At 71.0% G+C, this 57499-nt stretch carries 49 protein-coding genes and 1 pseudogene (1 of these 50 only partly in view); 31 read left to right on the plus strand and 19 right to left on the minus strand.

What is annotated here, in order from left to right; genetic code table 11:
* The 3 genes and pseudogenes from AWQ68_RS43470 to AWQ68_RS08070 all read right to left on the minus strand — a co-directional run.
* Window positions 1-523 (minus strand): annotated as a pseudogene (locus AWQ68_RS43470) (hypothetical protein); the annotation flags it as partial.
* A 458-nt stretch (window positions 524-981) separates the two neighbouring features.
* Window positions 982-1458, minus strand: coding sequence for a peptide deformylase (locus tag AWQ68_RS08065; RefSeq protein ID WP_066937082.1), 477 nt, complete (start codon window positions 1456-1458; stop codon window positions 982-984).
* Between the two features lie 185 nt (window positions 1459-1643).
* Window positions 1644-2501, minus strand: coding sequence for a PAC2 family protein (locus AWQ68_RS08070; protein ID WP_066937085.1), 858 nt, complete (start codon window positions 2499-2501; stop codon window positions 1644-1646).
* Window positions 2502-2694: 193 nt separating this feature from the next.
* On the opposite strand from AWQ68_RS08070, the gene metH reads away from it, so the two are divergent.
* The 8 genes from metH to AWQ68_RS08110 all read left to right on the plus strand — a co-directional run bounded on the left by metH (window position 2695) and on the right by AWQ68_RS08110 (window position 14049).
* Entirely contained in the window at window positions 2695-6159 is a 3465-nt protein-coding gene (metH, locus tag AWQ68_RS08075; protein ID WP_066937089.1) for a methionine synthase, read from the plus strand.
* A 142-nt stretch (window positions 6160-6301) separates the two neighbouring features.
* The gene (locus tag AWQ68_RS08080; protein ID WP_066937092.1) at window positions 6302-6943 is read left to right on the plus strand and encodes an HAD family hydrolase; all 642 of its coding nucleotides are present in this window, start codon (window positions 6302-6304) and stop codon (window positions 6941-6943) included.
* 163 nt (window positions 6944-7106) lie between these two features.
* Window positions 7107-7616, plus strand: coding sequence for a cellulose synthase (locus tag AWQ68_RS08085; protein ID WP_066937095.1), 510 nt, complete (start codon window positions 7107-7109; stop codon window positions 7614-7616).
* Between the two features lie 406 nt (window positions 7617-8022).
* Entirely contained in the window at window positions 8023-9012 is a 990-nt protein-coding gene (locus AWQ68_RS08090; protein WP_066937098.1) for an ABC transporter permease, read from the plus strand.
* Between the two features lie 47 nt (window positions 9013-9059).
* A complete protein-coding gene (locus tag AWQ68_RS08095; protein WP_066937100.1) occupies window positions 9060-10826 on the plus strand; it encodes an ABC transporter substrate-binding protein in 1767 nt (588 codons plus the stop codon).
* A gap of 78 nt (window positions 10827-10904) precedes the next feature.
* On the plus strand, window positions 10905-11918 hold the full coding sequence (locus tag AWQ68_RS08100) for an ABC transporter permease (RefSeq protein ID WP_066937102.1): 1014 nt from the start codon (window positions 10905-10907) through the stop codon (window positions 11916-11918).
* Window positions 11915-12940 (plus strand): ABC transporter ATP-binding protein, encoded by a 1026-nt coding sequence (locus AWQ68_RS08105; RefSeq protein ID WP_066937105.1) that lies wholly within the window; start codon window positions 11915-11917, stop codon window positions 12938-12940. Before AWQ68_RS08100 ends, AWQ68_RS08105 begins: the two co-directional genes overlap by 4 nt.
* On the plus strand, window positions 12937-14049 hold the full coding sequence (locus tag AWQ68_RS08110) for an ABC transporter ATP-binding protein (RefSeq protein ID WP_066937108.1): 1113 nt from the start codon (window positions 12937-12939) through the stop codon (window positions 14047-14049). Before AWQ68_RS08105 ends, AWQ68_RS08110 begins: the two co-directional genes overlap by 4 nt.
* A gap of 24 nt (window positions 14050-14073) precedes the next feature.
* Here AWQ68_RS08110 and AWQ68_RS08115 read toward each other — a convergent pair whose 3' ends face one another.
* From AWQ68_RS08115 to AWQ68_RS08125, 3 genes are all read right to left on the minus strand, one after another.
* The gene (locus AWQ68_RS08115; RefSeq protein ID WP_066937111.1) at window positions 14074-14757 is read right to left on the minus strand and encodes a response regulator; all 684 of its coding nucleotides are present in this window, start codon (window positions 14755-14757) and stop codon (window positions 14074-14076) included.
* Window positions 14757-15968 (minus strand): sensor histidine kinase, encoded by a 1212-nt coding sequence (locus AWQ68_RS08120; protein WP_066937114.1) that lies wholly within the window; start codon window positions 15966-15968, stop codon window positions 14757-14759. The genes AWQ68_RS08115 and AWQ68_RS08120 overlap by 1 nt, the downstream gene beginning before the upstream one ends.
* Before the next feature lie 150 nt (window positions 15969-16118).
* Window positions 16119-16982, minus strand: coding sequence for a RecB family exonuclease (locus AWQ68_RS08125; protein WP_066937713.1), 864 nt, complete (start codon window positions 16980-16982; stop codon window positions 16119-16121).
* A 123-nt stretch (window positions 16983-17105) separates the two neighbouring features.
* Here AWQ68_RS08125 and AWQ68_RS08130 point away from each other — a divergent pair, with 123 nt between their 5' ends.
* Both AWQ68_RS08130 and AWQ68_RS08135 read left to right on the plus strand, forming a co-directional pair.
* Window positions 17106-18236: a site-2 protease family protein gene (locus tag AWQ68_RS08130; protein WP_066937117.1), complete on the plus strand. Its 1131-nt coding sequence runs from the start codon at window positions 17106-17108 to the stop codon at window positions 18234-18236.
* A 378-nt stretch (window positions 18237-18614) separates the two neighbouring features.
* A complete protein-coding gene (locus AWQ68_RS08135) occupies window positions 18615-20243 on the plus strand; it encodes an FHA domain-containing protein (RefSeq protein ID WP_066937119.1) in 1629 nt (542 codons plus the stop codon).
* 68 nt (window positions 20244-20311) lie between these two features.
* Here AWQ68_RS08135 and AWQ68_RS08140 read toward each other — a convergent pair whose 3' ends face one another.
* Entirely contained in the window at window positions 20312-20917 is a 606-nt protein-coding gene (locus AWQ68_RS08140) for a TetR/AcrR family transcriptional regulator (protein WP_066937716.1), read from the minus strand.
* Between the two features lie 58 nt (window positions 20918-20975).
* On the opposite strand from AWQ68_RS08140, the gene AWQ68_RS08145 reads away from it, so the two are divergent.
* Together AWQ68_RS08145 and AWQ68_RS08150 are read left to right on the plus strand one after the other, a co-directional pair.
* Window positions 20976-21884: a carbohydrate kinase family protein gene (locus tag AWQ68_RS08145; RefSeq protein ID WP_066937122.1), complete on the plus strand. Its 909-nt coding sequence runs from the start codon at window positions 20976-20978 to the stop codon at window positions 21882-21884.
* A 29-nt stretch (window positions 21885-21913) separates the two neighbouring features.
* Window positions 21914-23140 (plus strand): aminotransferase class III-fold pyridoxal phosphate-dependent enzyme, encoded by a 1227-nt coding sequence (locus tag AWQ68_RS08150; RefSeq protein WP_066937125.1) that lies wholly within the window; start codon window positions 21914-21916, stop codon window positions 23138-23140.
* Between the two features lie 18 nt (window positions 23141-23158).
* Here the strand turns inward: AWQ68_RS08150 and AWQ68_RS08155 are convergent, their stop codons facing one another.
* Complete coding sequence (locus AWQ68_RS08155; RefSeq protein ID WP_066937127.1) at window positions 23159-24256, minus strand: GNAT family N-acetyltransferase; 1098 nt, start codon at window positions 24254-24256, stop codon at window positions 23159-23161.
* Between the two features lie 159 nt (window positions 24257-24415).
* Here AWQ68_RS08155 and AWQ68_RS08160 point away from each other — a divergent pair, with 159 nt between their 5' ends.
* From AWQ68_RS08160 to dop, 4 genes are all read left to right on the plus strand, one after another.
* Window positions 24416-25279 carry a tRNA (adenine-N1)-methyltransferase gene (locus AWQ68_RS08160; protein WP_066937130.1) on the plus strand — a complete coding sequence of 288 codons (864 nt, stop codon included), beginning with the start codon at window positions 24416-24418 and terminating at the stop codon, window positions 25277-25279.
* A 205-nt stretch (window positions 25280-25484) separates the two neighbouring features.
* Complete coding sequence (gene arc, locus AWQ68_RS08165; RefSeq protein ID WP_066937134.1) at window positions 25485-27248, plus strand: proteasome ATPase; 1764 nt, start codon at window positions 25485-25487, stop codon at window positions 27246-27248.
* A 188-nt stretch (window positions 27249-27436) separates the two neighbouring features.
* Window positions 27437-28624, plus strand: a complete 1188-nt coding sequence (locus AWQ68_RS08170; RefSeq protein WP_245655802.1) for an acyltransferase family protein — start codon at window positions 27437-27439, stop codon at window positions 28622-28624.
* 82 nt (window positions 28625-28706) lie between these two features.
* On the plus strand, window positions 28707-30224 hold the full coding sequence (dop, locus tag AWQ68_RS08175) for a depupylase/deamidase Dop (protein WP_066937140.1): 1518 nt from the start codon (window positions 28707-28709) through the stop codon (window positions 30222-30224).
* A 124-nt stretch (window positions 30225-30348) separates the two neighbouring features.
* Here dop and AWQ68_RS08180 read toward each other — a convergent pair whose 3' ends face one another.
* On the minus strand, window positions 30349-31224 hold the full coding sequence (locus AWQ68_RS08180; protein WP_066937143.1) for a serine/threonine-protein kinase: 876 nt from the start codon (window positions 31222-31224) through the stop codon (window positions 30349-30351).
* Window positions 31225-31553: 329 nt separating this feature from the next.
* On the opposite strand from AWQ68_RS08180, the gene AWQ68_RS08185 reads away from it, so the two are divergent.
* Complete coding sequence (locus AWQ68_RS08185) at window positions 31554-31763, plus strand: ubiquitin-like protein Pup (protein WP_066937146.1); 210 nt, start codon at window positions 31554-31556, stop codon at window positions 31761-31763.
* 404 nt (window positions 31764-32167) lie between these two features.
* Here AWQ68_RS08185 and AWQ68_RS08190 read toward each other — a convergent pair whose 3' ends face one another.
* From AWQ68_RS08190 to AWQ68_RS08220, 7 genes are all read right to left on the minus strand, one after another.
* Complete coding sequence (locus AWQ68_RS08190; protein WP_066937148.1) at window positions 32168-35209, minus strand: glycoside hydrolase family 38 N-terminal domain-containing protein; 3042 nt, start codon at window positions 35207-35209, stop codon at window positions 32168-32170.
* Between the two features lie 77 nt (window positions 35210-35286).
* Window positions 35287-36447, minus strand: coding sequence for a Gfo/Idh/MocA family protein (locus AWQ68_RS08195; protein ID WP_066937150.1), 1161 nt, complete (start codon window positions 36445-36447; stop codon window positions 35287-35289).
* A gap of 154 nt (window positions 36448-36601) precedes the next feature.
* On the minus strand, window positions 36602-37831 hold the full coding sequence (locus AWQ68_RS08200; protein ID WP_066937152.1) for a CehA/McbA family metallohydrolase: 1230 nt from the start codon (window positions 37829-37831) through the stop codon (window positions 36602-36604).
* Window positions 37828-38901 carry an ABC transporter ATP-binding protein gene (locus AWQ68_RS08205; protein ID WP_066937155.1) on the minus strand — a complete coding sequence of 358 codons (1074 nt, stop codon included), beginning with the start codon at window positions 38899-38901 and terminating at the stop codon, window positions 37828-37830. The genes AWQ68_RS08200 and AWQ68_RS08205 overlap by 4 nt, the downstream gene beginning before the upstream one ends.
* Window positions 38898-39881: a carbohydrate ABC transporter permease gene (locus AWQ68_RS08210; protein WP_245655803.1), complete on the minus strand. Its 984-nt coding sequence runs from the start codon at window positions 39879-39881 to the stop codon at window positions 38898-38900. The genes AWQ68_RS08205 and AWQ68_RS08210 overlap by 4 nt, the downstream gene beginning before the upstream one ends.
* Complete coding sequence (locus tag AWQ68_RS08215; RefSeq protein ID WP_066937159.1) at window positions 39878-40795, minus strand: carbohydrate ABC transporter permease; 918 nt, start codon at window positions 40793-40795, stop codon at window positions 39878-39880. The genes AWQ68_RS08210 and AWQ68_RS08215 overlap by 4 nt, the downstream gene beginning before the upstream one ends.
* On the minus strand, window positions 40792-42162 hold the full coding sequence (locus tag AWQ68_RS08220) for an extracellular solute-binding protein (RefSeq protein WP_066937161.1): 1371 nt from the start codon (window positions 42160-42162) through the stop codon (window positions 40792-40794). The genes AWQ68_RS08215 and AWQ68_RS08220 overlap by 4 nt, the downstream gene beginning before the upstream one ends.
* A 222-nt stretch (window positions 42163-42384) precedes the next feature.
* Here AWQ68_RS08220 and prcB point away from each other — a divergent pair, with 222 nt between their 5' ends.
* The 5 genes from prcB (at window position 42385) to AWQ68_RS08245 (ending at window position 47322) form a co-directional block, all read left to right on the plus strand.
* The gene (gene prcB, locus AWQ68_RS08225) at window positions 42385-43200 is read left to right on the plus strand and encodes a proteasome subunit beta (protein ID WP_066937164.1); all 816 of its coding nucleotides are present in this window, start codon (window positions 42385-42387) and stop codon (window positions 43198-43200) included.
* Window positions 43201-43228: 28 nt separating this feature from the next.
* Window positions 43229-44008, plus strand: coding sequence for a proteasome subunit alpha (prcA, locus tag AWQ68_RS08230; RefSeq protein ID WP_218006807.1), 780 nt, complete (start codon window positions 43229-43231; stop codon window positions 44006-44008).
* Between the two features lie 138 nt (window positions 44009-44146).
* Window positions 44147-44839: a hypothetical protein gene (locus AWQ68_RS08235; RefSeq protein ID WP_066937170.1), complete on the plus strand. Its 693-nt coding sequence runs from the start codon at window positions 44147-44149 to the stop codon at window positions 44837-44839.
* Window positions 44840-44942: 103 nt separating this feature from the next.
* Window positions 44943-46301 carry a Pup--protein ligase gene (gene pafA, locus AWQ68_RS08240; RefSeq protein WP_066937173.1) on the plus strand — a complete coding sequence of 453 codons (1359 nt, stop codon included), beginning with the start codon at window positions 44943-44945 and terminating at the stop codon, window positions 46299-46301.
* Window positions 46302-46374: 73 nt separating this feature from the next.
* Window positions 46375-47322, plus strand: a complete 948-nt coding sequence (locus AWQ68_RS08245) for an FKBP-type peptidyl-prolyl cis-trans isomerase (RefSeq protein WP_084463764.1) — start codon at window positions 46375-46377, stop codon at window positions 47320-47322.
* Between the two features lie 91 nt (window positions 47323-47413).
* Here the strand turns inward: AWQ68_RS08245 and AWQ68_RS08250 are convergent, their stop codons facing one another.
* Complete coding sequence (locus tag AWQ68_RS08250) at window positions 47414-48313, minus strand: chitosanase (protein ID WP_084463765.1); 900 nt, start codon at window positions 48311-48313, stop codon at window positions 47414-47416.
* A gap of 441 nt (window positions 48314-48754) precedes the next feature.
* Between AWQ68_RS08250 and AWQ68_RS08255 the strand changes: the two genes are divergently transcribed.
* Together AWQ68_RS08255 and AWQ68_RS08260 are read left to right on the plus strand one after the other, a co-directional pair.
* Entirely contained in the window at window positions 48755-49414 is a 660-nt protein-coding gene (locus AWQ68_RS08255; RefSeq protein ID WP_066937177.1) for a helix-turn-helix transcriptional regulator, read from the plus strand.
* A 33-nt stretch (window positions 49415-49447) separates the two neighbouring features.
* Complete coding sequence (locus tag AWQ68_RS08260; RefSeq protein ID WP_066937180.1) at window positions 49448-49903, plus strand: DUF3291 domain-containing protein; 456 nt, start codon at window positions 49448-49450, stop codon at window positions 49901-49903.
* A 60-nt stretch (window positions 49904-49963) separates the two neighbouring features.
* Here the strand turns inward: AWQ68_RS08260 and AWQ68_RS08265 are convergent, their stop codons facing one another.
* Window positions 49964-51070, minus strand: coding sequence for a DUF3866 family protein (locus tag AWQ68_RS08265; protein ID WP_066937182.1), 1107 nt, complete (start codon window positions 51068-51070; stop codon window positions 49964-49966).
* Between the two features lie 67 nt (window positions 51071-51137).
* Here AWQ68_RS08265 and AWQ68_RS08270 point away from each other — a divergent pair, with 67 nt between their 5' ends.
* From AWQ68_RS08270 to AWQ68_RS08295, 6 genes are all read left to right on the plus strand, one after another.
* A complete protein-coding gene (locus AWQ68_RS08270; protein ID WP_066937185.1) occupies window positions 51138-52079 on the plus strand; it encodes a helix-turn-helix transcriptional regulator in 942 nt (313 codons plus the stop codon).
* Window positions 52080-52164: 85 nt separating this feature from the next.
* Entirely contained in the window at window positions 52165-53118 is a 954-nt protein-coding gene (locus AWQ68_RS08275) for a helix-turn-helix transcriptional regulator (RefSeq protein ID WP_066937187.1), read from the plus strand.
* 54 nt (window positions 53119-53172) lie between these two features.
* Entirely contained in the window at window positions 53173-53361 is a 189-nt protein-coding gene (locus AWQ68_RS08280) for a hypothetical protein (protein ID WP_066937190.1), read from the plus strand.
* Between the two features lie 65 nt (window positions 53362-53426).
* Window positions 53427-53771 carry a Sec-independent protein translocase subunit TatA gene (gene tatA, locus AWQ68_RS08285; RefSeq protein ID WP_066937193.1) on the plus strand — a complete coding sequence of 115 codons (345 nt, stop codon included), beginning with the start codon at window positions 53427-53429 and terminating at the stop codon, window positions 53769-53771.
* Window positions 53772-53799: 28 nt separating this feature from the next.
* On the plus strand, window positions 53800-54654 hold the full coding sequence (tatC, locus tag AWQ68_RS08290) for a twin-arginine translocase subunit TatC (protein WP_066937196.1): 855 nt from the start codon (window positions 53800-53802) through the stop codon (window positions 54652-54654).
* A gap of 82 nt (window positions 54655-54736) precedes the next feature.
* Window positions 54737-55681: a diacylglycerol/lipid kinase family protein gene (locus AWQ68_RS08295; protein WP_066937199.1), complete on the plus strand. Its 945-nt coding sequence runs from the start codon at window positions 54737-54739 to the stop codon at window positions 55679-55681.
* Window positions 55682-55726: 45 nt separating this feature from the next.
* Here the strand turns inward: AWQ68_RS08295 and AWQ68_RS08300 are convergent, their stop codons facing one another.
* Window positions 55727-57211, minus strand: coding sequence for an MFS transporter (locus AWQ68_RS08300; protein ID WP_066937202.1), 1485 nt, complete (start codon window positions 57209-57211; stop codon window positions 55727-55729).
* Window positions 57212-57288: 77 nt separating this feature from the next.
* On the opposite strand from AWQ68_RS08300, the gene AWQ68_RS08305 reads away from it, so the two are divergent.
* Window positions 57289-57499: the 5' portion of a TetR/AcrR family transcriptional regulator gene (locus AWQ68_RS08305; RefSeq protein ID WP_066937205.1), read on the plus strand. It continues 491 nt past the right edge of the window; 211 of the gene's 702 nt are visible here — the first part of the coding sequence; its start codon is at window positions 57289-57291; its stop codon lies beyond the right edge, outside the window.

Genomic DNA, 57499 nt, shown 5'->3' on the forward strand with positions numbered 1-57499 from the left:
CCCCGCCCGCCGTTTCCGTGCCCGTCGCACCCGCCGGGAGTCCCGTGCCTGCCGCGGCCCCTTCGGCGGTCGCCCCCGCCGCCGTTCCGGTCGCCGCGCCTGTCACCGCGCCCCCCGAAGCGGCGCTCGCGGCCCCGGCGGCCGCACCGGCCGGTTGCGCGGCCGCCGACGTGCCGACGGGCGCCCCGGGTGCCGTCGTTCCGGTCGCCGCGCCCTCGCCGGTCGCCGTGGCCGGCGTCCGCGCGGTTCCCGGCGCGCCCGAGGGAGTCGGCGGCCGGAGCAACGCCGCTCCGGCGATGCCGCCTCCGAGCGCCAGGAACGCCCGCCTGCCGATCATGGGCGAGTCGCTCGCCGTGCCGGCCACCCCGTCAGGGGGCGGGCCGTCCGGCGAGGAGTCGCCGGAAACCGCGGCCTCCACAGCCGGCGTGAGACCGCGTGTGCGCACGACATCGGGAGCCGACCCGAGGTCGCCGGAACGTGCGGGCTCACCAGCCGGCGTGAGACCGCGGTGGAACACGGACATGTTGACCCTCCCCGAAGTGAGCGTGGATTCTCGGGGTTTCCACGACCGTTGGGGAGGTCGAAGCGATCGTCCCCAGGGGCGGAGACGGCTACTCCTCGCGGTCGGATAGTGACAGGTATGTCCGCTGCTCTGTCCAGCGCCCCGTATGACGCCATTTCCGCTGGGTCTCGCCGGTCTCAGGAATGCCGGGCGACCCGCTCCCGCCGCCTCGTCCGCGGGCGCTCACATGGCCGCTTCACCGCAGACCGGCGGTGACCCGGGCATCGGTGTGGCGAGGACATGAGGGACGCCGCGTCGTCAGGACGTGGGCGCGGCGGCTCCGCCGGCGGAGGTGGCGGGGTGAGAAGCAGGACGTGCGCGCGGCGGGGCCGGCCGGGGCCCGCGAGGTCGTTCGGACTCCGGACGCGATGTGGCGCTTCACATGGACGCGGGCCGCGGCGCTGTGGCCGCGGCGGCTGTCACGGGATGGCGGCGAGGAAGCGCTCCCGCTCCTCTTCGGGCAGGTGGTCGATGAAGAGGACGCCGTCCAGGTGGTCGGCCTCGTGCTGGAGCACCCGCGCCAGCGTGCCGATGGCGCGCACCGTGATCGGCTTGCCGTACATGTCACGGCCGCGGGCGACGGCGGCGAAGGAGCGTTCCAGCGGCCACCACATCCCGGGAGCCGACAGGCACGCCTCGTCGGCCCGGAGCAGCCGGCCGGAGACCTCCAGGCGCGGGTTGACGATGTGGCCCGCCCGCCCGTCCACCTCGAAGGCGATCACCCGGAGCGGGACGCCGATCTGTGGCGCGGCGAGCCCCGCCCGTCCCGTCCCGGCCCGCATGGTCGCGGTGAGCACCCGGACGAGGTCGCGTACAGACCGGTCGAAGGTGGTGACCGGCTCGGCTACGCCACGTAGCGAAGGATCACCGAACATTCGGATCTGCCGGACACTCATGCACACTCCCCGCGGCTACGACGACACCACAACGAAATGCCCACACCGGGCGCGGTCCAATCGGGTAGATCCCTTATTACACCGTCGATGTGATGGATTCGATGGCTCGCCGCGCGCCATGTGTGATCTTCGGCTGATCGCAGAAAGTAATCGTCCGTAGAGTGCCGCCGGGTGCGCGTGGCCGGTCAGCCGTCGGTGCCGCGGTCCCTGCGCCTCAGGTAGCGCTCGAACTCGGCCGCGATGGCGTCGCCGCTCGCCTCGGGCAGGTCGGTGGCGTCCTTGCGCTCCTCCAGCTCGCGGACGTACTCGGCGACCTCGGTGTCCTGCGCGGCCAGCTCGTCCACGCCGTGCTCCCACGCCCTGGCCTCCTCGGCCAGGTCGCCGTACGGCATCGGCAGGTCGAGCATGTCCTCGATCCGGCGCAGCAGCGCGAGGGTGGCCTTGGGGTTCGGCGGCTGGGCGACGTAGTGCGGCACCGACGCCCACAGCGAGACGGTCCGCAGGCCGGCCGAGCCGAGGGTGTGCTGGAGCACGCCGACGATGCCGGTCGGACCCTCGTATTTCGTCAGCTCCAGGTTGAGCGCGCGCGCCATCCCGGGGTCGCTCACCGAGCCGGTGATCGGCACCGGCCGCGTGTGCGGCGAGTCGTTGAGCAGCGCGCCCAGCAGCACCGCCAGCTCCACGCCGAGATCGTGGCACAGGCCCACGATCTCCGCGCAGAACGAGCGCCAGCGCATGTTCGGCTCGATGCCGCGCAGCAGCAGGACGTCGCGCCCCGCGCCCGGCGGGCGGGCGAGCAACAGCCGGGTGGTCGGCCAGACGATGGACCGGGTCATGCCGTCGTCGCCCGTCTCCACCAGCGGCCGGGTCACCTGGAAGTCGTAGTACTCCTCCGGGTCCAGCTCGACCAGCGGGGTGGCCTTCCACTCCGACTCAAGGTGCGCGAGCACTCCGCTGGACGCCTCGCCCGCGTCGTTCCATCCTTCGAACGCGGCGATCAGCACCGGGTCGACGAGCTCAGGGAGCCCTTCGAGCTCGATCACGCGCCGCCTCCTCACTGGCCCACAGGGATGTGACCTTCCCATAAGACTATTCGGTGGGGAGCCCCCGGTGTCACCCACGCGCCCAACATGATCGTCCGTTCCGGCGCGGGAGGGAACCGGGCGCGGGCCGCGGCTCGTTCTTGTCGGCCATCGCGTTCGATAGGCTCCGCGCGGGGCCGGATAGGCTTGGCGCATGACGAGTGGACTGTCCTTCCGTAGAGCCCTGTCCGAGCGTGTGCTTGTGGCGGACGGGGCGATGGGCACCATGCTGCAGTCCTACGACCCGACCCTTGACGACTTCCAGGGGCACGAGGGCTGCAACGACGTCCTCAACGTCAGCAGGCCCGACATCGTGCGGGCCGTGCACGACGCCTACCTCGCGGTGGGCGTCGACTGTGTCGAGACCAACACCTTCAACGCCAACCATGCCGCGCTCGGCGAGTACGGCATCTCCGACCGCATCTTCGAGCTGTCCGAGGCCGGGGCCCGCCTCGCCCGCGAGGAGGCCGACCGCTGGTCCACTCCGGACCACCCCCGCTTCGTCCTCGGCTCGATGGGCCCCGGCACCAAGCTCCCCACGCTCGGCCACCTGCCGTACGCCACGCTTCGCGACGCGTACCGCGACAACGCGGCGGGCCTGATCGCCGGCGGCGCCGACGCCATCATCGTCGAGACGTGCCAGGACCTGCTCCAGGTGAAGGCCGCCGTGGTGGGCGCCAAGCGGGCCGTCGAGGCGGCCGGACGCGACGTGCTGATCATCGCCCAGGTGACGATCGAGACCAACGGCGCCATGCTGCTCGGCTCGGAGATCGGGGCCGCGCTGACCGCGGTCGAGCCGCTCGGCGTCGACATGATCGGCCTCAACTGCGCGACCGGGCCGACCGAGATGAGCGAGCACCTGCGCTACCTGGCCCGGCACTGCCGGCTGCCCCTGTCGTGCATGCCCAACGCCGGCCTGCCGGAGCTCACCGCCAACGGCGCCCACTATCCGCTCACGCCCGCGGAGCTCGCCGACGCGCACGAGGCGTTCACCCGCGACTACGGCCTCGCCCTGGTCGGCGGCTGCTGCGGCACCACCCCCGAGCATCTGCGCCACGTCGTCGAGCGCATCCGCGGCCGGCGGCGCGAGGCCCGGCGTCCCCGCCCCGAGGCGGGCGCGTCCTCGCTCTACCAGCACGTGCCGTTCCGGCAGGACACCTCCTTCCTCGCCATCGGCGAGCGCACCAACGCCAACGGGTCCAAGGCGTTCCGCGAGGCGATGCTCGCGGGGAACCACGAGGAGTGCGTCGAGATCGCCCGGGCGCAGGCCCGCGACGGCGCCCACATGCTGGACCTCTGCATTGACTACGTCGGCCGCGACGGCGTGAACGACATGCGCGAGCTGGCGTTCCGGTTCGCCACCGCCTCCACGCTGCCGATCGTGATCGACTCCACCGAGCCCGCCGTCATCGAGGCCGGCCTCGAGATGCTCGGCGGCCGTGCCGTCATCAACTCGGTCAACTACGAGGACGGTGACGGGCCCGACTCCCGGTTCACCCGGATCATGCGGGTGGTCAGGGAGCACGGCGCGGCCGTCGTGGCGCTGACCATCGACGAGGAGGGCCAGGCTCGTACGACCGAGAGCAAGGTCAGGATCGCCGACCGCCTCATCGAGGACCTGGTCCACAACTGGGGCATGCGGGTCGAGGACATCATCGTCGACTGCCTGACGTTCCCCATCGCCACCGGCCAGGAGGAGACCAGGCGCGACGGCTTGGAGACCCTGGAGGCGATCCGCGAGCTCAAGCGGCGCCACCCCACCGTGCAGACGACGCTGGGCGTCTCCAACGTGTCGTTCGGCCTGAACCCCGCCGCCCGCATGGTGCTGAACTCGGTCTTCCTCAACGAGTGCGTCAACGCCGGGCTCGACTCGGCGATCGTCCACGCGTCCAAGATCCTGCCGATGTCGCGGATCCCCGACGAGCAGCGCCAGGTCGCGCTCGACATGGTGTACGACCGGCGCCGCGAGGGCTACGACCCGCTGCAGCGGTTCATGGAGCTGTTCGAGGGCGTGGACGCCGCCGCGCTCAAGGCGGGCAAGGCCGCCGAGCTGGCCGGGCTCCCGCTGTGGGAGCGGCTCAAGCGCCGCATCATCGACGGTGAGAAGAAGGGCCTGGAGGCCGACCTGGACGAGGCCCTCGCGCAGCGGCCCGCCCTGGAGATCATCAACGAGGTGCTGCTCGACGGCATGAAGACCGTCGGCGAGCTGTTCGGCTCCGGCGAGATGCAGCTCCCGTTCGTGCTCCAGTCGGCCGAGGTGATGAAGACCGCGGTCGCCTACCTGGAACCCCACATGGATCGCGTCGAGGGGGCCGGCAAGGGGCGCATCGTCCTCGCCACGGTCAAGGGCGACGTGCACGACATCGGCAAGAACCTCGTGGACATCATCCTGTCCAACAACGGCTACGAGGTGGTCAACCTCGGCATCAAGCAGCCGGTGTCGGCGATCCTGGAGGCCGCCGAGGACAAGAAGGCCGACGTGATCGGCATGTCCGGGCTCCTGGTGAAGTCGACGGTCATCATGAAGGAGAACCTGGAGGAGATGAACTCCAGGGGCATCGCCGAGAGGTACCCCGTGCTCCTCGGCGGCGCCGCGCTGACCCGGGCGTACGTCGAGCAGGACCTGGCCGACCTGTTCCGGGGCGAGGTCCGCTACGCCAGGGACGCCTTCGAGGGCCTGCGCCTGATGGACGCCTTCATGGCGGTCAAGCGCGGTGAGGAGGGCGCGGAGCTGCCCGCGCTGCGCACCCGCCGGGTGAAGACCGGCGCGGTCCTCACCCGCACCCCGGTCGAGGAGCTGCCCGCCAGGTCCGACGTCGCCGCGGACAACCCCGTCCCGCGCGCGCCTTTCTTCGGCGACCGGGTGGTCAAGGGCATTCCGCTCGCCGACTACGCGTCCTTCCTCGACGAGCGGGCCACCTTCATGGGCCAGTGGGGCCTCAAGGCGGCGCGCGGCGGCGAGGGGCCGTCCTACGAGGAGCTCGTCGAGCTGGAGGGCCGCCCGCGGCTGCGCATGTGGCTGGAGCGGCTGCAGACCGAGGGGCTGCTCGAGGCGGCCGTCGCCTACGGCTACTTCCCGTGCGTCAGCGAGGGCGACGACCTCGTCATCCTCGACGAGGCCGGCAACGAGCGCACCCGCTTCACGTTCCCGCGCCAGCGCCGGGACCGGCACCTGTGCCTGTCCGACTTCTTCCGGTCGCGCGACTCGGGCGAGGTGGACGTGGTCGCCTTCCAGGTCGCCACGATGGGCAGCCGCATCAGCGAGGCCACCGCGGAGCTGTTCGCGAAGGACTCCTACCGCGACTACCTGGAGCTCCACGGCCTGTCCGTCCAGCTCACCGAGGCGCTCGCCGAGTACTGGCACTCCCGGGTCCGCTCCGAGCTGGGCATCGGCGGCGACGAGACGCTCGCCGACATGCTCAAGGTCAACATCACCGGGTGCCGCTACTCCTTCGGCTACCCGGCCTGCCCGAACCTGGAGGATCAGGTTCAGCTGATGGAGCTGCTCGACCCCTCGCGGATCGGGGTGACCCTGTCGGAGGAGTTCCAGCTCCACCCCGAGCAGGCCACGTCCGCGCTCGTGGTTCACCACCCGGAGGCGAAGTACTTCAACGTCTGACCGGCCCCGCCCGCGATCAACCGGGTGCGCCCGTATAGCATGGCTGACCTGCGCATCCGTTGATCGTGGCCTCTTGGGGCTCCCCCTGGCACGCGGCGACGCGCCTGGATCACCCGGTACGGCGAAGCGGCAAGGGGGAAGCTTGGACGCGGTTCTCTTCGACATGGACGGGTTGCTGGTCGACACCGAGAAGGTGTGGTTCGAGGTGGAGGCCGAGGTGGTGGCCCGCCTCGGCGGCACCTGGGGGCCCGAGCACCAGGAGCAGCTCGTGGGCGGCTCGTGGGAGCGCAGCATCGCCTACATGCTCAGGGTGACAGGGACCGACGTGGAGCCGTCCGTCGTGGGGGAGTGGCTGCTCGACGGCATGGAGCGGCGGCTCGCCGACGGGGTCGAGACCATGCCGGGCGCCCTCGAACTGCTCCGCGCGATCACCGACGAGGGCGTGCCCATCGCGCTGGTCACCTCGTCGCTGCGGGTGATCGCCGACTCGGTGCTGAAGTCCGTCGGTCGCGAGCACTTCGACATCATCGTCACCGCCGACGACGTCACCTGGACCAAGCCGCACCCCGAGCCGTACCTCACCGCGACCAGCCTGCTCTCGGTCGATCCCGCGCGCTGCGCGGTGCTGGAGGACTCCCCGAACGGCGTCGCCTCCGCGTCGGCGGCCGGGTGCCGGGTGGTCGCCGTGCCCAGCCTGGTGTCCATCGACCCCGCGCCCGGGCGGGTCGTCGTGCCGTCGCTGCGCCACGTGGACGTCGCGCTTCTGCGCGGCCTCATCGGCTGACCGGCTCCTCCCGGGCGATCGCCTCGGTGCGGCTCCTCGCGGCGCGTCCCTGACCCCGTCCGCGCGATCTCAGGGGGATCTCAGGGTCCTCCCGGCGATCTCGCGGCGCTCGCCCGGCGGCGGCGCGTGCCAGGATGGAACGAACGCCGTAAGAGGAGCATTCATGTCCTTCACCGCCATCGCCTGGACGCCGCTGTGCGTGGGAATCACCGTCGTGGGGCTCGTGCTGAGCTACCTGGCGTTCCGCCGCCGGGGGCTGGCCGCCGGGCTGCGCGCCATGGCGTGGTCGTTGCTGCCGCTCGCCGCGCTGCTGACCGGGATCCTGGAGACGCTGTGGAACGTCGTCTCCACGCTGGTGTCCTTCGTGACCGGTCTGGTCCTGTCGCCCATGGTGTGGACGGGCATCGTCCTGGCCGGCCTGTCCGTCTTGCTCTTCGTCGTCTCCGGCGCGTTGCGCGGGCGTGCCATCGCGCGGGGCCGCGCGAGCGGCGCCGCGGACGCCTCCGGGACGGCCTCCGCCGGAAAGCCCGCTGCCGCCGGAAAGCCCGCCGCCACGGGGAAGCCGGCTGCGCCGGCCGGGACGGCCAAGCCGGTCGAGCGTTCCGCCCAGCCCGCCGCGGCGGACGACTTCTCCGACATCGAGGACATCCTCCGGCGGCGTGGCATCGACTGAGACCTCCCGGCCGCTCCGGGGCGCTTCGGCGCGGAGCGGCGCGTGGTCGGCCGAGCACTGCTCGTAAGATCTCGAATGGTGAGAATGTCATGGTTCCGAGACGCAACTGAAACGGCTCTCGGACATTCCATCCAAGATCAGTACGAATGAGTTTCGCGTCAATCACAGTTGGGCCACATAGACCCCCTTTGGGCTTGTTTACCCAGTTCAGAACGTAGATCCTCCCTTCTGGGACCCGGGGGCCTGCCGGGACCGCACGAGAACGTCTGGAACCCAGGGGGCCAACACGCATGGCCGTGCGAAGCAAGGTCGTCCACACACGGAGCGCCGTGTCGCTCGCGTGGGCGCACCGGGAGCCCACGAGCGAACGCGACGACCGTTCGCCGCTTGAGAGCCTGGAGGCGCGGTGACCGCCCCGCTCGACCCGACCGCCCCGGCCGTGGTGGCCGCTCCGAGCGGGCTGCCGGCCGGAACCATCCAGGGGCGTTCGCTGGGCCAGATCGCCTGGATGCGGCTGAAGCGCGACAAGGTCGCCATGGGCGGCGCCGTCGTCGTCGTCCTCCTCATCCTGATCGCGATATTCGCGCCGGTGCTCGTGGGCTGGTTCGGCCACCCGCCGAACGAGTTCCACCAGGAGATGATCGACCCGTCCACCATGACGCCCAAGGGCGGCACCGGCATCAGTGGGGACTTCCTGTTCGGCGTCGAGCCGCTCAACGGCCGCGACATCTTCAGCCGCGTGCTGTACGGCGCGCGGATCTCGCTGCTCATCGCGTTCTTCGCCACGCTGCTCTCGGTGGTGATCGGGACGGTCATGGGCGTCGTCGCCGGCTTCTTCGGCGGCTGGGTGGACACGCTGATCAGCCGGGCGATGGACGCCTTCCTCGCCTTCCCGCTGCTGGTCTTCTCCCTCGCCCTCATCGGCGTCCTGGCCCAGTTCGAGACGTCGCTGGCGGTGAAGGGCGACACGCTCAGGATCCTCCTGCTGATCTTCGTGATCGGCTTCTTCAACTGGCCGTACATCGGGCGCATCATCCGCGGTCAGACGCTGTCGCTGCGCGAACGGGAGTTCGTGGACGCGGCGCGCAGCCTGGGCGCGCGCGGGCCGTACATCCTGTTCCGGGAGATCCTGCCGAACCTGATCGCGCCCGTCCTCATCTACGCGACGCTGCTGATCCCGACCAACGTGTTGTTCGAGGCGGCGCTCTCGTTCCTCGGCGTCGGCATCCCCGCGCCGACGGCGACCTGGGGCGGCATGCTCTCGGACGCCGTGAAGTACTACACCGTCCCGCACTTCATGTTCTTCCCGGGCATGGCGATCTTCATCACCGTGCTCGCCTTCAACCTCTTCGGGGACGGGCTGCGCGACGCCCTGGACCCCAAGTCGTCCCGCTGAACCCTCATTCCATCCCCGTAATCCCTATGAGCAAGGGGTGCTAGTAAATGACGAAGAAATCCGCCGCGGCCGTGGTGGCCGCGACCGCCGCTCTCGCCCTGGGCCTCACGGCCTGCGGCGGCGGCGACGGCGGCACCAAGAAGACGGAGGGCGGCAACTCCGGCGCCTCCGCCGCCAAGGACGTGGCGAACGGGGCTCTCGAGGCGGTGTTCAACCCTTCCGACAAGAAGGGCGGCACCCTCAAGATGGCCGTCTCCGAGGACTGGGACTCGGTCGACCCCGGTGACACGTACTACGCGATGTCCTGGAACCTCCTCCGGATCTACGGCCGCCCGCTCGTGACGTTCAACCCCGGGGCGGGCGCCAAGGGCCGCGAGCTGGTACCCGACCTCGCGGAGAGCCTGGGCACCCCGAGCGACGGCGGCAAGACGTGGACCTACAAGCTCCGCGCCGGCGTCAAGTTCGAGGACGGCGCGGCGATCACGTCCAAGGACGTGAAGTACGCGGTGCTGCGGTCGATGGACAAGACCACCCTCGTCAACGGCCCCACCTACTTCAACGACTGGCTGGACCTGCCGAAGGACTTCAAGAGCGTCTACAAGACGCCGGACGTCAACACCGACCAGGCCATCGAGACGCCGGACGACCAGACGATCGTCTTCCACCTGAACCGCCCCTACGGCGGCTTCGACTACTTCGCCGCGCTTCCCGGCACGGTCCCGGTGCCGAAGGCCAAGGACGACGGCGTGAAGTACCGCGACCACGTCGTGGCCTCCGGGCCGTACAAGTTCGAGAAGGTCGAGGCCGGCAAGCAGTACACGCTGGTCCGCAACGAGAACTGGGACCCGGCGACCGACCCGATCCGCAAGGCGCTCCCGGACCGGTACGAGATCTCCCTCGGCGTCAACGCGGACGACCTGGACAACCGGCTCATCGCCGGCGACCTGCACGTCGATGTCGCCGGCTCCGGCGTCCAGCCCGCCGCGCTCAGTCGCGTGCTGTCCGACCCGGCGATCAAGGCCAGGACGGACAACCCGACCCAGGCGCGCACCTGGTACACCTCGATCATCGGCGACGTTCCCCCGCTGGACAACATCGACTGCCGCAAGGCCGTCATCTACGCCGCGGACCGGGTCGGCCTGCAGAACGCCTACGGCGGCGAGTTCGCCGGCGGCGACATCGCGTCCAGCCTGATGCCGCCGTCGATCGGCGGGTGGAAGAAGCTCGACCTCTACCCGACCGGCACCGGCGACGTGGAGAAGGCCAAGGCGGCGCTGGCGGCGTGCGGCCACCCCGACGGCTTCGAGACCAACATGGCGTACCGCGCGGACCGGCCGAAGGAGAAGGCCACCGCCGAGTCGCTGCAGCAGGCGCTCGCCAAGGCCGGCATCAAGCTCACCCTCAAGGGCTACCCGACCAGCGACTACTTCGCGCTGTACGCCGGCAAGCCGGACTTCGTGAAGAAGAACAGCATCGGTCTGGCCACCAACGGCTGGGGCGCCGACTGGAACGACGGCTTCGGCTTCATGTCGCAGATCACCGACAGCCGCACGATCCGCGCCTCGGGCGGCAACTACAACCTCAGCGTGAAGAACCCCGAGATCGACGCGCTGATCGACAAGGCGTACGTCGAGACCGACACCGCCAAGCGTGACGCGCTCTGGGGCGAGGTCGACCAGAAGGTGATGGAGAACGCCTACGTGCTCCCGAGCGTCTACGCGAAGTCCGTCATGGTGCGCGGCACCGGCATGACCAACGTGGCGGTCAGCGGTGCCTGGGACATGTACGACTACCTCAACCTGGGCGTCGCGTAACCGGTCCGGCAATCCGTTCAGTAAGCCAGGGCGGAAGGGGGCCGGCCCACGCGGCCGGCCCCCGGAGCCGGGGGGACTGTGGTCACATACATCATCAGGCGCATCATCGGCGCCGTGCTCATGCTCGCGGTGGTGAGCATGGTCACCTTCGCGATCTTCTTCGTGGTGCCCCGCGCGGCCGGTGCCACGGCCGATGACTTCGCGGCTCGGTACGTCGGGAAGTCGGCGACCGAGGAGACCGTCGGCAACCTCGCCGATCGGCTGGGATTCAACGACCCCGTGGTCGTCCAGTACGGCCGGTGGGTCAAGGGCATCGTCGCCGGAGCCGAGTACGACACGGGAGCAGGCGTGGAGAACTGCCCCGCCCCCTGCTTCGGCTACTCCTTCATCAGCCACCAGCCGGTCTGGAACGACCTGCTCGACCGCCTTCCGGTCACGGTGTCCCTGGCGTCCGGGGCGGCGGTGATCTGGGTGCTCGCGGGCGTCGCGACCGGCGTGTTGTCGGCGCTGCGCAAGGGCAGTGTCTTCGACCGCGCCGCCATGGGCATCGCGCTCGCCGGTGTCTCGCTGCCGGTCTTCTTCACCGGCATCGTCTCGCTGGTGATCTTCAGCTATGGCATGGGCATCACCGCGCCGGGCGGAAGCTTCACACCGATCACGGAGAACCCGGCCGAGTGGGCGTACAACATGATCCTGCCCTGGATCACGCTGGCGTTCCTCTACGCCGCCGGATACGCGCGGCTCACCCGGGCCGGGATGCTCGAGACGATGGGTGAGGACTACATCCGCACCGCGCGGGCGAAGGGCCTGCCCGAGCGCACCGTGATCACCAAGCACGGGCTGCGCGCCGCGCTGACCCCGATCGTGACGATCTTCGGTCTCGACTTCGGCCTGCTGCTCGGCGGCGCGGTGCTGACCGAGAGCACCTTCTCTCTCAACGGCGTGGGCAAGTTCGCGATCACCGCGATCCTGAAGAACGACCTGCCCCAGATCATGGGCGTGACGATGCTCACCGCGTTCTTCGTCGTCGCGGCGAATCTGATCGTCGACCTGCTGTACGCCGTGGTCGACCCGAGGGTGAGGCTGGCGTGACCTTCCTGGAACTGAAGGATCTGCGGATCCACTTCCCGAGCGACGACGGCCTCGTCAAGTCGGTGGACGGGCTCTCGTTCCGGCTGGAGCGGGGCAAGACCCTCGGCATCGTCGGCGAGTCCGGCTCGGGCAAGAGCGTCACCAGCCTCGGCATCCTCGGCCTGCACAAGGGCGGCCGCGCCAAGATCTCCGGCGAGATCTGGCTGGACGGCGAGGAACTCGTCAGCGCGAGCGCCGAGCACGTGCGCACGCTGCGCGGCAAGAAGATGGCGATGATCTTCCAGGATCCGCTGTCCGCGATGCACCCGTTCTACACGGTCGGCGCGCAGATCATGGAGGCGTACCGGATCCACCACGACGTGAGCAAGAAGGTCGCGCGCAAGCACGCGATCGAGATGCTCGACCGGGTCGGCATCCCACAGCCGGACCGGCGGGTGGACAGCCACCCGCACGAGTTCTCCGGCGGCATGCGGCAGCGCGCCATGATCGCCATGGCGCTGAGCTGCGACCCCGAGCTGCTCATCGCGGACGAGCCGACGACGGCCCTCGACGTGACCGTGCAGGCGCAGATCCTCGACCTCATGCGCGACCTGCAGCGCGACTTCAACGCCGCCCTGATCATCATCACCCACGACCTGGGCGTGGTCGCCGAGCTGTCCGACGACATCCTCGTGATGTACGCGGGCAAGGCCATCGAGTACGGCACGGCCGAGGACATCTTCGAACGGCCGGAGCACCCGTACACCTGGGGTCTCCTCGGCTCGATGCCCCGCCTGGACCGGGAGCGCACCGAGCGCCTCCTGCCGATCAAGGGCTCGCCGCCCTCGCTGATCAACGTGCCGTCGGGGTGCGCCTTCCACCCGCGCTGCGTGTACGCCGACCGCACCGGCGGCAGGTCCACCTCGGACGTCCCCGAGCTCCTGGAGAGCGAGGGCGGCCACCTGGTGCGCTGCCACCTGTCCCGCGACGTCCGTCGCGCCGTCTGGGAGAACGAGATCAAGCCCAACCTGGAGGCGTCGTGAGCGAGCGTGGGACGCCGGCCGGAGCCGGTGCGGCCCGAGAGCCTCTGCTGAGCGTGCAGGACCTGCAGAAGCACTTCCCGGTCACGAAGGGGCTGCTCAAGCGGCAGGTGGGCGCGGTCAAGGCCGTGGACGGCATCAGCTTCGACGTCGTCAAGGGCGAGACCCTCGGCCTGGTCGGGGAGTCGGGCTGCGGCAAGACGACCACCGGACGGCTGATCACCCGGCTGATCGAGCCGACCGGCGGCAAGATCTCCTTCGAGGGCCACGACATCACCCACATGTCGCAGGGGCGGCTGCGGCCGCTCCGCCGTGACATGCAGATGATCTTCCAGGACCCGTACAGCTCGCTGAACCCCCGCCACACGGTCGGCGCCATCGTCGGCGCGCCGTTCCGGATCCAGGGGATCCAGACCGAGCAGGGCACCAAGAAGGCGGTCCAGGAGATCCTGGAGATGGTCGGGCTCAACCCCGAGCACTACAACCGCTACCCGCACGAGTTCTCCGGCGGTCAGCGCCAGCGCATCGGCATCGCGCGCACGCTCGCGCTCAAGCCCAAGCTGATCATCGCCGACGAGCCGGTGTCCGCGCTCGACGTGTCGATCCAGGCACAGGTGGTCAACCTCCTGGAGGACCTGCAGGACGAGCTCGACCTCACCTACGTGGTGATCGCGCACGACCTGTCGGTGGTCCGGCACATCAGCGACCGGGTCGCGGTGATGTACCTCGGCAAGATCGTCGAGCTGGCCGACCGCAAGAGCCTGTACGAGTCGCCGATGCACCCGTACACGAACGCGCTCCTGTCGGCGGTGCCCGTCCCGGACGTGAAGCGGCGCAAGGAGCGCGACCGCATCCGGCTGCTGGGGGACGTGCCCTCGCCGCTCAACCCGCCGCCGGCGTGCCGTTTCCACACCCGCTGCTGGAAGGCGCAGGAGATCTGCTCGCAGGTCGAGCCGCCGCTGCTGGCGCTCGCGTCCGGCCACCAGGTGGCCTGCCACTTCCCGGAGAACGCCCCCGCGTCCGGGGACGCGGGCAAGGCGCCCGCGGCGACGGACGGGAACGGTACGCAGGAAGAGGCCGCGCCGGGGGAGGGCGCGCCGACCTCATCGTGACGCCCGGTCACGCCGGGCGGCCCCTCAGGAACGGGCCCCCGGCGTGATCAGCCCGGTCTCGTAGGCGAGGACGACGGCCTGCACCCGGTCGCGCAGGGACAGCTTGGTCAGCACGTTGCCGACGTGCGTCTTCACCGTGGTCTCGCTGACCACCAGCTTCGCCGCGATCTCGGCGTTCGACATGCCCTTGGCGATCAGCTGGAGCACCTCGAGCTCGCGCTCGGTCAGCCGGTCGAGGCGGGCCGGGACCGCGCGCTCCTGCGCCGACGGCAGCCGGTTGGCGAACCGGTCGAGCAGTCGCCGGGTGACGCTCGGCGCCACGATCGCCTCGCCCCCCGCCACCACCCGGATCGCCTGCACGAGGTCGTCCGGCGGCACGTCCTTCAGCAGGAACCCGCTCGCCCCGGCGCGCAGCGCCTCCACGATGTACTCGTCCAGGTCGAACGTGGTCAGCACAAGGACCTTGGGCACGTGGGCGCTGGCCGACGCCTCCCGCACGATGCGCCGGGTCGCCTCGATGCCGTCCATGCCCGGCATCCGGATGTCCATGAGCACGACGTCGGGCAGCAGCGCCCGGGACTGCTCCATGGCCGTCGCGCCGTCGCCCGCCTCGCCGACGACGGTCACGTCCTGCTCGGCCTCAAGGATGAAGCGGAATCCGGTACGCAGCAGCGGCTGGTCGTCCACCAGCAGTACTCTGATCGGCATCATCTGTCCTTGAGGGGGAAGCGGGCCCTGACCTCGAACCCGCCCCCGTCGCGGGGACCGATTCGCAGGACTCCACCATAAAGGGCGACCCGCTCCTTGATGCCCACGAGACCGTGACCGGTCCGGGCGGGAAGCTCGGGCTCCGGCGCCGGGCCGCGCCCGTCGTCCTCCACGTGGACCAGCAGCTCGCCGCTGTCCCGGCGTACGGTCACCCACGCCCTGGCCTCCGGTCCCGCGTGCCTGAGGCTGTTCGTGAGCGCCTCCTGGATGAGGCGGTAGGCGGCGAGGTCGACGCCGGGCGAGAGCGCCGGCAGGTCGCCCCCCGCGCCGCCCTCGACGCTCAGCTCGGTGCGCAGGCCGGCCTCGCGCATCTGGTCGACCAGCGTGGGCACGTCCTGCATACCCGGCTGCGGCCCGCGCTCGGCCGGACCGTCGGTGCGCAGCACCCCCACGATGTTGCGCATCTCCGACATCGCCGTGCGCCCCATCTCCTCGATGGCGGTCAACGCGTCCCGCGCCACGTCCGGCTTGACCGCCAGCATCTTGCGCGCCGCGGCGGCCTGGACCGTCATGACGCTCACGTGGTGCGCCACGACGTCGTGCAGCTCCCGGGCGATCCGGGACCGCTCCTCGGCCCTGGCGGCCCGGGTGTCGGCCTCCCGCGCCCGCTCCAGCCGGTCGGTACGGTCGACCAGCTCGGCGAGATAGGCGCGGCGCAGCCGCACGCTGCGACCGCCGGTCCAGCAGAACATGGTGACCACCACCGCGATGACGTGGTCCGCCCAGGAGAGCGGCTCGTGGCCCAGCAGCGAGCCCACGGCGTAGGCGAGGCCGGTGACGGCGAGGGCGATCAGGCTGACCGCGAGCCCCCGGTGCGCGGCGGCCGAGTAGAGGAGGATCAGCATCGCGACGCCGCCCAGCCCCGGGCTGAGGCCGAGCGCGTGGAGGGCCACATCGGGCAGTGCGGCGAACGCCAGGGCGATCAGCGGGCTGCGGCGGCGCAGCGCCACCGGCAGCGTGCACAGCGCGGCCAGGACGAGGCCGAGCGCGCCGGGGGCGCGCGGCTCCATCGCCGGAACGCCCGTCAGTCCGTCGCCCACCAGCAGGGCGAACGCGAGCGACGCCGCGGTGAGGACCGCCGCGACAGCCGAGTCGGTGATCAGCGCGTGCGATCGGATCGAGGATCTCGCACTGCCGGGGGTGGAGCGCACGCCTCCAATTTACGGACCCGGCCTGGGAGACCGACCCTGCCCTGGGCGGATATCCGGCTCGTCCGAAGGGATGAGCCCCCGCGCCGGCACGTCAGGCGCCGCCACCCGCCGGGCCCGTCACGGGTCGCCGCACCCGCCGGGCGGCGCGTGTCACAGCTCGTCGGTGGCAGCCCGGTGGCTGCTCCTGCGCGAGCCGAGCCCCGGGTCGCGGTCGGGGACGGGCGGGGGAGTGCCGCCGAACTCGGGGCACAGCGCCTGGTGGTCGCACCAGTCGCACAGCCGCGAGCGCCGGGCCCGCCACTCGCGCGACCGCAGCGAGCGCTCGATCGCCTCCCAGAGCGCCTGGACCTTCCGCTCGGTGGCCCGCAGGTCGGCCTCGTCCGGCACGTACCGGATGATCTCGCCGTTGCCGAGGTACATGAGCTGGAGCATGCGCGGCACCGTGCCGCGCAGCCGCCACAGCGCCAGGGCGTAGAACCGCATCTGGAACAGCGCCTTGGCCTCGAACTCCGGGCCCGGCGCGCTGCCCGTCTTGTAGTCGACGACCCGCACCTCGCCGGTCGGCGCCACGTCCAGCCGGTCGATGTAGCCGCGCAGCAGCAGCCCGCTGTCCAGCACCGCCTCGACGTACATCTCGCGCTCGGCCGGTTCCAGCCGGCTCGGGTCCTCCAGCGTGAAGTACCGCTCGACCATCCCCCTGGCCTCGGTGAGCCAGCGGTCCCGCTCCTCGTCGTCGGAGAACAGCCCGCCGTACTCGGGGGCCTCGTCGAGCAGCCGCCGCCACTGCGGTTCGAGCAGATCCTGCGCCGCCGCCACCGTGCGGGCCCCCGAGGGCAGGTCGTACAGCCGCTCCAGGACGGCGTGGACCAGCGTGCCGCGGACCGCGGCAGGGGAGGGCTTCTCGGGGAGCTGGTCGATCACCCTGAACCTGTAGAGCAGCGGGCACGTCATGAAATCGCCGGCACGGGAAGGGGAGAGGGCGCCGATGATCGCGCGCTCTTCGGTGAGAGCCATGTCCCGCACTGTAGGCCACCACGCTGACAGAAACCCTCCCGGTGCCCGAACGGCCCGCGTCAGGCGTGGCCTGCGGCCACGCCGCGGCGCGTACCATCAAGGCCAAGGAGGAAGACGACCACCATGAGTACCCCTGTGAATGGCTCCCCCGGCCTGCGGATGGGACGGCCGTTCGGCATCCCGGTCTACGTCTCGCCGACCTGGCTCCTCGTGGCCGCCTTCATCACCTGGAGCGCCGAACCGTGGTTCGCGGCCTACCTCCCCGGATACGGCCGCCCCGGTACGTACGCGGTGGCGCTGCTGTTCGCGGTGCTGCTCTATCTGTCGGTGCTCGCGCACGAGCTGGCCCACTGCGTGGTCGCCAAGCACTACGGCTACCCGGTGCGCAGGATCGTCCTCTACATGCTCGGCGGGGTCTCGGAGATCGAGCGCGAGCCGGACGCCCCGGGGCGCGAGTTCCTCGTCGCGGCGGCCGGCCCGGCGCTCTCGCTGGGCCTCGGCGGCCTGGGGTACCTGCTGCTCACCTTCGCCGTGCCGTCCGAGGGCCTCTTCTACGTGCTCGTCTACCAACTCGCCTGGGCCAACCTGATCGTCGGGATCTTCAACCTGGTGCCCGGCCTCCCGCTCGACGGCGGCCGCATCCTGCGGGCCGGCGTGTGGAAGATCACCCGCAACCCCGGCAGCGGCACCATCGCCGCCGCCTGGGTCGGCCGGGGCCTCGCCGTCGTCATGATCGCCTGGCCGCTCCTGACGTCCGTCATGACCGGGCAGGAGATCGATCTCCCGCTGATGGTCTGGGCGGTCATCCTGGCCTCGTTCATCTGGATGGGCGCCACGCAGTCGCTCCGGGTGGCCAGGGTGCGCGCCCGCCTTCCCCACCTCCGCGCCCGCACCCTCGCCCGCCGCGCGATGCCGGTGACCGCCGAGGTGCCGCTGTCGGAGGCGCTGCGCCGGGCGCAGGACGCGGGCGCCGGAGCCATGGTCGTGGTCGACCACGAGTCCCGCCCGGTGGCCATCGTCAACGACGCCGCGGTGAAGGCCACGCCGGAGCACCGGCGGCCCTGGGTGAACGTCGGCGCCCTGGCCCGCACCCTGGAGCCGTCGCTGGTGCTCGGGGCCGACCTGGAGGGCGAGCCGCTGCTCGACGCCATGCGCGGCACCCCGTCAGGGGAGTATCTGCTGGTCGAGCGCGGCGGCGAGATCTACGGCGTGCTCGTCACCTCCGACGTGAACCGGGTGTTCTCCGGAGTCTGACGGCGCGTCCGGCCGCGGGACGCCGATCCGACCTCCCCACTCGTCTACTGGGGGCAGGTGCGACTAGTGTTCTGATCAAACCGATCAGGAGCGTGCAGTGGCCAGCCCTCGAAGCGTCGGCGCACCGACCCGCGAGCCGTCCGGCGTCGTGCCCGCGCCCCGTACGGCGGCGGGCCGACCGGACGTCCGGGCGCGGGCGTCCCGGAGTGGACGGCCTCAGGAAGGCTCTATGCCGTTCTTTTTGCTACGTTCTGGGGTGATCGACCTGGTGTCGCCTTCGGTCACGTTCCGGGCCCGCCCCCCGCGGACGGATGTCCCGGTGAGCGCGCCGATGCCGGTGCCGTTCAACTGGTGGGGTTTCCGGAAAGGGAGAATTCAGTGACGGAACAGGGCGTGGGAGTGGTCCGCCCGCTGCCGGGAGATGGCGTCGTCGCTCATGTGAACGGCCTGCTGCTGGTATGCGGAGCCGAGGACCAGCCGGTCGAGGAGCTGCTCGCGGCGCTGCGCGAGACCGCGGCCTCCGGCGGGGACGGCCGGGCGCTGGCCCGCCGGGTGGCACAGGTTCTGGCCGGGACGATGGATCGGCCCACGGGCGAGCCGGTCGCCTGCGCGATCGCCGGGCCGACCGACGGCGGCGTCGCGGTCCTGGTCAGCGGCGCGGCGGAGGCCAGCGTGCGCGGCGGGCCCGACGGCGACGTCCACCTCGCCGGGCGCCACGCGCTCACCTGGACCGACCGCCTGGTGCGCGGCCCGGTGACGTCGATCGAGTTGCGCCTCCCCGGCGCCGGCCCCTCCAGCCCGTACGCGCGGCTGGACGGCGGCGTGGTGACGGGCGCCGGCCTGATCCAGGACTTCACCGAGACCGGCGGGGTCGCCTTCCCGCCGCCACCGCCGAGGCGGCAGCCGATGCCGGCTCCGATGGCGCCCGCGGCGCCCGAGCCGATCGTCGCGCGCGAGCCGGTCGTGCCGCCGCCGTTGCCCTTCGCGCCCATGGAGCCGCCGTTCCCGCCCGTGGAGCCGCCGTTCCCGCCCGTGGAGCCGCCGTTCCCGCCCGTGGAGCCGCCCCGGGAGCCGCAGGCGCCGCCGTCGCCCTTCCCCAGGACCGACTCCGACCGCGACTCGGGACCGTTCGCCCCGGTGACGTCCGGGCCGTCTCCTGAGCCGTCGCCCTATTCTGAGCCGTCGCCCTATCCCGGGCCGCCGTCCGACCCGCTGCCGTACTCCGCCGCGTCGGCCGACTCCGGCCCCTACCCGGCGCCGCCGACGCCCGGACCGGAGGTCTCCGGCCCGCCGTCCGGCCCGATCTTGGGGCTCGGCCCCGGCCCGATCGGCGAGGGGTTCTCCGGCCACTCCACCGGCCCGCAGCCGGAGCCGGAGTTCTCGGGAGGCCACGAGGACGAGGGTGCGCCGCACGACGGCGGTGGGTTCGAGCCGTTTCTGAGCTCCTCCTCGGCCGGCTCGTCGTCGGGGTCGCCGGAGGAGGAGCCGGGGGACGCCACCCAGCTCGACTCCACGCCGTCGTCGGACCCGATGCCCATGGTGTACGGCGTCGACTGCAAGAACGACCACTTCAACGACCCGCGGGCGCAGTTCTGCGCGGTCTGCGGCGTTCCCATCCCCGCGCACGTGCTCGTGCCGTACAAGGGGACGCGGCCGTCGCTCGGTGTGCTGGTGCTCGATGACGGCGTCACGCTGAGCCTCGACTCCGACTACGTGCTCGGACGCGACCCGGAGCGGGCGCCGGAGGCGCAGTCGGGGGAGGCACGCCCGGCCAGGGTGACCAGCCCCGACGGTTCGGTGTCGCGGCGGCATCTGCGGATCACGCTCGACGGCTGGGACGTCACGCTCGTCGATCTCGGCTCGGTCAACGGCACCCAGATCCAGCCGCCCGGCGACCCGAACTTCTACGACATCCCGCCGAACGAGGTCGTCGCCATCGCTCCGGGCACAACCGTGCGCATCGGGGTTTCCCGCACCATGCGCTACGAGCCGCACCGTACGGTCTGAGCCGGCGGGGGCCCGTTCCGCGGGCCCCTTCGGCGTCGCGCGCCGGGGAGTTTCGGGGCGCGCGGGCGTCAGCGGCCGGCGAGCCGGTCCAACTCGCGGAGGATGAGGCGTTCGAGCCGCTCCGGGGGCATCCGGTCGGGGTAGAGGAGCCGGTGCGCGCTGAGACCGTCGACCAGCGCGAGCAGCCGCTCGGTCACGTCGTCGAGGTCCTCGCCGAGGTCGGAGGCCGCGGGGATCTCCCCGGCCTCGGCCGCCGAGGCGAGCAGGCTGCGCACGAGGTAGCGCAGCTCGGCCGCGTCCTCCCGCTGGAGGGCGAGGAGCGCCGGGCTGCTCAGGCCGCGTCCCCAGAAACCGACCTCGAGGCCGGTCTCGGCGGCCCGCTCCTCGTCGAGCGGCAGGTTGTCCAGCAGGACCTCGCGCAGCGCGGCGAGGCCGGTGAGCCCGGCCAGCTTGTCCTTCAGGCGGTTGGCGATGCGGCGGTGCGAGTCGCGCAGGGCCGACAGGAGGATGTCGTCCTTGTCGGCGAAGTAGTGCGTGAGCACGCCGTTGGAGTAGCCCGCCTCCCTGGCGATCGCGCGGGTGGTCGCGCCCTCGACGCCGTCGCGCAGGATGACCCGCCGGGCCGCCGCCATCACCTCGTCCCGCCGCTCGGCGTGGTCCACGATCTTCGGCATCTCCATTCCCCCTTCGTCTGTTGACACTTTAGTCGGACGTCCGTCTATTATCCCGGGCATGACGGTCGTCACACTCGGCGTCCACATCGTGGACGTGCTGGCCCGCCCGGTCGACTCCATCCCCCAGGGCCAGGACACGCATCTGCTCGAACAGATCCGCATCACGGCCGCCGGGGCCGCCGCGGGCACCGCGGTCGACCTGGCCGCGATCGGGCTCCCGGTCGCGTCCATGGGGGCGGTGGGCGACGACGAGCTCGGCGACTTCCTCATCATGATCATGCAGCGGCGCGGGGTGGACGTCTCCGGCGTCGTCCGCAGGCCGGGCGAGCAGACCGCCGCGTCGGTCCTGCCGATCCGGCCGGACGGCGGACGTCCGTCCTTCCACGTGCCGGGGGCGAACCTCGGGCTGGCCACGGCCGACCTCGACAAGGATCGCATCCTGGGCGCGTCCGTGCTCCACCTCGGCGGCATGGACGTCACCTGGGGCCTGCACGATCCCGCGTTCTTCGCCCTGCTGGACGACGCCCGCGCGGGCGGCACGGTGGTCACGATGGACCTGCTGTCCAACATGCCGGACCTCGTCGCCGGGGCGCGGACCTTCCTTACCCACGTCGACCACGTCCTGCCCAACGAGGAGCAGGCGCTCATGCTGACCGGCGCGGGCGACGTCGAGGAGGCGGCCGACGCCCTGCTCGCCGCGGGACCGTCCGGCGTGGTGATCACGCTCGGGGGCGAGGGCAGCCTGGTGGCCACGGCCGAGGGCCGGGTCCGGATGCCCGCGCTCGACGTCCCGGTGGTCGACACCACCGGCTGCGGCGACGCGTACTGCGCGGGCTACATCGCCGGCCTCCTCGGAGGCCGCGACGCCGTCGGCGCCGCCCGGCTCGGCACCGCGCTCGCCGCCAGGGTCGCCGGAGGGCTGGGCAGCGACGCGGGCCTCGCCGGCCTCGACCCGGCCACCCTGTGACCACCCCGACAGGACGAAGGAGCTCTCCCGTGACCGGTTTCTCGGACGCGTCGCTGCGCGAACGCGCCGCCAGGGTCGTTCCCGGCGGCATGTACGGCCACCTCAACGCCGCCCTGCACGGCGACGCCTACCCCCAATTCTTCGTACGCGGCGAAGGCGCCCGGCAGTGGGACGCCGACGGCCGCGAGTACGTCGACCTGATGTGCAGCTGGGGACCGATGATCGTCGGGCACCGCAACCCCAGGGTCGAGGCCGCCGCCGCGGCACAGCAGGCGCTCGGCGACTGTCTGAACGGCCCGGGGCCGGTCATGGTCGAACTGGCCGAGCTCCTGGTCGATCTCATCCCGTCGGCGGACTGGGCGATGTTCTCCAAGAACGGCACCGACGCCACCACGCAGGCGCTCATGGTGGCCCGCGCGGCGACCGGGCGGACGAAGGCGCTGGTCGCGCACGGCGCCTACCACGGCGCGGACCCCTGGTGCACGCCCGGCCTGTCCGGCACCACGCCGAACCAGCGGGCCGACACCGTCGAGTTCACGTATAACGACCTGGCGAGCGCCGAGGCCGCGGCGGAGGAGGCGGGGGACGTCGCCGCGATCCTGGTGACCCCGTTCAAGCACGACTCGTTCGAGGACCAGGAACCGGCCGACGCCGACTTCGCCCGGGGGCTGCGCGCCCTCGCCGACCGGATCGGCGCCGCACTGGTCATCGATGACGTGCGCGCGGGCTGGCGGCTCGACCTGCGCGGCTCCTGGGAGCCCTTCGGCGTCCGCCCGGACCTGACCGCGTGGAGCAAGGCGATGGCGAACGGCTTCCCGATCGCCGCCGTCACCGGGGTGGACGCCCTGCGCGGCCCGGCGCAGACGCTGTACTCCACCGGATCCTTCTGGTTCTCGGCGGCTGCCATGGCGGCCGCCAAGGCGACCATCGAGATCCTGCGCGAGACCGACGGCCCCGCCCTCATGGAGCGCGCGGGGACCCGCCTGCGGGAGGGCCTGGCCGCGCAGGCGGCCTCCCACGGGTTCGCGATCAAGCAGACCGGCCCGGTGGCGATCCCCTGGCTGTCCTTCGAGGACGACGCCACCCTGGACAAGGGCATGCGGTGGGCGGCCGCCTGCCTGAGCGAGGGCGTCTACCTCCACCCCTGGCACAACTGGTTCCTGTCCACCGCCCACACGGACGAGGAGATCGACCGCGCGCTGCTCGGCACCGACGCCGCCTTCGCCAAGCTCAGGGCGGCGTTCGGCGCCGACTGACCCGGCGTCGGTCGGGGTTCAGCGGGTGCGCGACCACTGGATGTCGTCCACGCGGGTGCCGTCGGGGCCGGGCAGCAGGCCCTTGACGAGCACCTCCTGGACGAACCCCCCGCGTTCCAGCACCCGCTGCGAGGCCGTGTTGTCGGGCGCGGTGCCCGCGATGAGCCGGCGCAGCCGGGTGTGCGTGAACGCCCAGTCCACGAGCAGGTCCAGGGCGCGCGTGACCAGGCCGCGCCCGCGGAACTCGGGACGCAGGCTGTAGCCGATCATCGCCTGGTCGAGCGGCGGGACGACGTTCGCGAGCTGGATGTCGCCGGCGAACTCGTCAGTGACGGCGTCTCGGATCGCCATCCCGGCCTGGTACCCGGCGAGCCACAGATGGAGGGCGTGCCGGCAGCGCTCCTCGGACTCGGCGTACTGCGGCGACTTCGGGGGCACGTGGCGCGCGTAGACGTCGGGGAGGGCCGCCATGGCGTGGTAGTCGCCGGCGTCCGCGAGGGTGAGGGGCGTCAGCCGCACGACGCCGTCGGTCAGCTCGCCGCCGGGGAGGAAGGGCAGGTACGGCCGGATCGCGTCGCCGGGATCGGACGCCAGGCGGGCGAAGCCCACCATGTCGGCGCGCGAGCCGTCGCGGCGGGGCCCCGCGCCGCGCAGCACCCCCTCACGCCGGAAGCCCGCAGCGTACGCGACCCGTTGGCTGGCGATGTTCTCGATGTCGGCGCGCAGGAAGATCCGGGGGACGCCCCGGCTGAAGGCCAGCTCGGCCAGCGCCCGGGTGGCGGCGGTGGCGACCCCGCGGCCGCGCGCCCACGGGGCGATCCAGTATCCGACCTCGCTGTTGCCGATCGGGTCGGCGGGCTTGAGCCCGGCCGCACCAAGGAGATCGCCGGTGTCCGGGTCGGTGACGACGTAGTTGGCGCCGCCGCGCTCCCAGATCTCGCGTGAGGTCTCGTTGATCCAGGACAGCGCGTCCTCGCGCGTGTACGGCGAGGGCATTATCGGGAGGAACCGGGCGGTCTCGGGGTCGTTGCAGGCCCGCGCCACCGCGTCGGCGTCTGCCTCCACGGCCCTGCGCAGCGTGTACGGCCCGGCGGAAACCAGGTTTTCGGGGTACATAGAGTGGTTCTACCAGCGTGAACCGATTCGCCGCGAGAGGGTTATGGGACGTGGCGGCCCGGGAGGCGCCGGGGGACGGGTCCGCGGGGGTCCTCGGGCGCCGTCGGCCGGGGTCCGGGACGCCGTCGGTACAGGGCAAACACGGATAGCCTTGGCGCCATGGGTTTTCGCAGGCACGGGCCGTTCCAGGCCGGGGATCAGGTTCAGCTCACCGATCCGAAGGACAAGCGGCACACGGTGACGCTGAAGGAGGGTGGGGTCTTCCACACCCACAAGGGCTCCATCCCGCATGACGACCTGATCGGGCAGCCCGAGGGCTCCGTGGTCCGCTCGTCGGGAGGCACCGCGTATCTCGCCTTCCGGCACCTGTTGCAGGACTACGCGGTGTCGATGCCGCGAGGCGCGGCGGTGGTCTATCCGAAGGACGCCGCGCAGATCGTCGCCATGGCGGACATCTTCCCCGGGGCCCGCGTTGTCGAGGCGGGGGTCGGCTCGGGCGCGTTGACGTGCTTCCTGCTGCGGGCCGTCGGCTCGGAGGGCTCGGTCACCTCGTATGAGCGGCGCGCCGACTTCGCCGAGGTCGCCACCAAGAACGTGGAGAAGTTCTACGGCGGCCCGATGGAGCAGTGGCGGCTGGTGGTCGGCGACTTCGTCTCCGCCCTTGACGAGCAGGACGTCGACCGCGTCGTCCTCGACATGCTCGCCCCGTGGGAGTGCGTCGACGCCGCGGCCAAGGCGCTCACCCCCGGGGGTGTGATCTGCTGTTACGTCGCGACGACCACTCAGCTCTCAAGAACCGTCGAAACCCTCAGGGAACACGGGAGTTTCACCGAGCCCCACGCGTGGGAGACCTTGGTTCGCGACTGGCATGTGGAAGGGCTCGCGGTACGCCCCGACCACCGCATGGTGGGGCACACCGGGTTCCTGGTCACGGCCCGCCGCATGGCGGACGGCGTCACGCCGCCGCCAAGGCGCAGGCGCCCCGCCAAGGGTGCGTACGGAGAGGGGACCGACTCGATATGACGATTCAGCCACAAACCGGCAAAACCGCGTGATTGGGGAACAACTAGGTGTGTACCTAATGCTCACCTGAATAAACCGCCCATTCGGTGCTAAACACCAGACACCCGATGTAACTACACGAACACTGCCCGGCCAGGTTACGTACAGCGGCAAGATAGGTAGGGTCTTGAGTAGTCGTTCTCGACGGGGAAGGAGGTGACGGGGCGTGGCAGCTCGCGACGACGCTGAGGCTCGGGCCGCGCAGCGCGAACGGGAGGTCGCCGACCTCACAACACAGGTCTCCTTCCTGCAAGAGGAGATCACCGCACTGCGGCGGAAGCTGGCAGAGTCCCCTCGCCAGGCCAGGGTCATCGAAGAGCGTCTCCATGAGGTGCAGGCCCAGGTGGCCGCCCTCACTGGGCAGAACGAGCGGCTGGTCTCCACACTCAAGGAGGCCAGGGACCAGATCGTCGCCCTGAAGGAGGAGGTCGACCGGCTGGCGCAGCCGCCGTCCGGGTTCGGCGTCTTCCTCGAGGCGAGGGAGGACGGCACGATCGAGGTGTTCACCGGGGGCCGCAAGCTCCGGGTGAACGTCAGCCCGGCCGTGGACGTGGACTCGCTCCGGCGTGGCCAGGAGGTCATGCTGAACGAGGCGCTCAACGTGGTCGAGGCCCTCGGCTTCGAGGACGTCGGCGAGATCGTCATGTTGAAGGAGCTCCTCGAGGACGGCGAGCGCGCGCTGGTGATCTCGCACGCCGACGAGGAACGCGTGGTCAAGCTGGCCGACTCGCTGAAGGAGCAGCCGATCCGCGCCGGTGACTCGCTCCTGCTCGAACCTCGTTCCAACTATGTCTACGAACGCATTCCCAAGTCCGAGGTCGAGGAGTTGGTGCTCGAGGAGGTGCCGGACATCTCCTACGAGGAGATCGGCGGCCTCTCCCGGCAGATCGAGCAGATCAGGGACGCGATCGAGCTTCCCTACCTCTACTCCGAGCTGTTCCGCGAGCACAAGCTCCGTCCGCCCAAGGGCGTGCTGCTGTACGGCCCGCCCGGTTGCGGCAAGACGCTCATCGCCAAGGCGGTCGCCAACTCCCTGGCCAAGCAGGTCGCGGAGAAGACCGGCCAGTCCGGCAAGAGCTTCTTCCTCAACATCAAGGGCCCCGAGCTGCTGAACAAGTACGTCGGCGAGACCGAGCGGCACATCCGCCTGGTCTTCCAGCGGGCGAGGGAGAAGGCCTCCGAGGGCACCCCGGTGATCGTGTTCTTCGACGAGATGGACTCGATCTTCCGCACCCGAGGTTCTGGCGTCTCCTCCGACGTCGAGAACACCATCGTCCCCCAGTTGCTGTCGGAGATAGACGGCGTGGAGGGCCTGGAGAACGTCATCGTCATCGGAGCGTCCAACCGCGAGGACATGATCGACCCGGCGATCCTGCGGCCCGGCCGCCTGGACGTCAAGATCAAGATCGAGCGGCCGGACGCCGAGGCGGCGCGGGACATCTTCTCCAAGTACCTCATCAGCGACCTGCCGCTGCACGGCGACGACCTCGCCGAGCACGGCGGCAGCCGGGAGAGCACGATCGCGGAGATGATCCAGCGCGTCGTCGAGCGGATGTACACCGAGAGCGAGGAGAACCGCTTCCTCGAGGTGACCTACGCCAACGGCGACAAGGAAGTCCTCTACTTCAAGGACTTCAACTCCGGCGCCATGATCCAGAACATCGTGGACCGGGCGAAGAAGATGGCGATCAAGGAGTTCCTCGACACCAAGCAGAAGGGCTTGCGGATCGCGCACCTGCTGGCCGCCTGCGTGGACGAGTTCTCCGAGAACGAGGACCTGCCCAACACCACCAACCCCGACGACTGGGCCCGCATCTCCGGCAAGAAGGGCGAGCGGATCGTCTACATCCGCACCCTCGTGCAGGGCAAGCAGGGCACCGAGGCCGGCCGTTCGATCGACACGGTCGCCAACACCGGCCAGTACCTCTAGCCACCGGCTCCGGTACACCGAAGGCCGGGAGGGGGTCCCCCTCCCGGCCTTTCCTTTTATCCGGAAACACGCTATTTATGGTGAAATGTACTAATTTCCGGATGGCGGCATGAGAATTCGCGAAATTTCGGGGAACCGAGGAGATCGGATCCACGTCAAAGGGGCGTGATCTACCTAGGTGTGCTCCCGTGACGTATGTGCCTGCGCATGGCTCGGCCGCGGGCGGTACGACGAGGGGGCCACGCCTCGTCGAACTCGACGCGTTGCGATTCGTCGCCGCGTTCGCCGTCATGTCCTTCCATTTCATGGCGGCCAGCAAGTCGCTCTGGGACGACTACCCCACAGCGCTGTTCGCGAGCATCAACCGCGTCACGACGCTCGGCATCCTCGGCGTCGAACTGTTCTTCCTCATCAGTGGGTTCGTCATCCTGATGAGCGCGTGGGGGCACAGCCTCGGCGACTTCGTGGTGTCCCGGGTCTCCCGGCTGTACCCGGCGTACTGGTTCGTCGTGATCGCGCTCTTCGTGATGTACACGTTCGTCGGCGTGAAGGGCTTCGACCCCAAGCTGTCGCTCCGCGACTACCTGGTCAACATGACCATGCTGCAGGGCGGCGTCGGCATCGGGCACGCGGGCGCCGTCTTCTGGTCGCTGTGGGTGGAGCTCAGGTTCTACATCCTGGTGGGCTTGTTCACCCTGGTCGGCATCACGCTGCGGCGGTGCCTCGGCTTCATGGCGGCCTGGCTCGTCCTCGTGGTCGTCGCCGAGGGCACCCGCAGCGACGTGCTGACCTTCCTGTTCATGCCGCGCCAGGCGCCGTACTTCATCGCCGGCATGGCGTTCTACCTGATCTACAGGTTCGGCTCCACGCTGGTGCTGTGGACCTTCGTGGGCGTGTCGTACGGGCTGTGCCTGCTCGCGGCCACCGAACGGATCAAGGGCCGGGTGGACATGATCGGGTTCGCGCACTACCCGGCTCCGCCGGAGGGCGCGATCATCGCGATCACGCTGATCTTCCTGCTGATCGCGGCGGTGGCGCTGGGCTGGCTCCGCTGGCTGCGGTGGCGGGCGCTGACCACAGTCGGCGCGCTCACCTACCCGCTCTACCTGGTCCACCAGAACGTCTCGGCCGTGCTCATCCCCGGCCTGAAGGACTCGATCGGACGCTGGCCGCTGGTCGGCCTCACCATGGCGACCTCGATCGTGGTCGCCTACCTCATCTACCGGCTCGTGGACCGGCCGGGGCAGCGGTGGCTGCGGGCCGCCCTGGGCGCCTCGCTGGACCGGATCCGGCTGCGCGACGGGCTTTCCGCGACGCCCCCTCCCGCACCGGTGACGGGGGTCGCGGCGCAAACAAAGGAAGCATCTGTGCCGTAACTATCCGGTAGCCGGGCATAGAGAAGAGGCTAGGCTCGGGGATATAACGGCGGAACGATGGCCTAAAGCAGGCGGGGTGCGCATGACGGTACGGCGGGTGATGGGCATCGAGACCGAGTACGGCATCGCCGTACCCGGGCAGCCGGGGGCGAACGCGATGGTGACCTCCTCTCAGGTCGTCAACGCGTACCTTGCGGCCTCGGCCGCGAGAGCTCGCCGGGCTCGGTGGGATTTCGAGGAGGAGAACCCGCTCCGCGACGCCCGGGGGTTCGACCTCGCCAGGGAGGTGGCCGACCAGAGCCAGCTCACCGACGAGGATCTGGGCCTCGCGAACGTGATCCTGACCAATGGTGCGCGCCTGTACGTGGACCACGCTCACCCCGAGTACTCCACGCCCGAGTGCACCAACCCGCGCGCCGCCGTGATCTGGGACAAGGCGGGGGAGCGGGTCATGTACGACGCCGCCGTCCGCGCCTCGGCGATGCCCGGCAACGCGCCGATCCAGCTGTACAAGAACAACACCGACGCCAAGGGCGCCTCCTACGGCTGTCACGAGAACTACCTGATGCGGCGGGCGACGCCGTTCGCCGACATCGTGCGGCACCTGACGCCGTTCTTCGTCTCGCGCCAGGTGGTGTGCGGGGCGGGCAAGGTCGGCATCGGGCAGGACTCGCGCGGCGAGGGCTTCCAGATCAGCCAGCGCGCCGACTTCTTCGAGGTCGAGGTCGGCCTGGAGACGACGCTCAAGCGGCCGATCATCAACACCCGGGACGAGCCGCACGCCGACCCGGAGAAGTACCGCCGGCTGCACGTCATCATCGGCGACGCCAACATGTCGGAAATTTCGACATATCTGAAGCTGGGGACGACGTCGCTGGTGCTCGCGATGATCGAGGACGGCTTCCTCACCCAGGACCTCTCGGTCGAGTCGCCGGTCGCGGCCCTCCGCGCGGTCTCCCATGACCCGACCTGCCGCTACGAGATCGCCCTGCGCAACGGCCGCAAGATGACGGCCGTCCAGCTCCAGATGGAGTACCTGGAGCAGGCCCGCAAGTACGTCGAGGACCGCTACGGCGCGGGCGTCGACGACATGACCAAGGACGTGCTCAACCGGTGGGAGTCGGTGCTCACCCGGCTCGCCGAGAACCCGATGCAGCTCTCGCGCGAGCTCGACTGGGTGGCCAAGCTCGAACTGCTGGAGGGCTACCGCAGCAGGGACGGCCTGCCCTGGTCGCACCCGCGGCTCCAGCTCGTGGACCTGCAGTACACCGACATCCGGCCCGACCGCGGACTCTACAACCGCCTGGTCGCGCGCGGCCGGATGCAGCGCCTCGTCGAGGAGCCGGACGTGGAGCGCGCGATCGAGCTGCCGCCCAACGACACCCGCGCCTACTTCCGGGGCCGCTGCCTGCGCCAGTACAGCGACTCCGTGGCGGCCGCGTCGTGGGACTCGGTCATCTTCGACATCCCCGGGCGGGAGTCCCTCCAGCGGGTGCCGACCCTGGAGCCGCTGCGCGGGACCAAGGCCCACGTCGGGGACCTGCTCGACCGCTGCCGCACCGCCGCCGCCCTCGTGGCGGCCCTGACCGGCGACAAGTGACGTCGGCCCGACAAGAGACGCCGGGGTGGTGAGCGGCGTCCAGCCGTGAGCGCGCCGCCGCCGCGGCGATTGAAGCCGCCTGTGAGCGCGCGGGCGGCTACGGGGCGGGGCCGACGCCGGAAATCTACGTTGTAAAGGCGCGGGCCGGAGGCACTTCGGGCCGCCGGCCGGGCGGCGCCGCCGAGATGCCCAGCCGCCGGAGCACGCCGACCAGCAGCGAGACCGCCTCTTTGGCGGTCAGCCGGTCGTCCGGATCCCGCCGAAGCAGGCCCTCGAGGACGGGACGGAGCGGGCCCGCGCGATGTGACGGCGCCGGTTCGCTCCCCAGAGCGCGCACCAGGTCGGCGAGCGACCTGGTCTCGCCGTACGGGGGATGGCCCTCCACGGCGCAGTACAGCGTCGCCCCGAAGGACCACAGGTCCGCCGCCACGGTCGGCGCCGCGCCGGTCACCCGCTCAGGGGCCAGATAGGCCGCCGTACGGACGATCGGGAGCGTGGTCGAGCCCGCGCCGTCGATCGCCGCCATCCCGAAGTCGGTCAGCACGACGCGGTCCTCGGTCAGCAGGACGTTCGCCGGCTCGATCGCCCCGTGGACCACTCCGGTCTCGTGGGCGTGCCGTACGCCGGAGAGGAGCTGGAACCCGACCCAGGCGGCCCAGTGGGCCGGCAACTGGCCCAGGTGGCGGACCGTCTCCTCCAGGGTGAGGCCCTCGAGGAGCTCCGTGACGATCCACAGCCGGCCGTTGGCCTCCAGCAGGTCGTGCACGGTCACCACGCCGGGGTGGCTCAGCCGGGCGGCCGACCGGGCCTCGCGCAGCGCCCGCCGCCGCGCCGTCTGCAGGTCGGGCTCGTCGTCGTGCTGGGACGGCCGCAGCTCCTTGATCGCCACGTTGCGCCGCAGCCGCAGGTCGTGCGCGTGCCACATGACCGTCCCCCGCCCCCGGCGAACGGCGGAGAGCAGCCGATAGCGATCTCCCAGCAGTTCGTGATCCGTCCCCATGAGCCACCCCCTGACATGACACGCCCCTATGTCTCCCGGATACATATTGTGGTCGCAAAAAGGATCACGGGTGTCCGTCCCAGGGCTCTGGCACGGGTAACGATCCGGTCTCCGAAATGATCTTGGTTGCTCTTCCGGGTCTCTGGACCGGTGGCGTGGTGGCGCCGGCACCCTGTAGGCGGGGCGTGGGCTTGCTTTTCGGCCTCGCGGGGGGTTGAGTGTCTGGACCGCCCCGGAGCCGGGCGAAAGATCGCGGGCGATCCGCGCGAATTGTCGCCCGGTTCGGGGAAGATACGAAAGAGAGGCATCCCCCGAGCGGAGGTATCCATATGGCGACGAGGGACACCGGCGGCCAGAAGCAGACGGGCCGTCAGGAGAGCGAGGTCGAGGAGACCGAGGCGCAGCCGACTCCCGATGTTCAGGAGCGCCACGAGAAGCTCAGCGACGACGTCGACTCCATCCTCGACGAGATCGACGAGGTCCTTGAGGAGAACGCGGAGGAGTTCGTGAGGTCGTACGTCCAGAAGGGCGGACAGTAAGGCCGGGAACGGCCGCGAAGGGGAGGCCCGGGTCCGGCGGAGACCGCGGACGTGATCCGCGGGCTCCGGGCCCGGGCCGGCACCTCACTCCGGCCTTTCCGCCGATTCGAATGCGCGCCGCTCCCGGGTCCTTGTCGTGCCGCCTTTCCGCCGATCCGCCATCCGAACGCGCGCCACGCCCGGGCCTTCCATCGATGAACCGCCGATCCGCGATCTCAGCGCGGGCCGCTCCGGGGCCTTCCGACCGGTCCGCCGACCCGTCATCCGGGCGTGCGCCGCATCCCTGGCGACGTCACACCGCCGTTTGACTCCGCAGCTCACCGGCCGGGGCGCGCCTTCCCCGGCCACACCGGAGCGGCCGGACGGCGGCCATGGCCCCCAACGGTCCCCATGGCGTCGCCGCCTCAGGCCGAGAGGTGAACGGTGGCGATCTCGAAGGGACGCAGCGGCAGCCGTACGACCCCCGCCGCGACCGCGAGGGGAGCGGTGGGGGAGCCGAGGGCGTCGGCGAGGCGCGCTGCCGTGAAGTCTCCCCGGATCACGGCCTCTGTCGCCGTCGGATGCTCCGCGACCAGGCGAACCTCCAGCACGCCGTCTCGCTCCCGCAGCGCCGCCATCACGACGCCCTCGCCCGACACCGCGATCGCGCGACTCCTCCGTTCAGCGGCCCGTGAGCGGTCCGCCGCGTCCGAGTTCCCCGCTCCGGGCACGGCGAGCAGATCGTGGCGGTACTCCTCGGCGAGGCGCGGCAGCTCCGCCTCGGCCCAGCCGCCCGCGTAGGGGAGGATGGCGAACCGCACCGAGAACGGCCCCTGGCACTGGGCGGCGGGGGTCGCCAGTTCCGGCCCTGCGGGCTCGTCCCGATAGGGGTTCCGGTTCCGTGACAGATATCCGACCGACCGCATCAGGGTGAGCGCCAGCTCCGCACGCCCGGGCGTGACATCCGCCGGGGCCGTGTCGACCACCACAGAGGTGTCGTCGGCCGCAGCGACATCGCCGCGGCGCTCGGGTGTGTCTCCCACCGCGCCCGTGCCGCTTCCTCGCCCGGCGGGAAGCACCTCGTATTCCGTGACGTGGTCGAGCAGCACCGCGAAGCCGCCGGCCGCCACGAATCCCTCGGCGGGGAAGGTCGGGATCGGCCGCTCGCCGGAGCCTCCCACCGTGTCGTCCGCGCGTGCCGCCCTGTGCGTCTCTTCGGCCCCTTCTGGCTCTTCGGCGCCTGCGGCCCCTTCCGGGCCCGCCGTCCGCCGGGGGTGCTCGGCGCTCGTCGCGGTCCCGGAATCCTCCGCCGGCCTGCCGGGCGGAACGTCCGCCGCGCCGCCAGCGCCGTCTACCGGGGTCAGGCCGCGCCGTACGACCGCGAACTGGCCCTCCGCGAACGACTCGGCGGCCGGGTGGGGGAGCGGGGCGTGCCACCGGAGGCGATGGTCCCGGCAGCGGACGTCGAGAGCGATCGCGCACCGGACGAACGGCTCGCCCGCCCGCAGCTCCACCCGGGTGGTGACGACGGTGCTCACGCTCTCGTGGGCGTCCGGCGAGCCGTCCCCTTCCTGAGGCCCGCCACCGTCGCGGGACGCGCCCCATTCGGCGGATACGGCGCCCGCAGGCCACTCGTAGGACCGGGAGACCTCCAGCACGGACACGAGCGGCCCCCGGCAGATCTCCTCGACCTTCACGTACGCGGGACGGTCGATGACGAGGTCTCCCTGCGGGGGAGCGTAGTTGTAGGTGTCGCCGACGTCGCCGCCGTGCGTGATCCGGCCGACGCCGTGCGCCTCGGTCCCGTCCCGGCCGCGCAGCGAGAGCGTGCCGTCGCCGGCGACGGTCACCCGCAGCAGGCCGTTGTCCAGGGTGCCCTCGGGGGCGGCGAGGGCGACCGCCGCCTCGGGTGTGCGGGTCAGCGGGACGGAGCCCCAGGAAGAGGGCTCCGCGGTCAGGACGGAGCGGCCGAGCGGCGGCACGGTGACCTGCGCCGCGACGGTGACGACCGGTTCGGCCAGCGTCCGTACCGTCCACGGGCCGGTACCCGCCTCGACGATGGCGCGGCGCAGGTCCTCGTACGCGTATTCGCCGGAGGCGTGCCGGCTCACGGTGATCGTGAAGACGCCGTCCGCGGCCTCCCAGGAGACGATCTCGTGCCCGAACAGCTCCCGCTCGTGCACCCGGCCGAGGAGTTGGGAGAGATCGTCCATGACGGTCTCGTCGAGCAGCGTGGGCGCGTGCTCCAGCCGCTGGATCGGCACGGCGTCTCCCGCCGGGTCCGTCAGGCGCGAGCGGTGCTCGGGCAGGTCGGCCAGCACCAGCGCGGTCCGCTCGAACGGCGACGGGTTGACCACGACCAGCGCGCCGCGCGGCGCCTCGGCGGCCAGCGTGGCGCTCACCAGGTCCACCACGGCCTGGCCGATCTGCTCCGCCTCGGCGATCCGGGCGGCGACCTGCTGCGCGGTCTCGTCGGCGCCGCACCCCGTCACCGAGTCGTGCCCCGAGCAGGCGATCAGCCGCCGCCAGGCGAGGTCGAGCAGCCGTCCGGACGCGGTACGGTCGGCCAGCCACAGGGCGGAGAGCGGCTCGGCGTACCGGATGAGGACGCGCTCGGCGCGGGCCATCCCCTGTTTGATCGGGACGCGGGCCGAGAGGACCCCGGGCAGGATGTTCGCCCGCGCGTGGGAGCGCAGCTCGCCGCGCACCTCCGGCAGGTCGGAGGGGGCGCCGGCCAGGTCCAGGAACTCCTCGAGGGTGGCGACGCGCGGGCCGTGTCCCGTGATCTCGGCGGCCGGGGCGGAGTGGTCGGCGCCGTACATGGCGAGCAGCGGACCGTCCGGACGCCATGGGCGCATGGACGCGGCGAACGCCGAGAGCCGGTCGGGCAGCCCCTCGCCTGGGCCGCTGAACAGGGCGACGGCGTTGCCGTACCCGCCGGGCAGGTAGTGGGTCACGACGGTGGAGCCGTCGGCGCCGGTCCACGCGAAGGCGTCCCGGCGCACCGACGAGGGCACACCGCGCCACAGGCACGCCCGGCGCAGCCCGGCGAGCGAGAGGATCTGCGGCATCTGCGCGCAGTGCCCGAACTGGTCGGGCAGGTACCCCACCCGCATGGCCCCGCCGAGGGCGGCCGCGCCGCGCATGCCGTACTCCAGGTTGCGGATCAGTGTCTCGCCGGAGCAGAGGAACTCGTCGGCGAGGATCATCCAGGGGCCGACGGCGAGGCGGCCCTCCTCGACGAACCTCCTGATGTCGTCGCGCCGCTCCGGGCGGATCTCCAGGTAGTCCTCGACGGCGGCGAGCTGCCCGTCCACGGTGAAGCGGTAGAGCGGGTCGGCCGCCATGATGTCGAGGACCTCGTCCAGCATGCGGACGAGTCCCATGCGGAACCGCTGGAAGGGCAGGTACCACTCGCGGTCCCAGTGCGTGTGCGGGACGACGACGATCTCGTGGGGGGTGTTCACGCGTGCTCCTCACGGGCTGGTCCGCGCGACCCGGCGGCGGACGAGGCGCTGCGGCTGGTGATGGCGGGCGATGCGCTTCAGGTCGTGGTCGGCGAGGTTCCCGGGGACGCGGCGGGCGGTGCGCCCACGTCCGGGGACGCCTCCGGTGTGGCCGCCTCGCCTCCGATCGGCAGTCCGGTGGATTCGGCGAGGCGCCGGACGATCCGCTGCGCCGTGACGATATCGCTCAGGGCGCCGTCCCGTCCGGTGAGTGGCGGTTTGTCCTGGGTGGCGAACCGGTGGAAGGCGACGAGCTGCCGTTCGAACGCCTCCGCGACGTCCCGGAACACGATCTTCCGCTCGGTGGTCCCGAGCCGGGTCACCGAGGTGAGCGTCGTGGGCGTGTTCATCAGGTACGGCGACGGGAAGTCGAGTTCGAGCGAGCCGTGCTCGTGGTGAATGATCACGCGCTCCTGGTAGGCGGGATATCCCGGCAGGTAGTGCCAGCGCAGGCTGTACCTGCCGACGGCCAGGTCCCCGTTCGCCTCGACCGAGGGCGGGAAGACGTCGTCCGGCCAGACGGCCACGTGATCCACCCCGGTCGGCGGGCCGGTGAACATCCGCATCAGCGCCAGATCGTGGCAGAGGCTACCCAGCACGACCTGGGAGTAGAGCCGTCTCAGCCGCTGCGGAGCCCGCGGGCCGAGCGCCGTCGTGACCGCCTTCTCGTCCGCCTCGGTGTACGGCGCGAGCGCCTCCGGCGACGGGTGCGAGGTGCGCGCCTTGGCGAAGAGGAGCTGGGACTCGCTCGACGGATGCATCACGGTCACGTCCAGATGCCGTACCGACTCGGGGCCGCCCGCCTCGTGGAGGACCTCGGCCATCCGCTGGGTGGCCGGGTCGTACTGCTTCATGTAGCCCACCATCAGCCGCGCGTCGGCCGGGATGGCGTCCAGCTCGGCCCTGCTGTACGCGAGCGGTTTCTCGCACAGCACCCAGTAGCCGCGGTCGAGGGCGGCCCGGACCAACGGGGCGTGCGTTCCGTTGGTGAGCACGATGAGCGCGTCGAAGCCGCCCCTGTCGAGCATCGCCATGGGATCGCCGTACGCGGTCACGCCCAGCTCTCCACCGATCCGGGCCGCGTGAGCGTCGTCCAGGTCGCAGACGGCGCTGAGCTCGAAGAGGTCCCTGCGGCGGGCCAGCAGCGGCAGGTACATCACCTGCGCGGCGATCCCCAGCCCCATGACAGCGATCTTCATGGCTCCCCCCAATCACCGCGATCGCCCGGAAAGAATGGGCGAATGAGCTTTTTGTCGGATTTGTGACTAGGTACAGATTCCCTGGGAAGCGCCCCGGCATGCGGCGACCGGGCCCCGGAGCGAGAGCGAGGGTCCGGTCTCAAGGGGGCGGGTGTCAGGTGCACAGGGCCATGACCTCGTTCGCCGGGGTCTCCAGCCGGTGCGTACCGGGGCTCGCCGGGAACGTGGCCCGCTCCCCCCGGACCACGGCGCGCGTCTCGGGGCCCCACAGGACCAGGCCGTCGGCGTCGATCGCGAGAAACTCGTCGCCGTGGCGCAGCAGCAGCGGGCCGTCCGGCGCGGCGGAGACGGCGGTGCGGCCCTCCGCCACGGCGGTGACGATCCCCTCGGCTCCCGCCGCCGGGTCCGCGAGCACCCAGGTCGTCGGCGCTCCGGGCGGATGCCCCTCCTCCGGCCGGTGGAAGTCGCCGCCCCCGACCACCACGAGATCCTCCGCCCACGCCTGGCCCCAGGCGAGCGGCGCGCCCCAGGTGCGGTCCCACCAGCTCCAGTGCCACAGCTCGGCCACCCTCGGCCGTTCCGCGGCCATCGAATGCCGCCACGCGCAGTCGACCGCCACCGGGTGGTTGACCGACAGGACGCCGCCCCGCTCACGCACGATCTTCGCCCACTCGTCCGGGTCGGCACGGAAGTCCACCCAGCCGATGTCGCCGTACGCGTTGGCGTGTCCGAGATCGGTGGTCACCTCCTGTCCGGGGACGAGAAGGAGCCCGGCCAGCGCCGAGGCGGCGGCCAGCTCGGCGTGGTGGCTGACGGTGTTGTGGTCGGTGACGCCGAGGAAGTCCAGGCCGCGGTCCGCGGCGAGGCAGGCCAGCTCGTGGACGCCGAGCGAGCCGTCGGAGTGGGTCGTGTGCGCGTGCAGGTCGCCGGCGAGCCAGCGGAGCCCCTCCAGCCCGGGAAGCCCGCGACGGGAGGCCGCCGGCTCCCGGTGCTGGACGCGCGGCACCCGGACGCCGGCGGCCGGATGATCACGCGGCACCGCGGGAGGGCGGCGGTGCGCGATCACCCTGATCTCGTACGGCAGGCCCTCCGCCGGGACCCGGTAGAGCCCGAGGAGGACCGACCACACGCCCGGCTCGATCTCGCCGGGCAGATATCCGGGCGTGGCCCACACCGGTCCGATGGTGAACTCCGAACGCGCGCCGCCCGACCAGCCCCGGAAGCCGCCCGGCCCGGAACAGCCGAGGTCCAGCGTCCCCGCGGATCGGTCGTAGGAGAGCCGCACGGTCACGGCGGCGGTGCCCGGGGGTAGCTCGACCGGCACCTCATGCACCGCGCCGCGGATCCGGTCGTCGAGCGTCCACACGCCCTTGATCGCCGTCATCGGTTCTCACCGTTCGCGGGTGAGGGGGACACCAGCCGGTCGTCGCGGTAGACGAGCCCGCGGCCGGGCCGGGGGACCGCCCACGCGGCCGTGCCCGCGGACGGCTCCGCGCCCTCCGGGACGACGGCCTGGATCAGGTGTTCTCGGGATTCGAGGGTGACGAGATGCGCCGTGCCGAGGTTCTCCACGACCGCTACCTTCCCCGCGAACGCGTCCGCTCGCGGCGTGGGCGACAAATCCATGTATTCCGGGCGCACGCCGTACACGATCGGGCCGTCCGGGACGCCGCCGGGCAAGGGGAGGACGGCCCCGGCCACGCGCAGGGCGCCGTCCCCCGCCGTGCCGGGCAGCAGGTTCATCGGGGTCGAGCCGATGAACGCGGCCGTGAACGTGTTCGCCGGCCGCTGGAAGACCTCGGTCGGCGTGCCGACCTGGGTGAAACGGCCCGCCGACATGACGGCGATCCGGTCGGCGAGCGCCAGCGCCTCGCCCTGGTCGTGCGTGACGAAGACCGTGGTCACCGCGAGCTCGCGCTGGAGCCGCTTGAGGAAGGTGCGCGCCTCCAGGCGGAGCCGGGCGTCGAGGTTGGACAGCGGCTCGTCGAAGAGGAACGCCCTCGGGTGGCAGGCGACGGCCCGGGCCAGGGCCACCCGCTGCTGTTGGCCGCCGGACAGCTGGCCGGGGCGGCGGGAGAGCAGCTCCGAGAGGCTGAGCCGGGAGGCGGTCTCGGCCGCCCTGGCCTCGCGCCGGGACCGGGGGACCTTCCTGATCCGGAGGGGATAGGCGATGTTGGCCGTGACGTCCATGTGGGGGAACAGCGCGTAGTCCTGGAACACCATGGCGACGTCCCGCTTGCCCGGCGGGACGGACGTCACCTCGGTCCCGCCGATCCAGATATTTCCGGATGTGGGAGTTTCCAGGCCGGCGATCGTCCGCAGCAGCGTCGTCTTCCCGCACCCGGACGGGCCGAGCAGCGCGAAGAACTCGCCGTCGGCGATCTCCAGGTCCAGCCCGTCGAGCGCCCGCACCCCGCCGGGAAACTCCTTGGTCAGCCCGCGCAACGCGATCAACTCTTGATCCCTCCGTGGAAGCGGAAGCCGTACCTGCGACTGACGAACACGTACATGACCACCACCGGCAGCGAGTAGAGCAATGAGAACGTGGAGATCAGATCGAGCCGCGGCGCGCCGCCCTCGGTGTAGAGCGTGTAGAGGATGACCGCCCCCGGCGCCTTGTCCGGATCGCGGAGCAGGATGAACGGCTGCAGGAAGCTGCCCCACACGTTGGCCACCGCCCACACCGCGATCGTCGCCAGGCCCGGCCGCACCAGCGGGATCACGACGTGCCGCAGGATCTGCCCGGACGACGCGCCGAACACCCGCGCGGACTCCTCGTACGAGGTCGGCGTGCCGTCCATGAAGTCCTTCATGATGAAGATCGCCGCGGGCAGCAGGCCGCCGGACAGCGTCAGCACCACGCCCAGATGCGTGTCGATCAGGCCAAGCCTGGTGGCCAGCTCGAACAGCGGCACCATCGCCGCCGTGCCCGTCACCACCGACGACAGCAGCAACAGCACGTACAGCAGGGCGTCCCGGCCCGGGACCCGCGCCCGCGACAGCGCGTACGCCGCCAGCGCCGCGAGCGTCACGACCAGCACCGCGCTTCCCCCGGCCTGGATCAGCGAGTTCCGCAGCGAGGTCAGCGCGTACGGATTGTCGAGCAACGCCTGGAAGTTCCGCAGCGTGAACTCCGGAACCGACACTGTGATCCCCGGCCGCGCGTCGAACGGGGCCGTCGCCAGCCACAACAACGGCAACGCGAAGAACCCCAACACCGCGGCCAGGAACGTCGCCCGCCCGATTACCGCCACCGCGTGTCTGATTGCCTCGCTGCGCTCGGCGGGCTCGGGGCGCCCCTTCAGGCGGCTCGTGCCCTCCTCACTCGGAGTCGCTCGTCCCTCGCTCTCCGCTCGCTCGTCGGTTACTTCCCCGCCGCGCCCCTCGCGGTGTCTGTTCGCCTGGCTTCGCTCGGGCTTGCTGTGCTCGCTCATGGGGCCGCCTTCGGGGTGGCGTCGGTGCGGCGGGAACGGAGCAGCCGCAGGTAGGCCACGGCGAAGACCAGGTTGACGAGCAGGACGAGGAACGAGATCGCCGCCCCGAAGCCGAGCCGCCCGCCGCTCAGGGCCACGTTGTAGATGTAGACCGGCAGGATCTCCGACCGCCCGTCGGGGCCGCCGGCCGTGATCTGGAAAGTCGAGAAGTCGTTGAACGTCCACAGGCTGATCAGCAGCAGGTTCGTCAGCACGTGCCCCTTGATATGCGGCAACACCACATCCCTGAGCTGCTGGAGCGTGGACGCCCCCGCCAGCCGGGCCGTCTCCAGAAGGGAAGGCGGGACGTTCGAGAGCGCCGCGCCGTACAACATCATCGAGAACGCCGTCCCCCGCCACACGTTGAAGACGATGATCGACGGCATCGGGTGGTCGAGCAGCCACGCGGCCCCCGGCGTGTGCAGCAGCGCGTTCAGCGTCCCCTCGTCGCGGTCCAGCAGCGCGATCCACAGGAACGCCACGACCGACGACGGCAGGATCCACGCCAGGAGCACCAGCCCCTCCGTGACCCGCTTCACCGGCCCCCGGCGGTCCCGCAGCACCCAGGCGATCGCGAACCCCAGCACCGCCTGCCCGATCACCGCCGACCCCAGCACGAACTGCACCGTCAGCCACAGCGACCCGCGGAACCGCTCGTCACCCAGCGCCGCGGTGTAGTTGTCCAGCCCGACCACCCGCGGGTCGGCCGCCTCCAGCCCCGTGAGCCGGTAGTCCGTCAGCCCCAGATAGATGGTCCACAACGCGGGGAAGACCAGGAAGACCCCGATCAACACCAGAGCCGGCAGCACGAACCCCGCGGTGCCTACCGGCCTCGCCGCGCTCGGCGGGCTCGGGGCGCCCTTGAGGCGGCTCATCGGGAGACGTTGGAGGCGCCGACGATGGATTCGAGTTTGCGCTGGTAGGCGGCGGCCGCCTCCTCGACCGACCGGCCGGACACCACCTCGGCGGTGGCTTCCTGCAGAGCGACCGAGACCTGCGGATAGACGGCCAGCGGCGGCCGGTACGCGGTGATCGGCAGCACCTCGTCCGAGACGAACTTCAGCATCGGGTCGACGCTCAGCACCTTGTCGTTCACGTCCGTGCGCGAGGTGATCCGGACCGCGCCCGCGAGCTGCGCCGTCGTCGCCTCGGCCGAGTGCATGAACGACAGCAGTTCCCACGCCGGCTTCGGATTCTTCGAGAACGGGTTCACCACGCGTACGGCGCCGCCCGACATGCTGACCGCGTCCTGCCCGCGGATGCCCACGCCGGGGCGCTCCGCCGGGATCAGCGCGTATCCGACGTCGGCGTCGCGGGCGGCCATCGGCGCGACCCCGGTCTTGGGCTCGATCACCGAACGCCAGAAGTAGTCGCCCTCCGCGAGGATGCCGACCTTGCCCTCGGCGAAACGGGCGAACGACTTGTCCCGGCCCTGCGCCTCCTGCTGCAGCTTCGGATCGCCGAGCCCGGTCGTGTAGATCTGCCGGTAGAAGCCCAGCACGTCCTTCAACGCCTGGGTGGCGCCCGTCCACTTGCCGTCGGCGTAGATCTCGGCCCCGGCTCCCGCGAGCAGCGGCAGCACCCCCTGCATGGTCGTGGCCTCGCCCATCGCCGTGCCCGCATCGATCTGGATCGGCACGGGCACCCCCGCTTTCTTAAGCGCCGCGCCCGCGTCGAGGATCTCCTGCCAGCTCTTGGGCCGCCAGTCGGAGGGCAGGCCGGCCGCGGCGAACAGCTTCTTGTTGTAGAAGAGGACCCGTCCGTCGGTGCCCTGCGGCAGCGCGTACCGCTTCCCGTCGAAGACGCCGAGTCCCTGTACGGCCGGCGGGATGCGCGACCACCCCTCCCAGGCGTCGACCTCGGGCCCGGCCACCTCGGCGAGCGGCTTCACGTAGCCGGCCTGGGCGAACTCACCGACCCAGATGCCGTCCAGGTCGATCACGTCCGCGCCCGCGTGCGACTTGAGGTCCAGCGCGATCTTCGTCTTGTACTGCTCGTCGGCGACGCCGCTCGGCTGGAAGCGCACCCGGACGTTACGGCCCTTGGCCTTCTGCGCGGCCTCGAATCGGGGGATCACCCACTTCTCGGTCCATTCGGCGGATTCGGAGTTCTTGCCGCCGGAGATGGCGTTCGCCGTGATGACGAGCGTGATCTCATCGCCGGAGCCACCGGACCCGCCACCGGTCCCGCACCCCGCCACAACCAGTACGGCTCCCGCCAGCACCGCGAACGCAGGTCTCATGGACGACCTCCTCATCGAGGTTAGGACGTACAGACAAATCGACAGTCGCACGTGATGACGTGACGGTAAAGAACGAGTCGGCCTGTCCGGTAAGGGCTTCCGCGTTGGGGTGGTTCGCCCTTAGCTGATCGGGAAGAGTGCAACCAGCGCCGCGACATGAGTAGGGTCGGTTCGTAACAACGCACGCTTGGAGGGAGTCGCGTGGCATCTCAGCAGGCCTGGATGAACAACCTCTTCACGAACACGGGGTCGCCGTCGTTCACCGAGTTTCTCGGCGCGTACGCACCGGACCTGCTGCCGACCCGCGCGCAGGCGCTGGCCGCTCCGGTGGAGGACCAGATCCCGCACGCCACCACCATCGTCGCCGCCACCTGCGCCGGAGGTGTGGTGATGGCCGGTGACCGGCGCGCCACCTCCGGGAACATCATCTCCCAGCGGGACATCGAGAAGGTCTTCCGCACCGACGACTACTCGTGCGTCGGCATCGCCGGCACCGCGAGCACCGGCATCGAGCTGGCCCGGCTCTACCGCGTCGAGCTCGAACACTACGAGAAGATGGAGGGCCGCTCGCTCTCCACCGAGGGCAAGGCCAACCGCCTGGCCACCATGATCCGCGGCAACCTCGCCATGGCGATGCAGGGCCTCGTGGTCGTCCCGCTCTTCGCCGCGTACGATCCCGACCGCGACGCCGGGCGCATCTTCGGATACGACGTGGGCGGCGGGCCGTACGAGCAGCGGCAGTACCACTCGATCGGCTCCGGGTCGATCTTCGCGCGCGGCTCGATGAAGAAGCTGTACCGGGAGAACTCCTCCCCCGAGGATGTCGTGCTCACCTGCCTGCAGGCGCTCTACGACGCCGCCGACGACGACTCGGCCACCGGCGGGCCGGACGTGACGCGGAAGATCTGGCCCGTGGTCGCCGTGATCACCGCGGACGGCTTCCGTCGCCTGTCCGACGACGAGATCGCGGAGTACGTCCAGCGAATGATCGACGGCAGGATGACCGACCCCGACGGCCCGACCGCCCCGCTGCGATAAGTCGAAGAGAGGATCACCACCGGTGTCCATGCCCTTTGGATATGCCTCACCCGAGCAGATCATGCGGGACCGCGCGGAATACGCGCGGAAGGGCATCGCGCGAGGCCGCAGCGTGGTCGTCATGCAGTATGCCGACGGCATCCTGTTCGTGGCGCCCAACCCGTCCAAGGCGTTGCACAAGATCAGCGAGATCTACGACCGCATCGGGTTCGCGGCCGTCGGGCGGTACAACGAGTTCGAGTCGCTCCGCCTGGCCGGCATCCGCTACGCCGACATCAACGGTTACACCTACAACCGCAGCGACGTGACCGGCCGCGGGCTGGCCAACCTGTACGCCCAGCAGCTCGGCATGATCTTCACTGAGTCGATCAAGTCGCTGGAGGTGGAGATCGTGGTCGCCGAGGTCGGCGAGGAGCCGGAACGCGACCAGATCTACCGGCTCACCTTCGACGGCTCGGTCTTCGACGAGCAGGGCATGGCCGTCATCGGCGGCCAGGCCGAGGCGGTCAGCGGCCGGCTGAAGGAGCGCTACCGGGAGGGCCTGCCGCTCGCCCAGGCGCTCGAGGCCGCGCTGTTCGCGCTCACCGAGCCTGGAGGCGAGCGCCCGGCCTCGGCCCAGCTCGAAGTGGCCGTGCTCGACCGCAACCGCGAGCACCGCAAGTTCCTCCGGCTGACCGGCCCCCGCCTGCAGCGACTGCTCGACGAGACCACGCGCCCCACGCCGCCCGCCGAGCCGTCCCCGGCTCCCGCCCCCGAGACCCCGCCGATCGGCCCCGAGGGCGAGATCGACACCGGCTCCGGCGAGTAGCCCCGACGTCATCCGTCCCCCCGCCGCGCCCCTCAGGGGGCGCGGCTTTCCGCGTCCGCCGCTAACCGCGGCGCGTCCGTGGCGAAGATCACGAGTCGCGGACGAACCCGACCCAGGGTTCGCTAGTCTCATGCGGTTATGACGATATTCACGGACTTTACGACGTTCGGTGCGTTCCGGCGGGTGGGTGTCCCCGTCGCCATCGCCGTCTCCGCCCTTTCACTGGCCGCCTGCTCGGGGTCCGGCGCCGACGCCGCCCCCACCGCCACGGTGACGGTGACGGCGCCCCCCTCCCCGTCCGAGGAGCCGTCCTCCGAGGCGACCCCGGACGCGTCGCCGTCGGCGTCCGAGTCCGCCGCGGGCGGTGTCTTCGACGACCCGGCCGACGACGACTGGCCGCCGATCACGGACAAGACCCCGCCGGTCTTCGGCGAGCAGTTCCAGGCCGACCCCGGCCACGACTTCACCAAGGGCATCAGCCCCAGCCGGGACGGCGTCATCCGCGCCGAACTGCGGACCATGCAGGACGCGAACGTGGCCGAGTACGTGCCGATCAAGTTCGTCAAGGACCCGAGCACCGGCCAGGGCCGGTTCGAGGGGCCGCCGGAGGGCAACGTGATGGCCTTCGCCGCGCCGGTCGCCAAGAACGCGGTCTTCCTGAGCGCCATCGGCTGCGACGGCAAGGACCAGACGATCAACAACCAGTACGTCGGCACCCAGAGCTGCTCCCGTGACACTCTCATCTCACGGGCGGTCAAGGGCGGCCTGTACGCTCTGGTAACGGTGAAGAACCATCAGATCGCGAAGGTCGTCGAGATCTACGCGCCGTGATCGGGTACGGCTACCGCCACGCGCACGCCCGCGGTAGCCGTACGTCGACACACCTGTGACCGATCCCTATCCGCTTGTCGTCTTCGGGGAATAGGGTGATGTGATGGATCGTCGCATCTTCGGGCTGGAGAACGAGTACGGCGTCACCTGCACGTTCCGTGGGCAGCGGAGGCTGTCGCCGGACGAGGTCGCGCGGTACCTGTTCCGGCGAGTGGTGTCCTGGGGCCGATCGAGCAACGTCTTCCTCCGCAACGGCGCACGCCTGTATCTCGACGTGGGCAGCCATCCTGAATACGCCACCCCTGAGTGCGACAACGTCGTGGAGCTGGTCACCCACGACAAGGCGGGGGAGCGCATCCTCGAAGGACTCCTCCTGGACGCCGAGAAGCGGCTCCGGGAGGAGGGGATCGCGGGGGACATCTACCTCTTCAAGAACAACACCGACTCCGCCGGCAACTCCTACGGCTGCCACGAGAACTACCTCGTCGGGCGGCACGGCGAGTTCGGCCGGCTGGCCGACGTGCTGATCCCGTACCTCGTCACCCGGCAGATCATCTGCGGGGCGGGCAAGGTGCTGCAGACGCCGCGCGGTGCGGTCTACTGCGTGTCGCAGCGGGCGGAGCACATCTGGGAGGGCGTGTCGTCCGCGACCACCCGATCCCGGCCGATCATCAACACGAGGGACGAGCCGCACGCCGACGCCGAGCGGTTCCGGCGCCTGCACGTCATCGTCGGCGACTCGAACATGAGCGAGACCACGATGCTGCTCAAGGTCGGCGCCACCGACCTGGTGCTGCGCATGATCGAGGCCGGCGTCGTGATGCGGGACCTGTCGCTGGAGAACCCGATCCGGGCGATCCGCGAGGTGTCTCACGACATGACCGGGCGCCGCCGGGTCCGGCTCGCGAACGGCCGCGAGGCCTCCTCGCTGGAGATCCAGGAGGAGTACCTCCTCAAGGCGAAGGACTTCGTCGACCGCCGGGGCGGCGACGAGACGAGCAAGCGGGTCCTGGAACTGTGGGAGCGCACGCTCCGCGCGGTCGAGACCGGCGATCTCGACCTCGTCTCGCGCGAGATCGACTGGGTCACCAAGTACCAACTCATTGAACGTTACAGACGGAAGTACGACCTGCCGCTGTCGTCGCCGAGGGTCGCCCAGCTCGATCTGGCGTACCACGACGTGCATCGGAAGCGGGGGCTGTACTACCTCCTGCAGCGCCGCGGCTCGGTCGAGCGGGTCGCCTCGGACGTCCGGATCTTCGAGGCGAAATCGGTTCCGCCGCAGACCACGCGGGCAAAGCTGCGCGGTGAGTTCATCCGCAAGGCCCAGGAGAAGCGCCGCGACTTCACGGTCGACTGGGTGCATCTGAAGCTCAACGACCAGGCTCAGCGGACGGTGCTCTGCAAGGATCCTTTCCGCAGCGTTGACGAAAGGGTCGATAAGCTGATCGCCGGGATGTGATCTCTTTACCTCGGACGGACAGCGGGGTCGGGTAGGGTTACCCGAACCTAGCTGTCTGTCTGAGGAAATCCACATGCGCCGCCGTACGGCAGTACTCGCCGCTCTGCCCTTGATATTCGCCGCAGCCTGCGGAACCGCCCAGAAGAGCGACTCGAGCGCGAGTCCGGCGGCGGCTTCGGGGATCAAGGTGACGGGCCAGGCCGACCAGAAGCCGACCTTGACCTTTCCGGCCGGGAAGCCGAGCCTGACCTCCTCCTCCCAGAAGATCATTGAGGGGTCAGGCGACCCGGCCAAGGAAGGTGACGTGCTCACCGCCAAGGTCACCGTCTTCAACTGGGACGGCAAGGAGAACAAGTCTCCCGGCTCCGACTACGACCAGGGCAAGTCCGAGTTCGTCACAGTGAGCCAGCAGCTGCCCAAGGCGTTGTACCAGGCGCTGGAGGGGGCCAAGCCGGGCGGGCGGGTCCTCGCGGTGATCGCGAAGGACAACCTCACCGAGGATCAGGTCACCAACGCGAAGCAGCAGGGCACCGACTTCACCACCAGCTCGCAGGTCCTAGTGGTGGACGTCCTGGCGAGGGCGCCGAAGGCGGCTCAGGGGGCCGCGACCGACCCGGGCGTCAACGGTGTCAAGATCGTCAACCCGGGCGACGACAAGGCTCCCACGCTGACCACCAAGACGGACGCCAAGCCTCCGAAGGGCCTGGTCGTCAAGACGGTGATCGAGGGCAAGGGGCCCAAGGTCACCGCCGACCAGACGGTCCTCGCGCACTACACCGGCAAGATCTGGGGCACCGACAAGCAGTTCGACTCGAGCTGGGAGCGCGGCGAGCCGTCGACGTTCGCCCTCAACCAGGTTGTGAAGGGCTGGTCCCAGGGCCTCACCGGCGTCCCGGTCGGTAGCCGCGTGCTGATCACCATCCCGCCGGAGCTCGGCTACGGCAAGGAGGGCAACCCCCAGGGTGGCATCAAGGGCACCGACACCCTGGTGTTCGTCGTGGACGTCCTCGGGGCCGCCTGAGCCCGCGACCGCGTCGTGAAACGGCGGCGCGCCGGGGACGGGATCCGTCTCCGGCGCGCCGCTCTCGCATGCCCGGGGTCCCCGGGCCCGATCACCTCTTGATCGAATAGCGGTCGCCGTACACCTTCCACTTGAGCGGCGGGTCGAGGTCGAGGTTGCCCGCTCTGAGGAAGACCCGCTGCGCGGTGTCCACCCGGCTCGTGTCGCTGTGCGCCTCCTCGGTCTTCATCGCGGCCGTGCGCGCGTCGAGGAAGGCGTCGAGGTAGGCGACCTCGTCGCCTCCCTGCGCCGGCGTCCTGGCCTTCTTCATGGCGTTCCGCCGGATCGCGCCGAAGCTCGCCGCGTCGTCCCCTCCGCCGTGCATCACGATGGCGTCGTAGTAGGCGAACTGGCCGAGCGCGCGGAGCCCGTCCTGCTTCGCCTGCCGTACGGCGGGCGTGAAGTAGACCCGGTCGCGCTCGTCGTTCTGCGCGCGCCGGAACTCCTTGTCCTTGGCGGCCCTGCGCCAGGCGCGTTCGAAGGCGCGGCCGAGCCCCCTGTGCGAGTCGGTGCCGTTGACCTTGCGCAGGGCAGGGAGGTACCGGGCGAGCACGTTCCGCGGCTTGCGCCGGGTGTAGAGCTCGACCAGGTCGAGCATGTCGCCGGTGCCCGAGCAGAACCCGATGATCCCCGCCGTGTAACCGCGGTCGTCGTCGATGTCCTCGATGTACTTGTACTGCGCCTTCCAGTTGAGGGAGGAGTTCTCCGCGCTGGAGACCAGCCGCATGGCGATCTCCTTCTTGTGCGGGTCGGTGAGGTCGGTGTGACGGCCGTCGGCGGCGGCCTGCGCGCCGGTCAGCGCGACGCCCACCGACCGAGTCTCCGCGGCCGGGTTCTGCCCGGTCGCGAGTTCGGCCCGTACCGGATGCCGCGCGGGGAGCTGGGCCGTGGCGACGGCGACGGCGGTCGCCGCGAGCAGGAAGGCGGTTCGCCTGACGGCGGGGTGAGGCATGGGGGTCGTCTCCGTTTCCCGCCGCTCGCTGCCGGGCGGATCGGGGGAGCGAGGGCGGCCGAGGTGAGGGGAAAGATCCGCAGATATCCTGACAGAAGGACCTTAGTTAAGAAGGTTTCCCAATGAGAGCAGGATCGATCTTCGCTGTCAACGTCGCTCCCCGGGAGCCCGTTCTCAGGAAGCCCGCTCTCGGCGCCCGTGGTGCGCGGTCGGGGTGCGCGGTCGGGGTGCGCGGTGGGGGTGCGCGGTGGGGGTGCGAGGTCGGGGTGCGCGGTCGGGGTGCGGCCCGACCGGGCCGCTTGCCGGGGAGGGCTCCGGGGACGCCGTCGGTAGGGCCCTCGGGAGGCCGCCGCGCGGGCGTGCAGCGTGGGCGCGCCCTTCGCCGGCGTGCGCACGGGTAGGCCGGAGCCGTCAGCCGGGCGGTCCACCTAGACTCCGGCTGTGGAAAGCGACGAACTCGACGCCGTGGGCGTGCTGAGCGACCCTCTCCGGCGGAAGCTGTACCGCTTCGTGGCCGAGCGCGGGCGTGAGGTCGGCAGGAACGAGGCGGCCGAGGCCCTCGGGATCCAGCGCACTCTCGCGGCCTTTCACCTCGACAAGCTGGCCGACGTCGGCCTGCTCGAAACGGACTTCCGGCGGCTCGGTGACCGGACGGGGCCGGGAAGCGGCCGTCCGGCCAAGGTCTACCGGCGGGCCGGGGCGGAGCGGCTGGTGAGTCTGCCTCCGCGCGACTACCGCGCCCTCGCGCTGATGATGGCCGAGGTCGTCGATCTCCTCGGGGCCGAGGAGGAGGCCGAGCGGGTCGCCCGGCGGGCGGGTGAACGGCTGGCGCGCGTCGCGTCCCCGGCGGACAAGGAGGGCGGCGTGGCCGCCCTGCTCGCCCAGCGCGGCTACGAGCCGTACGAGGAAGGCGGCCGGATCCGGCTGCGCAACTGCCCGTTCCGGATGTCGGCCGAACGGCATCCGCTACTGGTGTGCTCGATGAACCTGGCGCTGTGCCAGGGCCTGCTCGCGGGGCTCGGCGTGCCCGAAGGGGTGGCGGAGCTGGACCCGCGTCCGGGGGAGTGTTGCGTCTCGTTTTCTAAAAACAATGAGAGTTGACATAGAAGCCGTGGGGGCGGAAGGCTGGGCGGCATGCATCTCGCCCAGCTGAACGTCGCGCATCTGCTCGCGCCCCTCGATAGCCCCCAGCTCGCCGACTTCGTCGCCAACCTCGAACCCGTCCACGCCATCTCCGACGTCGCGCCCGGCTTCGTCTGGCGGCTCAAGGGCGGTGGCCAGCCGACCGACACCGTCAAGCACGACTACGGGGACGACCTGCTGATCAACTTCTCGGTGTGGGAGTCGCGCGAGACGTTGTGGGACTTCGTCTACCGCAGCCCGCACCTTCCCGTGCTGAAGCGCCGCCGCGAGTGGTTCCACCGGGTGGCCGTGCCGTACACGGTGATGTGGTGGATCCCCGAGGGCCACATCCCGTCACTGGAGGAGGGGATGGCGCGGCTGGAGCTGCTGCGCGCCGAGGGGCCGGGCCCGGAGGCGTTCACGTTCAAGGAGTTCTACGAGCCCGACGGCGCCTTGGCAGCCTCCTGACCGTGCGCCACGGCTCCGGCGGAACAGTCTGAGGCCGCGTGGTCCTCGCCGCGCGGATCGTCAGGCGAGGAGGGAGGCGGCGTGGCGGCCGGCCGCCGCCGAGGCCAGGAAACCGGCGAGGTCCTCGTCGAGCCCCCGGCCCATCGTGGACAGCCGGACCGGACTGCGCCGCAGCGCCTCGTACAGGCCGTCCACGGGCACCCGGACCAGCTCGTGCCGTACGGCGAGGGCCTCGGCCTGCTCCGTCACCCGCCGGCCGAACTCGCCCGGCAGCTCCGGGACCACGACCTGCGCCCGGGTGAGCGCGACCCGCCCGTACGCGGTGAGCGAGTGGTGCGACACACCCTGGTGGCGTTCGCGCAGGTCGCCCTCGCTCACCCGGAGCGCGGCCACCGGACGCCCGCCCAGGGCGGCCGCCGCGTTGACGGCCTCGCCCGCCGAGACGCCGGAGAAGCCCCAGCGCGTGCCGGTGCCGAGGTTGCCCGGCCCCTGCGCGACGACCGCGACGTCCGCGCCCAGGACGTGCCGGGCCGCGAGCAGGCCCGTGTGCAGGGTCACCGCCTCCACGTCGCCGCCGAACGCCTGGCCCGTCGTGACCACGCCGCACAGCCAGTCCAGCTCCCGCAGACGGGCGGCCGACATGGAGAACCAGGCGGGGAGCGCCCCGCCGTCCGGCATCACGTACGCGACGCGGGGGTGCGGCCCCGGCCAGGGGAGATCGCCGTCCCCCGCGGCGGAGTGGGTCGCGTCGAACAGGCCGCACAGGACGGCGGGCAGGGCCGAGTGCAGGTCCGCGACGATCACGGGCATCCCGTCGATCGAGTCGGCGTCCCTGAGGACCGAGTGGTGGGGCGAGTCCTGCTCGTCCGCGCCGAGGACCGTCGCCTGCAGCGGGGTGTACCGCGCCTTGACCAGATGGCCCGGTCCCGAAGGATCTTGTGGCAAACGGTCCGGAACCGCGACCACCATGGCGTAACCTCCCGTACCGAGGCCCATGGCGAGCGCGGTCGTGTTCAGCAGCACCGTGTCGCCGGGCTCAGGACGACCGACCAGCGGGGGATAGGCCAGCGCCCGGCACTCTCCCTCCGGGACGGTGACGTCCAGCTCCATGGCCCCCGGCCATTCCCGCCGGACCCGGAGCACCTCGCCCTTGCGCCATCTGATCACGTCGCAAAGGGTAGCGTTCAGCACGGAAAGACGGGGCGCGTCCGAACGAGGCCGGAGGGGAGGCACGATGTCACGGCGGAAGACCGAGCGCCTGCTCAATCTTGTGATCTGCCTGCTCGCGACCCATCGGCCGCTGAGCGCCGAGCAGATCAGGCAGGCCGTCCCCGGGTACGACCCGGACAACGACGAGGCGTTCCAGCGCATGTTCGAGCGCGACAAGAACGAGCTGCGCGAGATCGGCATCCCCATCGAGGTCCACAAGGACCCCTGGGACGACGATCCCGGCTATCGGATCGTCCGTGAGGCGTACGAGCTGCCCGAGATCACGCTGGAGCACGACGAGGCGGCGATCATCGGGCTCGCCGCCCAGGTCTGGCAGCGGGCCAGCCTCGCCGAGGCGGCCAGTGGCGCCCTGCTCAAGCTGAGGGCGGGCGGCGTGCGCGCCGACCTCTCCCCGAGCCCACTCGAACTCCGGGTGGACACCCGCGACCCGGCCTTCCCCCCGCTGTGGGAGGCGGTCAGGGACCGCCGCGCGGTGACCTTCGGCTACCGGCGGGCGGCGGGCGAGTCGGTGCTGACCCGCACCGTCGAGCCGTGGGGCGTGGTGAGCAGGCGCGGCCGATGGTACGTCGTCGGCCACGACCGCGACCGTGGCGCGTCCCGGGTGTTCCGGCTCAGCCGCATCGTCGGCGCGGTCACCCCGATCGGCAGGCCCGGCAGCGTGACCGTGCCGGAGGGCGTGGACCTGCGCGCCATGGTCGGATACCAGGAGATGGGCGTCGAGCGGACCGCCCTCATCCGGGTCCGCCGGGGCACCTGCCTCGGGCTGCGCCGCGCGGCGCAGGAGCTACGGCCCGGCTCGGACGGCTGGGACGAGGCGGAGCTGACCTTCTCCGACGCCGAGTGGCTGGCCGGCTGGATCGCCAGCCTCGGCTCCGACGCCGTCGTCGTCGACCCGCCGGACGCGCGCGAGGCCGTGATCCGCCGGCTGAAGGGCGCGCTCCAGTGACCGCCGGCCCCGCGCTCCGGCGGCCGTCCCCGTTGATCGCCGCCCCGCTCCAGCACCGCCGCGCCGTACGAAGGGGGATCGAGCGATGAGCTCCGACCGGCTGCCGCGCCTGCTCGCGCTGGTGCCGTACCTGATGTCGCACCCGGGCGCGGAGGTGCCCGAGGTGGCCGAGCTGTTCGGCCTGTCGGAGAAGCAGCTCATCGACGACCTCCAGCTCGTGTGGATGTGCGGGCTCCCCGGCCACACCCCCGGCGACCTGATCGACGTCTCCTGGGACGGCGGCGAGATCATCATCGACAACGCCGACACGATCGCCCGGCCGCTCAAGCTCGGCGTGGACGAGGCGAGCGCCCTGCTCGTGGCGCTGCGGATGCTCGGCGAGCTGCCCGAGTTCAAGGACATGGACGTGCTCGGCCGCGTGATCGCGAAGCTGGAGAGCGCGGCGGGCGAGGGCGCGGCCACGGTCAGCGCCCAGGTCCAGGTCGAGATCGGCGCGGCGCCGGGCGCGCACGCGGCCATCACGGACGCGACGCGGCGCCGCAGGCGGCTCTCGCTGCGCTACTACGTGCCCGGCAGGGACGAGATCACTCCCCGCGAGGTGGACCCGATCCGGGTCGTGCTCGTGGACGGGCGGCACTACCTCGAGGGCTGGTGCTACCGGGCCGAGGCCATGCGGATGTTCCGTGTCGACCGGATCGTCGAGGTCGAGGTCCTCGACGTGCCCGCCGACCCTCCGGCCGAGGCTGAGCCGATGGACGTCGCCGAGGGCGTGTTCCGGCCCTCCGAAAGCGACGAGCTGGTGGAGCTGGAAGTCACCCCCATGGGGCGCTGGGTCGCGGAGTACTACCCCTGCGAGGAGGTCGCCGAGCTGGGCGAGGGCCGCCTGCGGGTCACCCTCCGGGTGCGTGACCAGTCCTGGCTCGTACGGCTCGCGCTCCGGTTGGGCGAGAACGGCACGGTGGTCGCGCCCCCGTCGCTGGCCGAGCAGGTCGCCGACGCCGCCCGGCAGGCCCTGGCCAACTACGAGCACGTGGCCTGAACGGCCGCGACCTCGGGCCGCGACCGCGACACGGCGTCGGTACGATTGCGCATCATGATCTGGATCTCCACCGCGGTCGGCCTCGCCGTCTTGGGCCTCGCCGTTCTCGGCGTCCTCGCGGCCCGGGTGCTCGTCGCGGCCCGCGGTCTGAGCCGTGAACTCGACCTGACGCGTGAGCGGCTGGAGCGACACTCCGGTGAATTTCGGGTGCGGATAGGGAGCAACCGGGACGGGCATGGGTGAAGACTGCCCACCACACCGCGTACCATCGGGCTTGAGGTACTCCCTGCGTTTGCTAAGGATGCGTTATGGCCAACTTGGGCCCCACTGAGCTGATCATCATTGCCGTGGTCGTCCTGCTCCTGTTCGGCGCCAAGCGGCTGCCCGACACGGCGAAGGCGCTGGGCCAGTCCCTGCGGCTCTTCAAGAAGGAGACCGCGAAGCTGCGCGACGAAGACTCGGCCGAGCCCGCCGTCGTCAAGGCGCAGGCCGAGACCGTCACGGCGCCGCAGCAGGTGACCGCCGCATCCCCGGTCGAGGACCGGCTCCGGGCGCTGGAGGAGGAGAACCGGCGCCTGAAGGCCGCCGCCGGCGAGCCCACGGTCAACGGCACGCCGCTCTCGCAGGCGCAGAAGGACCAGTCGTCGAGCTGAGCTCCCTCCCCGCGGTAAGGAACCCCAGATGGCGCTGCTGAAGCGGTCGAGTACGGCTGCCCCCGTCGGCGACGACGGTCGCATGACCCTCATGGAGCACGTCCGTGAGCTCCGCAACCGCCTGATCAAGATGATCCTCGCCGTGATCGCCGGCACGATCATCGGGTTCGTTTTCTTCGACCCCATCTGGACCTTCATGACGGGGCCGTACTGTCGGCTCCCGGCGGCGTACAAGATCAGCGGCGGCACCGAGTGCTCGCTGGTCGTGCACGGCGTGCTGGACGGTTTCTTCATCAACCTCAAGGTCGCGGCGATCTTCGGTGTGATCGTGAGCGCCCCGATCTGGCTCTACCAGATCTGGTCGTTCGTGACCCCGGGCCTCTACCAGAACGAGCGGCGTTACTCGCTGGCCTTCCTGGGCCTGGCCATCCCGCTGTTCGGGGCGGGCGCCACCCTGGCGTACTTCACCCTCGACAAGGGCCTCGCGCTGCTGCTCGGCTTCGTGCCCGACAACGCCATCGCGCTGATCGACGTGGGGGACTACCTCGGGTTCCTGGTGATGATGCTCGTCATCTTCGGGATCTCGTTCCTGATGCCGCTGCTGATGGTGTTTTTGAACGTCCTCGGGGTGCTGAGGTTCAAGACGGTCGCCAAGCACCAGCGGATGGTCGTCTTCCTGCTCTTCGTGTTCGCCGCGGTGGCCACGCCGAGCCAGGACCCGTTCACGATGCTGGCGCTCGCGATCCCCATGGTGCTGCTGTTCTTCGCCGCCGAGGGCGTCATGTACCTCCGCGACCGCAAGCGTGACGCGGAGGAGGCCGCCCGGGAGAAGGCGCTCGAAGAGGAACTCGAGGGAACGACCGCCGCCTCCGACGACTGGTAGCCGGCCGGGCACGGGTCCGGCCCGCTCCGAGGAGATCGCTCGGGGGCTCGACTGAGGGGATTCGTCCCGATAGGTTCCGGGTGTGTCCGGTGATCTCGTCGTTCTGGTGAACCCCACCGCCCGCGGCGGCAGGGCCCGCCGGGTGGTCGCTCCCGTTGTACGGCGGCTGCGTGAGGGCGGACGCGACGTCCGCGTGATCGTCGGCGCGTCCGCCGAGGACGCCCTCGCCAGGGCGCGCGCGGCGGTCGCGCAGGGACCGGACGCGCTGGTCGCGCTCGGCGGCGACGGGTTGGTGCATCTCGCGGTGCAGGCCGTGGCGGGCACGGACGTCCCCCTCGGCATCGTCCCGGCCGGGACGGGCAACGACATCGCGTCCGCGCTGGGCATCCCCCGCGATCCGCTGGCCGCGGCCGCCGTCGTGGCCCGGGCGGCGGGAGGCGACGGCACGGCGGTCCGGCCGGTGGACGCGGCCCGCGTCGGCGGCCTGGGCGGCGAGGACCCACGATGGTTCGCCGGCGTCGTCGCCTGCGGCTTCGACTCCCGGGTGAATGAGCGCGCCAACGGCATCGCGTGGCCCCCGGGGATGGCCAAGTACCTCGTGGCGCTCGCCCAGGAACTGCGTTCCTTCACCCCGATCCCGTTCCGGATCACACTCGGCTTCGACGACGGCTCGGAGGAGACCGAGGTCATCGAGCGGGAGGCGATGCTGGTGGCCGTGGCCAACACCCGCTCATACGGCGCCGGAATGCGGGTCTGCCCGGACGCCCGGCCGGACGACGGCCTGCTCGACGTGCTCGTCCTGGGGGCGGTGCCCAAGGGGGAGTTCCTCCGTACGTTCCCGAAGGTCTACCGGGGCGGTCACGTGGGGCATCCGGCGGTGACCATCCGGAGGGCGGCCCGCGTCACGCTGGAGGCGGCCGGGCCCGGGGCCGACGTGGTCGCCTATGCCGACGGGGAGCGGGTGGGTCCCGTCCCCGTGAGCTGCGCGGTGGCGCCGGGTGCGCTGCGCGTCCTCGTACCCGCCTGAGAGCGGTCGTGGGCCGTTCGCCGGGCGGCCCCGCTCCCGTGACCGTCAGCCGGTCGTGACCGGCTGGGGCGCGCCCTCGGCGCCCTCCGACGGCTCGCTCCTGCCGACCTTCAGCAGGGCCGCCAGGACCAGCGCGCCGAGCAGGACGCCCGCGGAGCACAGGAACACGGTGTCGACACCGGAGGTCACCGCCTCGAGGGCGCGGTGCCGTACGCCGTCGGGTAGCGAGCCGATCCGGGCGAGACCGTCAAAACCGGGCAGCTCGCCGGCGACCACCCGGGTGAGGACGACTCCGAAGACCGAGGTGCCGAGCGCCGAGCCGAGCGTCTGGGCGAAGCGGACCGAGGTGGTGGCCACCCCGAGCAGCGACACGGGCACGGCGTTCTGCGCGATCATGATCACGATGCCGATGACGAGGCCGAACCCGGCGCCGAGCAGGAACAGGTCCAGGCCGAGCATCCATCGCGACGTGTCCGTGCCGAGCGTGGACAGCAGCGCCGCGGCGGCCACGGCGAGGGCCAGGCCGGCGACCAGGTACGGCTTCGTGCTGTGCCCGCGGGAGACGAACCTGCCCGAGACGAGGCCGGAGACGGCTATGCCGGCCGCCATCGGGAGCAGGTACAGACCGGAGCCGGTGGCGGGGACGCCCCGCACCACCTGGAGATAGATCACGGTGTAGACGATCGAGCCGATCATCCCGAACCCCGTCAGGAGCTGGAGGGGCAGCGCGATCCGCAGGGTCGGGTCGCGGAACAGTCTCGGCGGCAGGATGGGCTCGGGCGCGGTGAACTGCCGGATGAGGAAGGCGGCCAGCAGCACCGCGAAGGCGGCGCAGAGCGCGAGGATCGTGGGTGAGCCCCAGGCGTACTCGCGTCCGCCCCATTCGGTGACGAGCAGCAGGGCGACCGCGGCGGCCGCGACGAGGGCGGCGCCCGGGTAGTCGATCCTGTGCCGCGGCCCCCGGTCCGGAAGGCGCAGCGTGGCCGCCCCGACGGCGAGCACGAACAGGCCGATCGGCAGGTTGACGTAGAAGATCCAGCGCCAGCTCAGGTTGTCGGTGAACAGGCCGCCGATCAGCGGGCCGACGACCATGCCGAGGCCCGCGAGCAGGCCACCCATTCCGCCCGCGCTCGCCCGCTTCTCGGCGGGGGCCAGATGGGCGATCACGATGAGCGTGACGCTCATCAGCCCGCCGCCGCCGAGTCCCTGGACGGTGCGGGCCGCGATCAGCTCGCCCATGTTCTGGGACAGCCCGCACAGCGCGGAACCGGCGAGGAACAGCGCGACCGCCCCGAGATAGATCCGCTTGGCGCCGTAGACGTCGCACAGCTTGCCGTAGAGGGGGAGGGCGGCGGTCGCCGCCAGCGCGTACACGGTGATCAGCCACGGCAGCCGGGCGAGCCCGCCGACCGGGTCGAGGTCCCGGACTATGGCCACGGACGCCGTGGACACGATGTTCTGGTCCAGGATCGCCAGGACCAGGGTGAGGAGGCAGCCGAGGGCCGCCAGCTTCTTCTGTGACTCGGTCATGATGTTTAGACTGAGTCAAAGTTTGTATTTGGTCAAGAAATGATCGGAGTCTAAAATTCTCGCTGTAGGGTTTGGTCATGGGTGAGGCGATGGGGCTGCGCGAGCGCAAGAAGCGGCAGACCCGGCACGCGATCTTCCGCGCCGCCGTGGAGCTGTTCGGCGAGCGCGGGTTCGACGACGTGTCGGTCACCGAGATCGCCGAGCGGGCCGGCATCTCGAAGATGACGGTGTTCAACTACTTCCGGACGAAGGAGGACATCGTCCTCGGCCCGATGGAGGAGCACCTCG

It is taken from the genome of Microtetraspora fusca, assembly GCF_001570365.1.
Classification (GTDB): Bacteria; Actinomycetota; Actinomycetes; order Streptosporangiales; family Streptosporangiaceae; genus Microtetraspora; species Microtetraspora fusca.

Coding starts and splice junctions, on each gene's coding strand:
- AWQ68_RS08065 (WP_066937082.1), bottom strand. CDS start 1,458: ATGAGTGTCCGGCAGATCCGAATGTTCGGTGATCCTTCGCTACGTGGC.
- metH (WP_066937089.1), top strand. CDS start 2,695: ATGACGAGTGGACTGTCCTTCCGTAGAGCCCTGTCCGAGCGTGTGCTT.
- AWQ68_RS08085 (WP_066937095.1), top strand. CDS start 7,107: ATGTCCTTCACCGCCATCGCCTGGACGCCGCTGTGCGTGGGAATCACC.
- AWQ68_RS08095 (WP_066937100.1), top strand. CDS start 9,060: ATGACGAAGAAATCCGCCGCGGCCGTGGTGGCCGCGACCGCCGCTCTC.
- AWQ68_RS08115 (WP_066937111.1), bottom strand. CDS start 14,757: ATGCCGATCAGAGTACTGCTGGTGGACGACCAGCCGCTGCTGCGTACC.
- AWQ68_RS08125 (WP_066937713.1), bottom strand. CDS start 16,982: ATGGCTCTCACCGAAGAGCGCGCGATCATCGGCGCCCTCTCCCCTTCC.
- AWQ68_RS08130 (WP_066937117.1), top strand. CDS start 17,106: ATGAGTACCCCTGTGAATGGCTCCCCCGGCCTGCGGATGGGACGGCCG.
- AWQ68_RS08140 (WP_066937716.1), bottom strand. CDS start 20,917: ATGCCGAAGATCGTGGACCACGCCGAGCGGCGGGACGAGGTGATGGCG.
- AWQ68_RS08145 (WP_066937122.1), top strand. CDS start 20,976: ATGACGGTCGTCACACTCGGCGTCCACATCGTGGACGTGCTGGCCCGC.
- AWQ68_RS08155 (WP_066937127.1), bottom strand. CDS start 24,256: ATGTACCCCGAAAACCTGGTTTCCGCCGGGCCGTACACGCTGCGCAGG.
- AWQ68_RS08160 (WP_066937130.1), top strand. CDS start 24,416: ATGGGTTTTCGCAGGCACGGGCCGTTCCAGGCCGGGGATCAGGTTCAG.
- dop (WP_066937140.1), top strand. CDS start 28,707: ATGACGGTACGGCGGGTGATGGGCATCGAGACCGAGTACGGCATCGCC.
- AWQ68_RS08180 (WP_066937143.1), bottom strand. CDS start 31,224: ATGGGGACGGATCACGAACTGCTGGGAGATCGCTATCGGCTGCTCTCC.
- AWQ68_RS08185 (WP_066937146.1), top strand. CDS start 31,554: ATGGCGACGAGGGACACCGGCGGCCAGAAGCAGACGGGCCGTCAGGAG.
- AWQ68_RS08195 (WP_066937150.1), bottom strand. CDS start 36,447: ATGAAGATCGCTGTCATGGGGCTGGGGATCGCCGCGCAGGTGATGTAC.
- AWQ68_RS08200 (WP_066937152.1), bottom strand. CDS start 37,831: ATGACGGCGATCAAGGGCGTGTGGACGCTCGACGACCGGATCCGCGGC.
- AWQ68_RS08210 (WP_245655803.1), bottom strand. CDS start 39,881: ATGAGCGAGCACAGCAAGCCCGAGCGAAGCCAGGCGAACAGACACCGC.
- AWQ68_RS08215 (WP_066937159.1), bottom strand. CDS start 40,795: ATGAGCCGCCTCAAGGGCGCCCCGAGCCCGCCGAGCGCGGCGAGGCCG.
- AWQ68_RS08220 (WP_066937161.1), bottom strand. CDS start 42,162: ATGAGACCTGCGTTCGCGGTGCTGGCGGGAGCCGTACTGGTTGTGGCG.
- prcB (WP_066937164.1), top strand. CDS start 42,385: ATGAACAACCTCTTCACGAACACGGGGTCGCCGTCGTTCACCGAGTTT.
- prcA (WP_218006807.1), top strand. CDS start 43,229: ATGCCCTTTGGATATGCCTCACCCGAGCAGATCATGCGGGACCGCGCG.
- AWQ68_RS08235 (WP_066937170.1), top strand. CDS start 44,147: ATGACGATATTCACGGACTTTACGACGTTCGGTGCGTTCCGGCGGGTG.
- pafA (WP_066937173.1), top strand. CDS start 44,943: ATGGATCGTCGCATCTTCGGGCTGGAGAACGAGTACGGCGTCACCTGC.
- AWQ68_RS08245 (WP_084463764.1), top strand. CDS start 46,375: ATGCGCCGCCGTACGGCAGTACTCGCCGCTCTGCCCTTGATATTCGCC.
- AWQ68_RS08250 (WP_084463765.1), bottom strand. CDS start 48,313: ATGCCTCACCCCGCCGTCAGGCGAACCGCCTTCCTGCTCGCGGCGACC.
- AWQ68_RS08260 (WP_066937180.1), top strand. CDS start 49,448: ATGCATCTCGCCCAGCTGAACGTCGCGCATCTGCTCGCGCCCCTCGAT.
- AWQ68_RS08270 (WP_066937185.1), top strand. CDS start 51,138: ATGTCACGGCGGAAGACCGAGCGCCTGCTCAATCTTGTGATCTGCCTG.
- AWQ68_RS08275 (WP_066937187.1), top strand. CDS start 52,165: ATGAGCTCCGACCGGCTGCCGCGCCTGCTCGCGCTGGTGCCGTACCTG.
- AWQ68_RS08280 (WP_066937190.1), top strand. CDS start 53,173: ATGATCTGGATCTCCACCGCGGTCGGCCTCGCCGTCTTGGGCCTCGCC.
- tatA (WP_066937193.1), top strand. CDS start 53,427: ATGGCCAACTTGGGCCCCACTGAGCTGATCATCATTGCCGTGGTCGTC.
- tatC (WP_066937196.1), top strand. CDS start 53,800: ATGGCGCTGCTGAAGCGGTCGAGTACGGCTGCCCCCGTCGGCGACGAC.
- AWQ68_RS08300 (WP_066937202.1), bottom strand. CDS start 57,211: ATGACCGAGTCACAGAAGAAGCTGGCGGCCCTCGGCTGCCTCCTCACC.